The 57,094-nt window shown below is 43.2% G+C and carries 62 protein-coding genes (2 of these 62 only partly in view); 29 read left to right on the plus strand and 33 right to left on the minus strand.

The window, feature by feature from the left end; all coding sequences use genetic code 11:
• The 3 genes from ONZ52_RS02590 to pabB form a co-directional block, all read right to left on the minus strand.
• Window positions 1-414, minus strand: partial view of a phosphoadenylyl-sulfate reductase gene (locus ONZ52_RS02590; RefSeq protein WP_265217096.1) — the 5' portion only. Its footprint begins 321 nt before the window's first position; 414 of the gene's 735 nt are visible here — the first part of the coding sequence; it begins with the start codon at window positions 412-414; its stop codon lies beyond the left edge, outside the window.
• A gap of 127 nt (window positions 415-541) precedes the next feature.
• A complete protein-coding gene (locus ONZ52_RS02595; RefSeq protein WP_265217098.1) occupies window positions 542-757 on the minus strand; it encodes an NUDIX hydrolase in 216 nt (71 codons plus the stop codon).
• The gene (pabB, locus tag ONZ52_RS02600; protein ID WP_265217100.1) at window positions 738-2,627 is read right to left on the minus strand and encodes an aminodeoxychorismate synthase component I; all 1,890 of its coding nucleotides are present in this window, start codon (window positions 2,625-2,627) and stop codon (window positions 738-740) included. The genes ONZ52_RS02595 and pabB overlap by 20 nt, the downstream gene beginning before the upstream one ends.
• 240 nt (window positions 2,628-2,867) lie before the next feature.
• Between pabB and ONZ52_RS02605 the strand changes: the two genes are divergently transcribed.
• From ONZ52_RS02605 to ONZ52_RS02635, 7 genes are all read left to right on the plus strand, one after another.
• Window positions 2,868-3,194, plus strand: coding sequence for an alpha/beta fold hydrolase (locus ONZ52_RS02605; RefSeq protein ID WP_265217102.1), 327 nt, complete (start codon window positions 2,868-2,870; stop codon window positions 3,192-3,194).
• A complete protein-coding gene (locus tag ONZ52_RS02610; protein WP_265217104.1) occupies window positions 3,184-3,645 on the plus strand; it encodes a hypothetical protein in 462 nt (153 codons plus the stop codon). Before ONZ52_RS02605 ends, ONZ52_RS02610 begins: the two co-directional genes overlap by 11 nt.
• Window positions 3,646-3,720: 75 nt before the next feature.
• Window positions 3,721-4,236, plus strand: coding sequence for a GspH/FimT family pseudopilin (locus tag ONZ52_RS02615; RefSeq protein WP_265217106.1), 516 nt, complete (start codon window positions 3,721-3,723; stop codon window positions 4,234-4,236).
• A complete protein-coding gene (locus tag ONZ52_RS02620; protein ID WP_265217108.1) occupies window positions 4,233-4,610 on the plus strand; it encodes a hypothetical protein in 378 nt (125 codons plus the stop codon). Before ONZ52_RS02615 ends, ONZ52_RS02620 begins: the two co-directional genes overlap by 4 nt.
• A complete protein-coding gene (locus ONZ52_RS02625) occupies window positions 4,603-4,878 on the plus strand; it encodes a type II secretion system protein (RefSeq protein ID WP_265217110.1) in 276 nt (91 codons plus the stop codon). Before ONZ52_RS02620 ends, ONZ52_RS02625 begins: the two co-directional genes overlap by 8 nt.
• 223 nt (window positions 4,879-5,101) lie before the next feature.
• Complete coding sequence (locus ONZ52_RS02630) at window positions 5,102-5,491, plus strand: hypothetical protein (RefSeq protein ID WP_265217111.1); 390 nt, start codon at window positions 5,102-5,104, stop codon at window positions 5,489-5,491.
• A gap of 16 nt (window positions 5,492-5,507) precedes the next feature.
• Window positions 5,508-5,960: a hypothetical protein gene (locus tag ONZ52_RS02635; RefSeq protein ID WP_265217114.1), complete on the plus strand. Its 453-nt coding sequence runs from the start codon at window positions 5,508-5,510 to the stop codon at window positions 5,958-5,960.
• Here ONZ52_RS02635 and ONZ52_RS02640 read toward each other — a convergent pair.
• Window positions 5,944-6,204, minus strand: coding sequence for a PP0621 family protein (locus ONZ52_RS02640; RefSeq protein WP_111606543.1), 261 nt, complete (start codon window positions 6,202-6,204; stop codon window positions 5,944-5,946). The genes ONZ52_RS02635 and ONZ52_RS02640 overlap by 17 nt on opposite strands.
• A 73-nt stretch (window positions 6,205-6,277) precedes the next feature.
• On the opposite strand from ONZ52_RS02640, the gene ONZ52_RS02645 reads away from it, so the two are divergent.
• From ONZ52_RS02645 to ONZ52_RS02660, 4 genes are all read left to right on the plus strand, one after another.
• Window positions 6,278-7,915 (plus strand): NAD+ synthase, encoded by a 1,638-nt coding sequence (locus tag ONZ52_RS02645; RefSeq protein WP_265217116.1) that lies wholly within the window; start codon window positions 6,278-6,280, stop codon window positions 7,913-7,915.
• Window positions 7,916-8,260: 345 nt separating this feature from the next.
• Window positions 8,261-9,229 carry a transposase gene (locus ONZ52_RS02650; protein WP_265217117.1) on the plus strand — a complete coding sequence of 323 codons (969 nt, stop codon included), beginning with the start codon at window positions 8,261-8,263 and terminating at the stop codon, window positions 9,227-9,229.
• Between the two features lie 475 nt (window positions 9,230-9,704).
• Window positions 9,705-10,274, plus strand: a complete 570-nt coding sequence (locus tag ONZ52_RS02655; RefSeq protein ID WP_265217119.1) for a DJ-1/PfpI family protein — start codon at window positions 9,705-9,707, stop codon at window positions 10,272-10,274.
• Between the two features lie 147 nt (window positions 10,275-10,421).
• Window positions 10,422-10,781: a ribbon-helix-helix domain-containing protein gene (locus ONZ52_RS02660; protein WP_265217120.1), complete on the plus strand. Its 360-nt coding sequence runs from the start codon at window positions 10,422-10,424 to the stop codon at window positions 10,779-10,781.
• Between the two features lie 28 nt (window positions 10,782-10,809).
• Here ONZ52_RS02660 and ONZ52_RS02665 read toward each other — a convergent pair whose 3' ends face one another.
• Window positions 10,810-11,295 carry a cytochrome b gene (locus ONZ52_RS02665; RefSeq protein WP_265217121.1) on the minus strand — a complete coding sequence of 162 codons (486 nt, stop codon included), beginning with the start codon at window positions 11,293-11,295 and terminating at the stop codon, window positions 10,810-10,812.
• A gap of 227 nt (window positions 11,296-11,522) precedes the next feature.
• Here ONZ52_RS02665 and rluF point away from each other — a divergent pair, with 227 nt between their 5' ends.
• The 7 genes from rluF to ONZ52_RS02700 all read left to right on the plus strand — a co-directional run bounded on the left by rluF (window position 11,523) and on the right by ONZ52_RS02700 (window position 17,546).
• Window positions 11,523-12,506 (plus strand): 23S rRNA pseudouridine(2604) synthase RluF, encoded by a 984-nt coding sequence (rluF, locus tag ONZ52_RS02670; protein WP_265217122.1) that lies wholly within the window; start codon window positions 11,523-11,525, stop codon window positions 12,504-12,506.
• A 627-nt stretch (window positions 12,507-13,133) separates the two neighbouring features.
• Window positions 13,134-13,277, plus strand: coding sequence for a hypothetical protein (locus ONZ52_RS02675; protein WP_265217123.1), 144 nt, complete (start codon window positions 13,134-13,136; stop codon window positions 13,275-13,277).
• Window positions 13,278-13,396: 119 nt separating this feature from the next.
• Complete coding sequence (locus ONZ52_RS02680) at window positions 13,397-13,750, plus strand: DMT family protein (RefSeq protein ID WP_265217124.1); 354 nt, start codon at window positions 13,397-13,399, stop codon at window positions 13,748-13,750.
• Between the two features lie 247 nt (window positions 13,751-13,997).
• Window positions 13,998-15,287, plus strand: coding sequence for a paraquat-inducible protein A (locus tag ONZ52_RS02685; RefSeq protein ID WP_265217126.1), 1,290 nt, complete (start codon window positions 13,998-14,000; stop codon window positions 15,285-15,287).
• On the plus strand, window positions 15,284-16,309 hold the full coding sequence (locus ONZ52_RS02690; protein WP_265217127.1) for a PqiB family protein: 1,026 nt from the start codon (window positions 15,284-15,286) through the stop codon (window positions 16,307-16,309). Before ONZ52_RS02685 ends, ONZ52_RS02690 begins: the two co-directional genes overlap by 4 nt.
• A 43-nt stretch (window positions 16,310-16,352) precedes the next feature.
• Window positions 16,353-16,931: an MlaD/PqiB family protein gene (locus ONZ52_RS02695; RefSeq protein WP_265217129.1), complete on the plus strand. Its 579-nt coding sequence runs from the start codon at window positions 16,353-16,355 to the stop codon at window positions 16,929-16,931.
• A gap of 18 nt (window positions 16,932-16,949) precedes the next feature.
• Complete coding sequence (locus tag ONZ52_RS02700) at window positions 16,950-17,546, plus strand: PqiC family protein (RefSeq protein ID WP_265217131.1); 597 nt, start codon at window positions 16,950-16,952, stop codon at window positions 17,544-17,546.
• A 51-nt stretch (window positions 17,547-17,597) separates the two neighbouring features.
• On the opposite strand, the gene ONZ52_RS02705 is transcribed toward ONZ52_RS02700, so the two are convergent.
• The 4 genes from ONZ52_RS02705 to ONZ52_RS02720 form a co-directional block, all read right to left on the minus strand.
• The gene (locus ONZ52_RS02705) at window positions 17,598-18,239 is read right to left on the minus strand and encodes a homocysteine S-methyltransferase family protein (protein ID WP_265217133.1); all 642 of its coding nucleotides are present in this window, start codon (window positions 18,237-18,239) and stop codon (window positions 17,598-17,600) included.
• 8 nt (window positions 18,240-18,247) lie between these two features.
• Window positions 18,248-18,511 (minus strand): homocysteine S-methyltransferase family protein, encoded by a 264-nt coding sequence (locus ONZ52_RS02710; RefSeq protein WP_265217134.1) that lies wholly within the window; start codon window positions 18,509-18,511, stop codon window positions 18,248-18,250.
• A gap of 597 nt (window positions 18,512-19,108) precedes the next feature.
• On the minus strand, window positions 19,109-19,465 hold the full coding sequence (locus ONZ52_RS02715) for an alpha/beta fold hydrolase (protein WP_265217135.1): 357 nt from the start codon (window positions 19,463-19,465) through the stop codon (window positions 19,109-19,111).
• Window positions 19,466-19,653: 188 nt separating this feature from the next.
• Window positions 19,654-20,940 carry a cation:proton antiporter gene (locus tag ONZ52_RS02720; protein WP_265217136.1) on the minus strand — a complete coding sequence of 429 codons (1,287 nt, stop codon included), beginning with the start codon at window positions 20,938-20,940 and terminating at the stop codon, window positions 19,654-19,656.
• A gap of 359 nt (window positions 20,941-21,299) precedes the next feature.
• Here ONZ52_RS02720 and ONZ52_RS02725 point away from each other — a divergent pair, with 359 nt between their 5' ends.
• Window positions 21,300-23,036, plus strand: coding sequence for a tannase/feruloyl esterase family alpha/beta hydrolase (locus ONZ52_RS02725; RefSeq protein ID WP_265217137.1), 1,737 nt, complete (start codon window positions 21,300-21,302; stop codon window positions 23,034-23,036).
• 503 nt (window positions 23,037-23,539) lie between these two features.
• Window positions 23,540-24,403, plus strand: a complete 864-nt coding sequence (locus tag ONZ52_RS02730) for an isocitrate lyase/PEP mutase family protein (protein WP_111638628.1) — start codon at window positions 23,540-23,542, stop codon at window positions 24,401-24,403.
• Window positions 24,404-24,480: 77 nt separating this feature from the next.
• On the opposite strand, the gene ONZ52_RS02735 is transcribed toward ONZ52_RS02730, so the two are convergent.
• Entirely contained in the window at window positions 24,481-25,164 is a 684-nt protein-coding gene (locus ONZ52_RS02735) for a P-loop NTPase family protein (RefSeq protein WP_265217139.1), read from the minus strand.
• A gap of 228 nt (window positions 25,165-25,392) precedes the next feature.
• Between ONZ52_RS02735 and ONZ52_RS02740 the strand changes: the two genes are divergently transcribed.
• Entirely contained in the window at window positions 25,393-25,632 is a 240-nt protein-coding gene (locus ONZ52_RS02740) for a GlsB/YeaQ/YmgE family stress response membrane protein (RefSeq protein ID WP_111606559.1), read from the plus strand.
• Window positions 25,633-25,699: 67 nt separating this feature from the next.
• Here ONZ52_RS02740 and dapA read toward each other — a convergent pair whose 3' ends face one another.
• The 9 genes from dapA to leuS all read right to left on the minus strand — a co-directional run bounded on the left by dapA (window position 25,700) and on the right by leuS (window position 37,345).
• A complete protein-coding gene (gene dapA, locus ONZ52_RS02745) occupies window positions 25,700-26,572 on the minus strand; it encodes a 4-hydroxy-tetrahydrodipicolinate synthase (protein ID WP_265217142.1) in 873 nt (290 codons plus the stop codon).
• Window positions 26,573-26,946: 374 nt separating this feature from the next.
• On the minus strand, window positions 26,947-27,855 hold the full coding sequence (locus tag ONZ52_RS02750; protein ID WP_265217144.1) for a GDSL-type esterase/lipase family protein: 909 nt from the start codon (window positions 27,853-27,855) through the stop codon (window positions 26,947-26,949).
• A complete protein-coding gene (locus ONZ52_RS02755) occupies window positions 27,821-29,563 on the minus strand; it encodes a cyclic nucleotide-binding domain-containing protein (RefSeq protein ID WP_265217145.1) in 1,743 nt (580 codons plus the stop codon). Before ONZ52_RS02755 ends, ONZ52_RS02750 begins: the two co-directional genes overlap by 35 nt.
• 26 nt (window positions 29,564-29,589) lie before the next feature.
• A complete protein-coding gene (locus ONZ52_RS02760) occupies window positions 29,590-30,198 on the minus strand; it encodes a flavin reductase family protein (RefSeq protein ID WP_265217146.1) in 609 nt (202 codons plus the stop codon).
• 181 nt (window positions 30,199-30,379) lie between these two features.
• Window positions 30,380-31,039, minus strand: a complete 660-nt coding sequence (locus tag ONZ52_RS02765) for a 2OG-Fe(II) oxygenase family protein (RefSeq protein ID WP_265217148.1) — start codon at window positions 31,037-31,039, stop codon at window positions 30,380-30,382.
• 89 nt (window positions 31,040-31,128) lie between these two features.
• A complete protein-coding gene (locus ONZ52_RS02770; protein WP_265217151.1) occupies window positions 31,129-33,132 on the minus strand; it encodes a methyl-accepting chemotaxis protein in 2,004 nt (667 codons plus the stop codon).
• A 130-nt stretch (window positions 33,133-33,262) separates the two neighbouring features.
• On the minus strand, window positions 33,263-34,291 hold the full coding sequence (gene holA, locus ONZ52_RS02775) for a DNA polymerase III subunit delta (RefSeq protein ID WP_265217153.1): 1,029 nt from the start codon (window positions 34,289-34,291) through the stop codon (window positions 33,263-33,265).
• 24 nt (window positions 34,292-34,315) lie between these two features.
• Complete coding sequence (locus ONZ52_RS02780; RefSeq protein WP_265217154.1) at window positions 34,316-34,831, minus strand: LPS-assembly lipoprotein LptE; 516 nt, start codon at window positions 34,829-34,831, stop codon at window positions 34,316-34,318.
• Between the two features lie 66 nt (window positions 34,832-34,897).
• The gene (gene leuS, locus ONZ52_RS02785) at window positions 34,898-37,345 is read right to left on the minus strand and encodes a leucine--tRNA ligase (protein WP_265217155.1); all 2,448 of its coding nucleotides are present in this window, start codon (window positions 37,343-37,345) and stop codon (window positions 34,898-34,900) included.
• Between the two features lie 180 nt (window positions 37,346-37,525).
• On the opposite strand from leuS, the gene ONZ52_RS02790 reads away from it, so the two are divergent.
• A complete protein-coding gene (locus ONZ52_RS02790; protein WP_265217157.1) occupies window positions 37,526-37,972 on the plus strand; it encodes a hypothetical protein in 447 nt (148 codons plus the stop codon).
• Window positions 37,973-38,105: 133 nt separating this feature from the next.
• On the opposite strand, the gene lnt is transcribed toward ONZ52_RS02790, so the two are convergent.
• Genes lnt through miaB form a run of 5 tightly spaced genes read right to left on the minus strand, consistent with a single transcriptional unit; the run spans window position 38,106 to window position 43,461 of the window.
• Entirely contained in the window at window positions 38,106-39,671 is a 1,566-nt protein-coding gene (gene lnt / locus ONZ52_RS02795) for an apolipoprotein N-acyltransferase (RefSeq protein WP_265217159.1), read from the minus strand.
• 7 nt (window positions 39,672-39,678) lie between these two features.
• Entirely contained in the window at window positions 39,679-40,551 is an 873-nt protein-coding gene (locus ONZ52_RS02800) for a CorC family transporter (protein WP_265217161.1), read from the minus strand.
• Window positions 40,552-40,563: 12 nt separating this feature from the next.
• Window positions 40,564-41,028, minus strand: coding sequence for an rRNA maturation RNase YbeY (ybeY, locus tag ONZ52_RS02805; protein ID WP_265217162.1), 465 nt, complete (start codon window positions 41,026-41,028; stop codon window positions 40,564-40,566).
• 2 nt (window positions 41,029-41,030) lie between these two features.
• Window positions 41,031-42,077 carry a PhoH family protein gene (locus ONZ52_RS02810; RefSeq protein ID WP_265217163.1) on the minus strand — a complete coding sequence of 349 codons (1,047 nt, stop codon included), beginning with the start codon at window positions 42,075-42,077 and terminating at the stop codon, window positions 41,031-41,033.
• Between the two features lie 28 nt (window positions 42,078-42,105).
• Window positions 42,106-43,461 (minus strand): tRNA (N6-isopentenyl adenosine(37)-C2)-methylthiotransferase MiaB, encoded by a 1,356-nt coding sequence (miaB, locus tag ONZ52_RS02815; protein WP_265217164.1) that lies wholly within the window; start codon window positions 43,459-43,461, stop codon window positions 42,106-42,108.
• A gap of 205 nt (window positions 43,462-43,666) precedes the next feature.
• On the opposite strand from miaB, the gene ONZ52_RS02820 reads away from it, so the two are divergent.
• Together ONZ52_RS02820 and ONZ52_RS02825 are read left to right on the plus strand one after the other, a co-directional pair.
• Window positions 43,667-43,924 (plus strand): hypothetical protein, encoded by a 258-nt coding sequence (locus tag ONZ52_RS02820; RefSeq protein WP_265217165.1) that lies wholly within the window; start codon window positions 43,667-43,669, stop codon window positions 43,922-43,924.
• 58 nt (window positions 43,925-43,982) lie between these two features.
• On the plus strand, window positions 43,983-44,372 hold the full coding sequence (locus ONZ52_RS02825) for a hypothetical protein (RefSeq protein WP_265217167.1): 390 nt from the start codon (window positions 43,983-43,985) through the stop codon (window positions 44,370-44,372).
• A gap of 15 nt (window positions 44,373-44,387) precedes the next feature.
• On the opposite strand, the gene ONZ52_RS02830 is transcribed toward ONZ52_RS02825, so the two are convergent.
• Entirely contained in the window at window positions 44,388-45,344 is a 957-nt protein-coding gene (locus tag ONZ52_RS02830) for an OmpA family protein (RefSeq protein WP_265217169.1), read from the minus strand.
• A 60-nt stretch (window positions 45,345-45,404) separates the two neighbouring features.
• Window positions 45,405-45,902, minus strand: a complete 498-nt coding sequence (locus ONZ52_RS02835) for an EVE domain-containing protein (protein ID WP_265217171.1) — start codon at window positions 45,900-45,902, stop codon at window positions 45,405-45,407.
• Window positions 45,903-46,071: 169 nt separating this feature from the next.
• Here ONZ52_RS02835 and ONZ52_RS02840 point away from each other — a divergent pair, with 169 nt between their 5' ends.
• From ONZ52_RS02840 to ONZ52_RS02855, 4 genes are all read left to right on the plus strand, one after another.
• Entirely contained in the window at window positions 46,072-46,647 is a 576-nt protein-coding gene (locus ONZ52_RS02840; RefSeq protein WP_265217172.1) for an Hpt domain-containing protein, read from the plus strand.
• The gene (locus ONZ52_RS02845) at window positions 46,635-47,177 is read left to right on the plus strand and encodes an HD-GYP domain-containing protein (protein ID WP_265217174.1); all 543 of its coding nucleotides are present in this window, start codon (window positions 46,635-46,637) and stop codon (window positions 47,175-47,177) included. The genes ONZ52_RS02840 and ONZ52_RS02845 overlap by 13 nt, the downstream gene beginning before the upstream one ends.
• A gap of 73 nt (window positions 47,178-47,250) precedes the next feature.
• On the plus strand, window positions 47,251-47,517 hold the full coding sequence (locus ONZ52_RS02850) for an arginase family protein (protein WP_265217175.1): 267 nt from the start codon (window positions 47,251-47,253) through the stop codon (window positions 47,515-47,517).
• Complete coding sequence (locus ONZ52_RS02855; RefSeq protein ID WP_265217177.1) at window positions 47,465-48,175, plus strand: histone deacetylase family protein; 711 nt, start codon at window positions 47,465-47,467, stop codon at window positions 48,173-48,175. The genes ONZ52_RS02850 and ONZ52_RS02855 overlap by 53 nt, the downstream gene beginning before the upstream one ends.
• Window positions 48,176-48,189: 14 nt before the next feature.
• Here ONZ52_RS02855 and ONZ52_RS02860 read toward each other — a convergent pair whose 3' ends face one another.
• A complete protein-coding gene (locus ONZ52_RS02860; RefSeq protein ID WP_265217179.1) occupies window positions 48,190-48,765 on the minus strand; it encodes a DUF6151 family protein in 576 nt (191 codons plus the stop codon).
• 247 nt (window positions 48,766-49,012) lie between these two features.
• On the opposite strand from ONZ52_RS02860, the gene ONZ52_RS02865 reads away from it, so the two are divergent.
• On the plus strand, window positions 49,013-49,330 hold the full coding sequence (locus ONZ52_RS02865) for a HigA family addiction module antitoxin (RefSeq protein WP_265217180.1): 318 nt from the start codon (window positions 49,013-49,015) through the stop codon (window positions 49,328-49,330).
• Between the two features lie 615 nt (window positions 49,331-49,945).
• On the opposite strand, the gene ONZ52_RS02870 is transcribed toward ONZ52_RS02865, so the two are convergent.
• The 6 genes from ONZ52_RS02870 to rapA form a co-directional block, all read right to left on the minus strand.
• The gene (locus ONZ52_RS02870; RefSeq protein WP_265217181.1) at window positions 49,946-50,560 is read right to left on the minus strand and encodes a hypothetical protein; all 615 of its coding nucleotides are present in this window, start codon (window positions 50,558-50,560) and stop codon (window positions 49,946-49,948) included.
• Window positions 50,561-50,679: 119 nt separating this feature from the next.
• Entirely contained in the window at window positions 50,680-51,618 is a 939-nt protein-coding gene (locus tag ONZ52_RS02875) for a hypothetical protein (RefSeq protein ID WP_265217182.1), read from the minus strand.
• Window positions 51,619-51,887: 269 nt separating this feature from the next.
• Window positions 51,888-52,907, minus strand: a complete 1,020-nt coding sequence (locus tag ONZ52_RS02880; protein ID WP_265217183.1) for an IS110 family RNA-guided transposase — start codon at window positions 52,905-52,907, stop codon at window positions 51,888-51,890.
• An 894-nt stretch (window positions 52,908-53,801) separates the two neighbouring features.
• The gene (locus ONZ52_RS02885) at window positions 53,802-54,011 is read right to left on the minus strand and encodes an addiction module protein (RefSeq protein ID WP_265217185.1); all 210 of its coding nucleotides are present in this window, start codon (window positions 54,009-54,011) and stop codon (window positions 53,802-53,804) included.
• A gap of 523 nt (window positions 54,012-54,534) precedes the next feature.
• Entirely contained in the window at window positions 54,535-55,236 is a 702-nt protein-coding gene (locus ONZ52_RS25190; RefSeq protein ID WP_428981149.1) for a pseudouridine synthase, read from the minus strand.
• A gap of 18 nt (window positions 55,237-55,254) precedes the next feature.
• Window positions 55,255-57,094: the 3' portion of an RNA polymerase-associated protein RapA gene (rapA, locus tag ONZ52_RS02900; RefSeq protein ID WP_265217187.1), read on the minus strand. The gene runs 989 nt beyond the window's last position; the window shows 1,840 of its 2,829 coding nt (coding positions 990-2,829); its start codon lies off the right edge, out of view; the stop codon is at window positions 55,255-55,257.

A 57,094-nucleotide genomic window follows, 5' to 3' on the forward strand; every position in this document is an offset into this window, starting at 1 on the left:
GCGTTGTCCAGTGATCCAGGCATCCAGTGTGGCCAGCTTACGTTTAAGTGGTTGGACTTTGCGAATGCCACAGCATTCTTTGTGACCATCTTCAAAAAAGCTAAATAGGCCTTTTTCGCGGGTGAAGTTTTCGAGGGCTTCACGGTCTGGGGACAGAATGTCTATATTGATCTTGTAGTGTTTACGAACCTGTTCGATAAAACGATAGGTTTCGGCGTGCAGACGGCCTGTATCAAGGGAAAATACCTTAATGTCTTTTTTGGCTTTGACGGCCATGTCGATGAGTATAACATCTTCTGCACCACTAAAAGAAATGGCGATGTTGTCGAATTCTTTCATCGCGTTGTGAATGATTTTTTGTGCTTCGTCTTCTTTGTTGTTGGCAATAAAAGACGCTAAATCAAATGCTGACATAGGGAGAGTTACCATGTTCTTGAGTTACGTTAGCTGTACAATAACAATTTGCGGTGATGAAACAAAAGACGAAAGAACACTAACCTTATAATTCGAAAGAAAGTGGTTAATAAAAGCACGAAAACGCTTAGCGAATGTGTCTTGCTAATGTTTGATAAAGTCCATACAAGATTCCAGCTGTTACGCCCCAAATTCGAATGTCTTCGTAGTCAATCTCGAAATAACCGCGAGAAATGGTATCGAGTGCCTTCTTTTTAAAACGATAGTTTTGTGGGTTCAATAAGTAGCGTAATGGCACCCAATGTACGGACTTTACTTCTTCTTCACAGAGACTGAGGCTCACTCCGGCGCGTCATTTCAGCCACAATGGGTTTGATGCAGTATCCTGAGATGGTGCAGTATTCCCCCAGTTCTCCTAATAGGTCGAAGCAATCGGGTGAAAGCCCAACTTCTTCTAGTGTCTCGCGCAGTGCTGTGTATTGTATGCTGGCGTCATTTGGATCATGCTTACCTCCCGGAAACGCAATTTGGCCCGGATGGTTACGCATGTGAAGTGCGCGTTGAGTTAATAGTACGTACAACTCACCATTTTCTGGCTCTTTCCAAATAGGAATCAGCACGGCAGCAGAACGGTATTTTAAATCATAACCACTGGGAAACATTTCCTCATCTGGGTTATGGATTTGTTGCGCATACGGTTCGTTGTCTAATGCTGCGCGAATATCATCCAAGTTCAGGTCAATGGGAGGAGCACTCAAAAACTGCTCTATGTCAGACATGATACGGCCTATTTCAAAAAAGTCTTGTTCTAGAGTATGGGTTAATTTGCCCACTTTGGTAAAGGTTTCTTGGTATTCTTGTTGGCATTTTGAGTCGGCAACCAAACCACCACCCGCCCAGCAATGAAGATTGCCATGATCTGCGACCAGTGTGCGAATCGTGATGCTAGAATCCATTTGACCGTTGGCGCTGAAGTAAACAATTGAGCCGCAATAGGCCGAACGTACGTGAGGCTCTAGTTCATCAATAATTTCCATGGCGCGAATTTTGGGGGCGCCAGTGATGGAGCCACCTGGAAAACTTTGATGGAACACTCGAATCGCTTGGTCAGCTTGGTCAATTCTCCCTTCTACAGTAGACACCAGATGATGGACGTTGGCATAACTTTCTAAAGCAAACAGCTTAGGCACCTTGATGCTACCGGTTAAGCAGGTACGCCCTAAGTCGTTGCGCAGCAGGTCGACAATCATGAGGTTTTCAGCGCGGTCTTTTTCGGACGTTTGTAACCAGTCAGCATTGGCTTTGTCTTCTTCCGCTGTGGCACCACGGGCCACCGTGCCTTTTATGGGTTTGGATTCTACTCGACCTTGGTCACACAAGAGGAATCGTTCAGGCGAGTGACTTAAAATACTTTGCGTAGCAGAAATCTCCATATAAGCCGAAAAAGGTGTCGGGCATGCTTCTCTTAGTCTGTGATACGCCGTAAAGGTGTCGCCTTGATAGCGGGTTGAAAAGCGCTGTGCTAAGTTGACTTGATAACAATCCCCAGACTGAATGTAGTCTTGGACTTTGCAAAACTTTTGCGCGTATTCCGCCTCAGTCATGTTCGAGGAAAAAGGGGCTTGCAAACGAAAAGGTCTTGCTTCGTTTAAGTCGTGTTTTACCAATACATCATCACAAGCACTGGTGAAGCGATTGATCAAATCAGCAACGTCTTCCGAAGGACACCAAGGCGAGGTGATCAATTGAGTGGTTTTTTTCTTATGGCAGGTAATGACCGCCCAGCTGTAAAGACCCACACTTAAGGTTTCTAGTTGCACATCATGTTCTACGGTATCCGGTAGTTGCTCGACAAAATGACCGCTTTCATACCCGTAATAACCTAATAAACCACCAACGAATGGCAAATCCTTCGGGGCGGACTTAGCCCAAGCTTCTTGGCAAATTAGACTCATTAACTCATTCATCAGCGCCATTGGATTGTGGGTTGCGCTAAGTGAATAAAAAGGTTTGGTGTACCAACTAATGGGTTGTCCATTCGCGACAGGGTGAATTCGAGCCAGTGGGTTGGCAACTAGAATGTCAAAGTTAGTGTCTGGAAAATGTTGGTGATTACTGTCGAGTAACGCAGGATAGGGTAAGTCTCGTACAGCAGAAAAGAAAGACAGTAATGACGCCTGATAAGGGAGATTTACTTTTTTGATTTCTGACATTTATTTTAATACCTAGTAATATTAAGTCTGCGCTTACCCATCCTGTTTATACCCAATAGGGGATTAAATATAAACGAGACACGGTTTGGTTGCTTTCACAACGAGCAAACATTGTATGCTTTTAATAAGGGTCCTCACAGGTTAATTACAAGTGTCTGACATTTTTTTCTTTCTTTGCCCAATGCGCGTATTGCGTATCGTCTTTACGAGAATTCGCAGTCTGAGAGCGAGCGTGTTTGTTTGCTTTTACACGGTGCTGGTGTGGCAGGTAGCATTACTTATTCCCCTATGTTGCCGTATTTTACTCAATGGCGTTGGATGCTGGTGCCTGACCTAAAAGGCATGGGGGATTCTTTTCATCATCATGGTGAAGAGGGGGCAGTGTCGATAGGTGAGTTAACCGATGAAGTTGAAGCATTATTGTCCCATTTGGAATGGAATGACTTTGATGTGGTGGCGTATTCCCTTGGTGGCTTGGTGGCGTTAAATCTGAATTATCAGCGTAGCTTGCAAGGCAAAAAGAAAATGAAAATGGCTCTGCTAGAGCCCCGCTTCTTTGGATCGTGAGGACTTAGCTACCTTGATGGAAGTGCGTCAAAAGTATCGTCATGCCTCGAAACTGATTCGTGACACGGGGGATGTAGAGCTTGGTGTAGCGAGTTTTATGGATGGTGTCTCGCCGAATCGACGCAAACATCCTGTCGCGGAAGCGACCACACAATCTCGTCTTGCTCATCGACCCTTTGGTTTTGCTTATGCGCTGGATGCGGTGACAGATCATGTGGCATTAATGGCACAGGAGCCGTCTTTGCGTCAGTCGATGATTGACGCCTCAGAGCATGTTTTTTTGTTTTCAGGCGAATTAAGTCATGAGGCTCTGCGTCAGCATTATGATTTATTAAGTGAACGCAACTCTGCTTGGCAACATAAGGTTCTCAGTGCCTGTGATCATTCTTTGCCATTTCAAAAACCAAGGCAAATTGCAAATCATATTAACAAATGGTTCAAGACAGTTTAGTCTAGGATTATTCGAGTAAAAAATGCACTAGATAGGATGTCTGGTGCCTGATTAAACAAAACAAGGAGGTTTTCCATGCATCATCAACGTGGCTTTTCACTACTAGAGCTACTGTGTGTGCTCGCAATTCTTAGTATTCTAGCCCATGCAGGTTCGGCACAGTTTTTTAGTGCAAACCAAAAGACCCGAGACAAAAACACCCTTAAAAGCGAAATGAAGCGTCTAGCAGCGGCGCTAACACAAGCACGTCAACTGGCTGTGATAAGCGGACAAAGCAGTTATCTATGTGGTGGTGTCGATTGCGATGGGCATTGGTCTGATGGTTTTAAGCTTTATCAAATGGCATCCACAAACGGCGTTGAAAAAATCTATCGGCAAATCCTTTTTGATCACTCCTTGGCGGTTTCTTGGCGTGGTTTTCCTATCAAAAAACAACAGATCGAATTTCAATCCAACGGCTTATCAAGTTATCAAAATGGGACGTTTGAGTTTTGCTTGGGGGCATGGCAGGCGGATGTGGTATTGAACCAAAGTGGACGCTTTTATTTAACCGACCCACAAAGTGCTATGAATAGTGGGGTGTGCGGATGAAGAAACAGACAATCTATCGTTTACTATCAGCGCCACGTCAACGGGGTTGGATTATGTTAGAGATTATGTTGTGTTTGAGTTTGTTCGCGGTGGTATTGCATGTATTACAGCGTCAGAGTGAAACGCAGTGGCATGTATTTCAGCAAACAGAAGAACATCGAAAACAATCTGATTACGAACAAAAACACGCCGCGATGATGCAATTAGTTGGCTCTGTGGCGTGGTTGAATCATCAGCAAGAAACCACAGAGCAAGGGTATCCCGATTGCCAAAAATGCACAGGAGATCAATTAGCGCAATGGTTTCATAGCTCCCAGATGGATACGTTAGATCGACATTCAAGCTTGTCGTCTGAGGAGGGAGAAAGTGAGTAAACGGCATAATTTACAAGGCAGTCTTATCATTGAACTGTTAGTCGTCTGTAGTTTAGTGGCTCTCTTATTGCCTTTTTTAGTCGTTGCTTTGGTTCGCATGCAAGAACGTCATTTATTGATAAAAACGTATCAAGATCAGCAAGTGATTAAGGCAGCAATTGATGCGCATTTCCAAGCACAATGGTCACGTTTAAGACCCGCTAGCTGCCTGATAGATGAATCCTTGTTTTTAATCATTGAATCGGGCATGTCGCCCCCCTTCGTTTAGCAACTCGGACGATTGATAAAGAATCCGATTGGTTAAGAGCGGTAGATTATGGGTTGTGCCGCGGTACAGTAAAGGTGAATGGCAACCCTTTAGACACCTCTTTGTCCTGCCATTGGAAAGCGGGTGATAGTGTGAGGTTTTCCTCTTGTGAGTCTTACTTCCTGGCCAAATATTAAGTGTTTCGGCACAACATAGCCGAATTGAGCTTATCGGTGGTGAGTTTGTGGAAGACGCGATTGGGCAATCTGGGATCATAGAAAGCCAAGATGAGTTCTATTGGTATATTTCTGAAGGTAAAGGTGGGCAAAATGCTTTTTGGCGTACACCAAGAGAAAGTGGCAACTCATTAGAGTTATGGAGTGGGATTGAGCGTTTGTCTGTGTTTCCGTTATTAGATGACAACCTGGATGGAATGGTCGACGCTTTAGATACTGGCTATGGGCAATTTTCTCTCGCTAAGGTCCGTGGCCTATGGGTGGAGTATCAATATCGACTTCATGATTGCAAGTCTGAGCGGGATACACAATTGGCACAAGATTATCGCTCTATGCGCGGAGAAACGTGGCGTTATTTCTCGCCTTGTCAGGGGTTGGCAATCAAATCATTGTGTTAAAGGGACTTTAGCCGATATGACGAATATTTATCTTAGCGGTCAACGAGGTTGGGTGTCCTTGCCGATTATTGCTTTGTTACTAGCATTGTCGACGTTATCTGCGCATTACCAACAAGGATTACAGGCAGGCTTTAAGTGGCGTAGTCAGCTGAATGATGTGACAGAAGAGCAAGAAATATGGACGGATTTTTATCAAGCTTGGGTGGTATCTGCACATTTTTCCGCCGCGCAGGCGAGCACATGTATCGGCTTTTGTGCTTTACATGAGTCGAGGTTAGAGTCTATTTGGCAAACCCGTAATCAACAACTGTATTATCGCTGGGAACGCTACACTTCTGCTCCCGACGAAATGGACAATACCCAAAGATCCTATCGACTGTGCGCCACACAAAACCAGCAACAATACCGTTGCTGGTGGTGGCACGAACATCGCTTGCTTGCCAGCGGTTGGGTCAGTGCTTCTGATTGAAGATTTTCAAATGCTCGGCACTGCAAAATGCACGCGCTTCTTGGTCATGAATCGCATGGGAGCGCGGTGTGAACGTTTTGCATTCTGCACACCGAACCATGCTCTCTTGTGCCTCGTCTTTTTTGCTAGACGCCTTTTTTTTCACTTCCTCGGGTGACTGACTGCGCTTAAAAGCGACAAACTGGCGGTACAACCACCAACCAATAAAGAAAATAGCAACAAAAACGATCAAACGTACGATCATATACTTTACCTAGCTTGGGTAATTCCAGACAATAACGGGCATATTCTAACAGAGTTCATGAGATAGCAACTGTATGACATTACGAATTGCAATGGCCCAGCTGGATATGCTGGTCGGCGACATTACCAAAAACACCCAATCTGTTATCGATGCGGCGTGTAAAGCGCGTGATGAAGAGCACGCAGATGTCGTGGTTTTTCCAGAATTAACCTTAACTGGCTATCCACCAGAAGACTTATTATTGCGTCCAAGTTTGGATCAGCGTATCGAATCGGCCTTGGCGACATTATTGGCCGAGATCCGCGATATCTATGTCGTTGTTGGTTATCCTCGCCGTATTGATGGCGAACTGTTTAATTGCGCGGGTGTGATTTACCAAGGTGATTTGCTGGTGGAATACGCCAAACAAAAGTTGCCTAATTTTTTGGTGTTCGATGACAAACGCTATTTCAGTGAAGGCCGCGAAGCGGGCCTTGTTGATATCAAAGGCGTTAAAGTAGGTTTAAGTATCTGCGAAGATATTTGGCATCCTGAGCCTATTGCGCAAGCCAGAGCGGCTGGCGCGGAACTAATTCTTAACTTAAATGCTTCGCCTTACCACATTGAAAAAATGGGCGAGCGTGAAGAACTACTTCATCAGCGTGCGACGGAAGTTACCTTACCAATTGTCTACGTGAACTACATGGGCGCGCAGGACGAATTGGTTTATGAAGGCGGCTCTTTTGTGGTCAACGCCAAAGGCGAGAAAATCATGCAAGCGCCTTGGTTTGAAGCTGGTCTATACAGCATCGATATGATCGTTGATGAAAGCCAACCCAACAAGGTAGAGCCTGTTGCGGGCACCATTGCTCCTGCATTGGGCTTGGAGGCGAGCGTCTATCAAGCCATGGTGCTTGGCCTACGGGATTACATCACCAAAAATCGTTTTAAAGGCATTGTGCTGGGCTTGAGTGGTGGTATCGACTCGGCTTTATCCTTGGCGGTCGCAGTCGATGCCATCGGCGCTGAACGAGTACAAGCGGTGATGATGCCGTACACTTATACGTCTTCCATCAGTTTGCACGATGCCGAAGAAGAGGCCAACTTGCTGGGCGTGAAATACAGCGTGTTGCCGATTGAATCGATGGTGTCGGCTTTTACCGATGTGTTAGCGCCAGAGTTCGAAGGCTACGGTAAAGACACCACAGAAGAAAACTTACAAGCGCGCACCCGTGGTGTCACCTTAATGGCGATTTCCAATAAGAAAGGCTACATGGTCCTAACCACAGGCAACAAGAGCGAAATGGCGGTTGGTTATGCCACACTCTACGGCGACATGGTAGGCGGTTATTCCGTCCTAAAAGATGTCTTTAAAACCTTGGTATTCAAGCTTTGCCGTTACCGCAATACTTTGGGCTACGTCATCCCTGAGCGCGTCATCACCCGACCACCTTCAGCAGAATTGGCGCCAGATCAAAAAGACGAAGACTCCTTGCCAAGCTACGACATCCTCGATGAAATTTTACGCATGTACATCGAAGAAGATCAAAGCGCCGAAGCCATTCTCGCGACCCAACAATTTGACCGAGAAACTGTCTACCGCGTGCTTCGCCTTGTTGACGTGAATGAATACAAACGTCGTCAATCGCCAACCGGCGTTCGCATCACTGCCCGTGGGTTTGGACGAGATCGTCGTTACCCGATTACCAATGGTTGGCACATCGGGGAGTAGGGCTTTTAAAAAACTGTTCAAAACTTGTTTTTACGCCTTCTCTTTGAAGAAAGAGAAGGCGTTTTTATTTGGTTTCCATTCAAATGCTTCCTAGGTTGATAGCTTGGTTCCGCTCTTTAATTTAGGAAAAAGCTGAACGGGTCACTTTTGCCAAACGACGTAAAAGGAACCAAGAAGTCTCTTTATCGGGCTTTCGCCCAAACGTCTCGTTTGCTTTGTTTAAAACAGCAATTAAGCCACCCACCTTTGCAAGCCAGTTAAATCAAGGAGTTGAGTTTTGACTTGTTGAATCATAAATATACTGTATATAATTACAGTATATTTTCTCAGGAAGAGGGAGCCATTATGCCGCAGCCAAGAAGTCAGCAAATCAACGTTAGTGATACGCCATACTACCATTGTGTTTCTCGTTGTGTGCGACGGGCCTTTTTGTGTGGTGAAGATCCGCTTTCAGGTGACAGTTTCGAGCACCGTCGTGGCTGGGTTGAAAACAGGTTGCTGTTTTTAGCCAGTCTCTTTTCTATCGATATATGCGCTTATGCTGTGATGAGCAATCACCTTCATGTGGTACTGCATATTGACGTTGAAAAAGCGGCGAAGTGGTCGACATTAGAGGTGTTAGAGCGTTGGCATAAGCTTCATAAAGGTACTGTATTTACGCAACAATACGTAAAAGGTGAGGTGTTGCCTGAGTTTGCGTTAAGCCTAGTCGAGGCTTCAGCAGAGACATTTCGCAATCGGCTGATGGACATCAGTTGGTTTATGAAAGAGCTTAATGAGCCAATTGCACGACAAGCTAACGCCGAAGACAACTGTACAGGAAGATTCTGGGAGGGCCGTTTTAAATCTCAAGCGTTACTGGATGAAGCAGCATTGATTGCCTGTATGGCTTACGTGGACCTCAACCCAATACGAGCCAAGTTAAGCGATACGCCAGAAGAGGCCGACTTTACCAGTCTTAAAAAACGTGTGGACTCAGCTAAGATGCAAAGGCAGCCAAAGCGATTGTTGCCTTTTATTGGTAATCCGAGAGAAAACATGCCTAATGGCTTGCCATTTTTCTTATCTGATTACCTAGAATTGGTCGATACGACGGGACGCATCATTCGAGATGATAAACGAGGTGTAATAGATGGGTCATTACTGTCCATTCTTCAACGGCTCAATATATCATCAGAGAATTGGCTGAGCATTACGACACAGTTTGGTGAAAAAACAGGTCATGTCGTCGGTAAGGAACATTCAATCGCCTATTATTGTGAAGCGCATCAGCGGCAGCGTAAACCTCGAGGTAGCGCTAAGCTCCTTGCTTAAATAAAACCTTAAACTGCCAATCATGTATTAGGGTTGTTTTCAAAACCGCCTTGTCTTGCCTTGTCTGAAATCCTATTAAATGCACTTTTTCTAGAGTTGAAGATTGTCATCCCACGTTTCGCTTACTTATATCGTCAATTGTTGCTATTTTATCTGTGTGCTCTGGTAGTAATCTTTGATTATTAGAGTGTGTGTCTTAGTTAATAGTTAAAGTGTGTGTCCTAGTTAATATTCCTACGCAGAAAATCAGGCATTAAAGATCTTAAACAGACCTTTTGGTAACTTTTGCGTCGTTTGGCAAAAGTTACACGCTAAGTAGAGCGGAATAGAGGTTGGGAATACAAAGCGTTTGAATGGAATCAAAGAAAACCAAATCGCCAACGGCGAAACCTCAATGTAATAACCTGTTAATACCTTTTCCCTTTCTCTAGCTGTTACAACATAGGACGTTTTAACCAAAACAGGAGAAGGTGTCATGTCGAATAAAAAAATCTTAATGATCACGGGGGATTTCACGGAAGACTACGAAACTATGGTGCCGTTTCAGGCGTTGATGAGTGTTGGTCATACGGTGCATGCGGTTTGCCCAGATAAGAAGTCTGGCGATACGGTGGCGACGGCGATTCATGATTTTGAAGGTGATCAAACCTATACGGAGAAGCCAGGGCATCGTTTTGCGTTGAATGCGACGTTTGCGGATATTAAGGTGGAAGATTACGATGCTTTGGTGATTCCCGGTGGTCGAGCGCCTGAGTATCTGCGTTTGAATAAAACGGTGATTACGATGGTGAAGCATTTTTTTGATACGAATAAGCCAGTAGCGGCGGTTTGTCATGGTGCGCAGTTGCTTGCGGCGGCAGGTGTGTTGGAAGGCAGAAAATGTTCTGCGTATCCAGCGTGTCAGCCTGAGGTGGAGCTTGCGAAAGGTGAGTTTATGGATATCCCTGTTGATCAAGCGGTAACAGACGGTAATCTTGTGACAGCGCCAGCGTGGCCTGCACATCCGGCTTGGCTTGCTCAGTTTTATGTGTTGTTAGAAAACTAAATCGAATGTAATGAGTGAATTCGGGTGAGTATGGTAAGTGTAAAAATGCAAACTCACCCGACTATTTTTCCCTATCTTCGGCTAGACTGTTTGCATTGAGTTATTTCATTCCAATAATAAAAAACGTCATTCAGTAGGGAAAATACAATGTGTAAGCTCTTTGTGAATTCAGATCCTAGGCTGTGGGAAAATGTCACTCGTTCTTTGCGTATTGATGGCATGGTCACCAGTATTCGATTGGAGAGTTTCTTTTGGTTTACGCTGGAAGAGATTGCCCAACGCGACAAGTTGTCTTTGTCGCAAATTATCGCCAAGCTCAATCATGAAGCTTTGGATGCGGGTCATGATTTGGATAATTTTACGTCTTTTCTTCGGGTTTGTGCCATGCGTTATCTGCATTTGCAAACCATTGGTATGCTGCCTCATTCCCATGAAGTGAGCATTGCGTCTCTTAATTCAGATCGTATTCTTGAACAGGAGAAATGCTATCTAGAGACGCATCAATGACCCTTTACCAGTAACCATTTATTGGTCGCTATTTTTGTCCAAACATTTTCATCAAGGTTCCGTCTTTTAAAACGTATTGATGGAATAGTGCCGCAGCGGCGTGTAGTAAGACTAACGCCATCATGATGTTCATCGCTATTTCATGGACATCTCCCATAATATGAATGCCCAAGTACCAAGCGACTGTGCCAAAAACGGGCACTAAAAACATCAGTAAATATAAGATCTCATGGACGATAAGAGAGACTCGGTCGAATACGTTCGTTGAGGCTGTTTTGGTTTTTTTAGACATGAAGCGAACAATAATACGAACTACTACTAGGGCGATAATGGCCAACCCAACATATACATGCAGTGATGCGACTAGGTTATAGCCTGAATTGCTGTCGTTTAGGTGTTGACGAAAAGCGCGTCCCATTCCATCACTGACGAAATAATTGAAAACAATCAACGCTGCAATAGCCCAGTGTAATAGGATTTGGGCGGTATTATAGGATCGCTTTGTTGTGTGCATTGATGACTCTCCATGGTGATGTTGTCTGATGTATGGAGTGTAGGTAGGCAATATTAAGGTTTTCTTAACCTTTATGGTTTGTGATGTTTTTCTGATCTTTCTGTTGCATGATCCTAAAATGCTTATCGTGTTTCCTATATAATATGCACCATCTCGTTGTTGACGATTCATTTTGTTCAGGCTTTTTCTCAGTCAGAAAGGCTTTTTATTAGGTAAAACGGCACTTTATGTTTAATGCATCTTCTACTCGTCTAAATAAATACATCAGCGAAAGCGGTATCTGCTCTCGAAGAGACGCTGACCGCTTTATTGAACAAGGTAATGTGTTCATCAATGGCAAGCGTGCCTCGGTGGGGGATCAGGTGGTGGCCGGTGACACGGTGCGGGTGAATGGTCAGATCATTGAGCCTCAAGACGCGGATGATTTTGTTTTTATTGTGTTGAATAAGCCTGTTGGTATTGTGAGTACCACGGAAAGTTCTGAAAAAAATAATATCGTTGATTTTGTTAGCCATGGAGTGCGCATTTTTCCGATTGGTCGTTTGGATAAAGACTCTCAAGGTTTGATCTTTTTGACCAATAACGGCGATTTGGTTAACAAGGTATTGCGAGCGGGTAACAATCACGAGAAAGAGTATGTGGTAACGGTAAACAAACCGATTACGGATGATTTTATTGCCGGTTTGGCGGGCGGCGTGCCTATTTTGGGAACCATGACGAAGAAGTGTCCGGTGACTAAGGTGGCACCAAATGTGTTTAATATCACGTTAGTTCAAGGTTTGAACCGTCAGATTCGTCGCATGTGTGAATACTTTGGCTATGAGGTGATGAAGCTAGAGCGTACACGTATCATGAACGTAAGCCTTAAGGGGTTACCTGTTGGTGAATGGCGAGACCTTACACAAAAAGAGTTGTCTGTTTTGCTAAAATCGGTTGAAGATTCTTCTTCAGAAGCCAAGGCACCAGCGAAAAAGTCCCGCCAAGCGCCGCGTAAAAATGCTCGTCCTAATACGCCTCTTCAGCCTAAGACGGCCTCCAAAGGGAATACCAAACACCCTAAAGAGGATGGCAGAAAACCTGCTGCGTCTAAAGGCAAAGACAGACGTCCTTTTGGTGACGCTAAGAAGCCTGCTTCGAATGGTTCAGGAGGCAGTAATCGATCGAATGGGGGAGCAAGTGGATCACCAAAAACAAGGGTAAGTCTGCTGTAAAAAGCCAGCGCCCTACAAAGGGCAAAGGGCCACAAAAATCATCACGTCCGTAGTCATTATGAGTAGGTCGATTTTTATAAAAAAGCCCTAACATAAGTTAGGGCTTAGACGACTCGAGTGTACTGCCATCATTATGTATGTTGGCTAGCGTAAAGAATTAATTACCGGATGTATTGGTTGTGGATTTTTTCGTTGCCTTCGCTGCTTTCTTTTCTTTTGCTGTTAAAAGTGGTTTCTTTTTGGTCTCTTTTTTACTGTCTTGACTTTTACTCATGATGTTCACCATTAGCCATTACATGTAACCTTAGTTGACTTGTATCAACTTAAGGGCTGTTGCTACGAACCTTGGAACAACAATTGTCACATAGCAAGTTAAGTATGTGCTTATTACTGAACAAGTAAAGGGGGGATTTCGTTTTTGAGTAAAAATATTGGCTGGCCATACAGTGTCAGGTCAATGCGTAGCTTTTGATGAGGTGTTGTTTCTCTTAGTCTTATTTTTTTATCTATTGTGCCGACCTTATAAGGGAATATTAAGGATTTTCACAAAAATGTATTTTGGTCGTTTGTAATAGGCAGAACAAGTTTTTATGCTGCTTGTTCCTTTATAAGATCGTTGGTGGAATCATGCGAATAATTAATAAGATGTTTCAAATTTTGTTACTGAGCTTGGTCGTGTTCACATTGACGGCGTGCGTTATGCTACCTGGTGGACCTCATGGTGGGCCTCATGGTGGGCATGGTAATGGCGGTCCGACAATGCGTCATTAAGCCAATCCATGGGTTGTCATTAGCCTTGCTTAGTAGACAAGTTCCTAAGGCGTTTATTCTAGTGATATGGTTTAATTAGCTGTTTTTACTCGCTGTCTTATTTCTATCTGGTAAAGCTTATGCATCCCATTGCGTTGAGTGTTTCATTGTTAATTTGTAGCAATATTTTTATGACTTTTGCTTGGTATGCTCATTTGAAAGAGCTAAACAACAAGCCTTGGGTCATTGCCGCTTTGATAAGCTGGGGTATTGCTCTGTTTGAGTATCTGTTGCAGGTGCCCGCCAATCGTATCGGTTATACGGCACTGAATGTTGGTCAGTTGAAAATCATGCAAGAGGTGATCACTTTAATGGTGTTTGTACCATTTTCTGTGTATTACCTAAAAGAGCCATTAAAGCTTGATTACCTATGGGCTGGCTTGTGTTTGGTTGGGGCGGTGTATTTTGCATTTCGTAGCAAGTTTAGCGTCTAAATGGGCATTTGAAGAGTGGTGTGCACAGATGAAGCTTGACAAACTAGCGGTGTAGAAAGGTATCGTTTTAGCGCTTCGTCTGTTGAGGATTTCGGTTTTCATTAACAAGGTGGTTTGAAGGCATTACTTCATGGTTCTGATGTTCATTATGAATGAGTTACTATGTAGTGAATATCTTTAATAGCTTGATTATGATCAGTATTCTCGTGTTATATGGTTTTTTAGATCTTTTTATTGGAGTGCTCGATTGAGTCACGGTGTTGAGATGAGCCATTATGTGTTTTATGAAAATGTGACGGCTTGTGAAGAATGTGATTTTATCAATCCAATCCCACCTTTAAAGAGTGGCGAGCGTTTTCGCTGCCAACATTGTGGTCATATATTAGTGAGTGTGCATAGACACGCAGCTGGAAGAATTATCGCGGCTGGCTTGTCATCACTACTGATGTTGGCACTCGCAATGAGCTTTCCTTTCCTTGGCTTTTCTACGAATGGTATTGAACGTACGGTGACATTGTTTCACACCTTGAGCTTATTGCTTAGCCAAGGTCATTTGCTACTAGGGGCTATTATTAGCCTCGCTCTATTTGTTTTTCCATTAGTGTATCTCTTGTCTATTTTATTTCTGGTTTGGTCTTTTCAGCATAAGTATGTATTGAATTTTGCTCAGCGTTACTGTGTTCGTTGGGTTATTGTGATTCAACCATGGTTAATGGTGGATGTGTTTTTAGTGGGGATTTTGGTTGCGTTAGTGAAGATGAACAGCTTAGCGGATATTTCATTTGAACTGTCTTTTTGGGCTTTTTGTGGTTATGTCATCTTATTGCTTAAAACAGAGAGCTTGGTCGATAAGCGATGGCTATGGAATAAAGTCGCTGGAAAAGCCAGTGATCAGCCTGTTGTAACAGGAACAGCGAGGGAACAGGGAGTGATAGGTTGTCATTTTTGTGGCGCTACTTTATCGGCACACAAACACCACTGTAATCGTTGTGGTCATTCTGTTTACAGCCGTCGTCCAAAGAGTTTGAGTTCCACGATGGCTTTGTTAGTGGCGTCTCTTATAATTTATATTCCTGCCAATGTGTTTCCCATTATGCAAACCACTTTTTTAGGGAATACTGAACCATCAACGATTATGGGTGGGGTGTTGCTGCTTTGGTCCTTAGGTTCTTATCCTGTTGCCTTGATTATTTTGCTTGCTAGTGTGGTGATTCCTCTGGCGAAAGTGCTGTCGTTAAGCTGGCTTTGTTGGCAGTGTCATTTTCCGAGCAAGCGGTTAACGGAACAAAAAATCAAGCTGTATCGTATTACTGAGTTTGTGGGGCGTTGGTCAATGATTGATGTGTTTGTGGTGGCCATTTTGACGAGTATGGTACAAATGGGCAATTTTATGTCGATTTTACCGGGGACTGCGGTGTTGTCCTTTACCGCGATGGTTGTTTTAACCATGTTGGCAGCAATGACGTTTGATCCACGATTATTATGGGATAAAGATGAGGCACGCAGTGTGTCTTTTTCTGAGAGGAGAGAAGAGTGAGCGGGCCCATTAAGCAGATCGAGAATATGCGACAAGTTCGGTTTAATTCTATTTGGTTAGTGCCTTTGATCGCGCTTTTGGTAGCAGCTTGGATGCTCTATCAAAACTGGTCAACGCAAGGCCCTGTTATTACGCTGATTGCTTCAAATGCAGAAGGTTTGGAGATGGGTAAGACGAAGCTTAAATCCCGTAACGTAGACGTTGGAAGAGTGATTGATATTCGTCTTAGTGAAGATTATGAAAGTGCGGTTATTAAAGTGCGCATGAATCATGGTACTGAGCAAATGTTGCGTGATGATGCGAAATTTTGGGTCGTAAAACCTAGAATTGGTAAAGAAGGGGTGAGTGGTTTAGGGACCTTACTGTCGGGTGCTTATATTGATATGACGCCGGGAGTAAAAGGAAAGCAGCAAACGAACTTTACCATATTGAATCAGCCTCCACTGTCTACCGAAAACGAGGGTGTGCGTCTTATGTTATCGAGTACGGAAGGCTCTAAGTTAGATGTGGGTGCCTTGGTGCATTTTCGTGGTTACGAAGTGGGTTACGTCGAGAAAGTGGGTTTTGATTCAGATAAAGGCGCGATCACTTATCGTATTGTCATTCGCTCGCCCTATGATGCATTGATTAACAGCGACGTACAATTCTGGATGACACCAGGGCTTTCATTGAAGAGTTCGGCCAGTGGTTTTGAAGTTCGTCTTGATTCTTTAGAAACCTTTTTAGCGGGTGGCATTTCATTTGGTTTGCCCGTTGGCCGCCCACCCGGAGAACCCGTTGCCGACATGACACAGTTTCGTTTATTTTCGAGCAAAGAAAGCGCGAATAATAATGTTTACGATGAATTTATTAATTATGTCTTTTTGTTTGATAGCAATGTAAGTGGTTTGGTGCCAGGGGCGGCGGTGGAGTTTCGAGGTGTGCGAATTGGTACGGTGCTGGATGTGCCTTTTAATGGTATCTCAATGGATGCATTGACTTCTTTGGATACTCCCTTGGTTCCAGTTAGAGCCTCGTATTGAGCCTCAGCGTTTAAATGCGGCCAGTACTTCTGGGGCGTTGTCTTTGCAAAAATGGAATGAACTTATTGAAGAACGTATTAATAAAGGTTTACGTGCGTCATTGAAAATTGGCAACTATTTGAACGCAGCAAAAGTCATTAACATAGATTTTGTTGAGAACCCGTCACCAATAAAATGGAAAGAGTTTGAGGGATATCAGATTTTTCCGACTGCTCCTGATGCTTTTGCCAACATTGAAACCAAAGTTGTCACTATTTTGGATAATTTATCGCAACTGCCTTTAGACAGTACGTTTAAGCAGCTTGGCCAAACCATGGAGGAAACGAATGAAACATTGCGTCAGTTGCAAGCACTGAGTAAAAGTGTCAAACAGTTGCTCGATAAATCAGAAACTCAGCAACTGCCTGCAGACTTGGTTGCCACTATTAATGAGTTAAATTTGACCTTACAAAGTTATCAGGCGAATGGTCAGATTGGTCGACCATTAAAGGAAAATATGGAGTCATTAGGGCGGGCATTAAATGAGTTGCAGCCTTTACTTCGTCAAGTGAGAGAGAACCCAAATACTCTGATATTTGATAGTAAGCCTCGTGTAGATGTACAACCAAAAGCCGCGAAATAGTGTAGGAATAAAATGCATATGAGAATGGATAAGCGTGTTTTGTTGTTGCTGATACTGAGTTGGCTGTTAGCCGCTTGTGCTACACCGACAGTGCCCAGCAATGAATACTTGTTAATGGACAATGGGCTGGAAAAAAGCCAGCTTCAAGCGACGAAAGAAAAAGCGGTAAGGTTAATGCCCATTGTTGTTGCCCATTATTTGGCAGGTAATGAGATTGTTTTGGTCACCGAGCAAGGGGATGTGTTTCGTTCGCAGAATAACCTGTGGGCTGAGTCTTTATCGAGCCAATTAACTCGTTTGACTCAACAGCGCTTTGAGAAAGTGCTGCCCAATATTACATGGTTTGGTGGACAACGTTTGCCCGCTAGCGCGACAGCGTTACTGAACATAGAGGTGGATAATTTCTACGCGGATTTGAATGGCATTATTCATATATCTGGGCGTTGGCAAGTTATCTCGGCATTAGGTGAGTTATCCGCCTCGAACACGTTCAATGTTAAGACTGAACTGCAGTCAGACGGCTATAGCAGTATGGTGCAAGCACTATCAAGAAGTTGGTTTGACCAAGTGCTTAACCCAATGGTGCAAGAGATTGCTCGGGTCTTTAATGAATGATTAAACAAAAAGATGACGTGAACAAAGACGTCATCTTTTTGGATGATAGGCTTATTTTGTTTCGCAATACGCCGAAATAGCGGCAATGTGCTCTGGACCAATTCCACAGCAACCACCGATCAAGGTAGCACCGTCTTTTTGCCACTGTTTTACCCAAGTTAGGTACGCTGGTGGGGTTAAGTCCGCACGGAGTTCGTCTAGACCGTCATTGGCCGTGGCATTTTTAGGTTGTGGTGGGAAGGCATTAGCATAGGCACCTATTTGTATTGATTGTGCATTTAATGATGCTAATGTTTTTTGCGTGACTTGAATGGCTTCGCCAATGATCTCGGGCTGGCTGCAGTTAAATAAAATGGCACTTACACCGATGGCGTGCATAGCTTTTACCGCGTCTACTACCGTCTCGCCAGAGCGTAATAAGGGTTCGCTGGTTGGCTCTGAATCTTCAAGCGTAAAAGACGCCCAGAAAGGTTTTTTATCAGAGTCGATTTTATCAACAAGCGCTTTTACACGCGTTACTTCATCGATCAAACTTTGTGTTTCAGATAACCAAAGATCCACATAAGGGTTTAGGGATTCGATTAATGGCACAGCGAGTTCTTCAACACGGTCAGCTTGATAAAGATCTGCACGATAGGAACCAAACAAAGGGGCAAGTGAGTCCCGCAACTTTGGTATCTGTACCGCTTTCATCGGCGGCTTCACGGGCGACCTTTCCAGACAAGATGGCGAGCCTCTTTGCCGCGTTCCTTGAAGACTTTTTCACCGATGTGAAAAGGAACGAGCGCATAGCTGTTTGTTGTAATAACGCGTGAGCCACTATTAATATAAGACTGATGTACTGCTTTCACTATGCTTGGCGCTTCCATCATAGCCAAAGCTGACCATTCTGGTTGTTTAAAAGGTGCACCACGGCGCTCAAGCTCTCGGCCCATGCCGCCATCAAGAATGGTGAATGAAGTCATAAAAATCCTATCCTATTTTAGAGTGTGACGTGATTTTAGACGGATTTTTTAACTATTCAATGCAAATTGGCATAAGGATAGTAATTGAAATACCAGTAAGGTTTTGTCACGGGTTAGTTTTTACCAAGGAACGCGTTCATATGCTTGAAAACGTCCATGGGGCGAGTCATATGTAAACAATGCCCTTTCGCTTCTATGATTTTCAGTTCGGCGTTTTGTAAATGACGCTGTGTATATTCTCCGACGCATATCGCAACCAAGGAGTCTTCTGAGCTTTGTAAGATGAGACAGGGATGGCCTATTTCAGGGAGTATGTTTCGATAGTCAGAAAAAAAGTGGCCCGTGCAAAAGGTCTAGAATAGGTGACATCGGTCGAGCAAAAACTGTTGAGCAATTCATGTACTAATACTTCGTTCTTATCTTTGCCTGGCCCAATTGGTGACAAGTCAGTGCCCATAACAATGGGCGCTAAATAGTTCCCCCAGCCAATGTAATCTTTGTTCATCAATTGCATGAGCTGCTCTAAGTCTTGCTTATCAAAACCCCCTTGGTATTCTGTTCCAATGTTTAAAAAACAAGGAGAAGGGCAAACGGCGATTAAATGGGAAAAAGCTCAGAACGTTGCGTGGCAACAATCCAGCCTATGGTGCAGCTAACAGAATGACCAACAAAAATGATGTCTTTAAGATTCAGAGCGTCACAGATCTCAATAATATCGAGAGCGTAACCTTCTAAATGCTCATAGCGGTCTTTTTGGTAGGCTGAAAAATCAGAATTACCGCACCCAACGTAATCAAATAGGACGACTTGGTAGGTTTCTTCTAAATATGGAAGTATGAAGCGCCACAAGTTTTGATTGCAGCCAAAACCGTGTGCCAGCATCACGGTTTTCTCACCCTTACCAGAAATCTTGACATTATTACGTTGTAGGATGCAGTTTGATTCAGGTGGCATTAAGGTGCTTCTTCCTATTCAGCAAGTAGTAAAATACGCAAAACATGACATTCAATCGAATGCCATAACAATATTTTATAATAGTTTGTTATGGCTTTTTATGATCTAGGGCAAGGTTTACAGAAACAGAACCAATAAAAAGGCCAGCATTGGGCTGGCCTTATGACGGTTACCCTGTAGGCATGAAGCTATTTTGTTTTTTCTTTCGCGGCTATGATGCTTTTTTGTATCAAAGGTGAAATAGTGAGGCCTTGCACAATGATTGAGAATATCACCACGACATAGGTAATAATAACGATGACGTCGTGTAGATCCATACCTTCAATCATCATTTTATTGGTTGGAATAGCCGCTGCCATCGCCAGAGCCAAACCGCCTCGTAAACCACCCCAAGTTAAAATCTTCACGGAGTGTTTATCATATTCACGATAGCGTTTGAAAATTAGGTATGGGCTGCCAACACTAATAAAACGGGCAAGTAGAACGACTGGTACCATAACCAAGCCTAAACCGATAATTTCCCATGTCAAAGGCATAGTTACGATCAACATGCCTATGATTAGGAAAAGTAGAGCATTTAAAAAGCTGTCGGTCGCATGCCAAAAATCTTTTACATAACGGGTTCCATCTGGTCCACTGCGTTTAGACGCTTTTGCTCGTGTAATATTGCCAAGTAGGATGCCGCTGGTCACCATGGCAAGAGCACCAGATATTTCCCAGATATTTGCCAAAGCGAAGCCAGCTGAAGGAATAGTGAGAGTTACGAGTAAACGAGTGTTTATGTCTTTGCAGTTGATAATCACAAAGTGACCCACAAGAGCGATAGCAAGACCAAACACGATACCGCCAATGGCGTCGATTAAAAATAGCTCGGCGACTTCTTGAAAGCTGGCTTCTGTACCGTAGAAAGCCACGGCAAAGATAGTGGTAAAAATCACTAAGCCAACACCGTCATTAAACAGAGACTCTCCTTCAACCTGAATTGAGATACCTTGTGGTGCGCTCATTTGTTTGATAATCGCTAACACTGCAATCGGGTCAGTCGGGCTAATCAAAGCACCAAATAGTAAGCAGTATATAAGTGGTACTGGGAAGTTGAGCAGAGCAAACACGTAATAACTTAGATAACCGACAATAAAAGTAGAGGCTAACGTAGAGAATAACACCAAAATAGTGATTTCCCAGCGTTGTCTTTTTAACGCCGCAAGGTCAATCTCTAATGCTCCTGCAAATAATAAAAAGCCTAACATGCCTTTTAGAAGTAGCTGATTAAAGTCTATGTCGGAAACCACTTGTGTGATGAAAACCGCTGTTTCGTCACCGAGCATTTTGACCGCAAGAATCAGCAGTAAAGAGATAACAACGGAGCCTGTAGTGATGGCAATTGTTGTTTGCATTTTGAGTATATATTGGTTGGTAAAAGCGATGAAAACCGCTAGTGCCGAGAGGAAGCAGATGAGATACCAAGCGTTCATTTGAGAACCTTAACATTATCAATAGGATTGAAAACCATAAAAGGGCGCACGGGGGATGCTGGGGCAGTATGTTATCCCTAGAATTTGTCTCTGTCACTGCTTCGCTGTACAAAAAGTAGCCCTAAATAGAGCGATTTTTCACAAAATAGGAAATTTTATTTCAAAACGCAGCTTTCAAGTACATTTTATGGTTTTTTATGTAGGAAAATTACAACATTAAACCCTTTAATTTGTGCATTTTTTGAATGCTTTGAGCAAAAAAAATGATGTCGTTTTGGTGTCGCTTTCTTATACTCTGTTGTGGTGGAAAACAATAAAGTAGTAAAACAATAATTATTAAAACTATAAGGAAGTGAACCATGCATCCGTTTTTATGTAAACCAAGCGTATTGGCTCTCGCTCTTGGCGGTCTGACTGTTTATAGTGGTACCACTAATGCAGCATCTGCAGCGCATATCCCATCGTTGAGTGAAGCAACGTCCTCCGTTCTAGCGACTCGTTGTGAAGGTTTTTCTTCACTTTTGGTTGCGAAAGATACCGTAATAGATTCTGTTGAAACCGTACTTAAAGGCGCATTGAAACAAGGCGATACTGATATTGAAGAGCATTGTTTAGTGAAAGGTAAAATGCATGAGCGAATCGGTGAGATTGATGGTAAGCCATATGCAATTGGGTTTGAGTTACGTTTACCGAAAGTCTGGAATGGGCGATTCTTATACCAAGCAAACGGTGGTTTAGATGGTGCTGTTAGAACCGCTGATGGCGCATTAGGTGGCGGTCCGTTAACGGGCGCCTTGTTGCAAGGTTTTGCGGTAATTAGTTCCGATGCGGGTCATGATAAACCGCTGCCGACATTTGCTTATGATCCACAAGCACGGCTTGATTATGGTTATCAGGCTGTGGCGAAGTTAACGCCGATGGCAAAAACGGTCATTAACCAAGTTTACGGCAAAGGGCCAGACCGTAGTTATTTTGCGGGTTGCTCGAATGGTGGTCGACACGCCATGATTGCAGCAACACGATATGCTGATGAATATGATGGTATTTTAGTGGGAGCGCCAGGCTATCGTTTACCACTTGCCGCGGTAGCTAGTATTGCAGGAGCGCATGTCTATGCTTCGATCCCAAATACCAATAAAGCTGATTTGCAAACTGCTTTTACACCGACTGAACGTGCCACCGTTTCAAACGCTATTTTGGCTAAATGTGATGCACTTGACGGTCTTAAAGATGACATGATTCAAGACTATAAGGCTTGTCAAACGGCTTTTAGTATTCAAACCGACGTGGCAACCTGTCAGGTAGATCGTGATGGAACTTGCCTTACTCAGCCACAAAAAGATGCCATAGATAGTATTTTTAAAGGGGTGACTACGAGTAAGGGTAAGCGTGTCTATTCCTCTTTTCCATATGATGCCGGTATCAATAATAGAGACCAATTGGTTTGGGAATATTCGTCACCCATTGAGCGAGATTCAGGGGCGGTAGCCATGATTTTTAATACGCCGCCAGTTGAATTAAAAGACTACAGTATTCGCAATTTCAATGGCGCGGATTTTGTTTGGAATGCCAATATTGACGACTTAGTGGCAAAAGTAAATGCAACAACAGCGGTTTATAAGGAATCTGCGATGTCTTTTATGACACCGCCTGCACCAGAAGATATGTCTGCTTTGCGAAACAAGGGCGGCAAAATTATGGTGTATCACGGTGTGTCCGATGCTATTTTTTCTGTGCAGGACACCGAAGCTTGGTATCAGGCGTTAGATGTCGAAAATAATGGGCAGGCTGGCGATTTTGCTCAATTTTATCCAGTGCCTGGTATGGGCCATTGCCGCGGCGGACAGTCTACAGATCAATTTGACATGCTGACGCCTTTAGTGGCTTGGGTTGAAAAAGGGGAGAAACCTAAAGAAGTGATTGCCACAGCACGTGGGGTAGGAAACCCTGGTGGCGTTAATGAAGAACTGCCAGCTTCTTGGAGTGCAACGCGAACTCGTCCTTTGTGTCCTTATCCTAGTATAGCGATCTATGATGGTAAGGGGGACGTAGAAAGTGCGAAAAGCTTTGTATGTGAGGTTCCTCAAAGCATGTAGTAATGTGTTTTCTTAGATCGTTATATGAATTTTTAGACAGAAAGACTTGCTTATAAACATAGGCAGGTCTTTTTTATTTAGACACTCAGCTTGTTATGATGTAGAGCTTTTAATCAGTAGCAATGGCATCTCTTTTTTTATAGATTGTAAATTCCTTTCATTTCTTCAAAAAACTTCGTTTTTTTAGTCGTAATTTACTTACAAAACCTAACCAATCGGTTTGTTACAGATGAAGCAAAAGCGCAAGGGGAGTATAATATGCCGCATTTACACTATATGAGATCTTTGCACGACTACTGCTCTCGTCAATACTTTGTTAAAAACAATCCCGAAATGCTCATTTATACGCCATGAGTATGGCTTTAGTGTCCTGCGACGCCATATCACTTATCTCCATGTAAGTGTTCGCTTTGTTGTTTGTTTTTGCCTCGTTTTGGTTTTGCTTGTGACAGCGTGAAAGGTACTCAATATGACATTTAGTGACATCTTTTAGGAGTATATTTATGGCAACACCTTCCCAGCACGATTTGCGTAATGATTTTCGAGCATTACTAGCAAGCGGTAAATGTTACTACACTGCTTCGACATTCGATCCTATGTCGGCTCGTATTGCAGCAGATCTTGGCTTTGAAGTAGGGATTTTAGGTGGCTCTGTTGCATCTTTGCAGGTTTTAGCTGCACCAGATTTTGCTTTGATTACGTTAAGTGAATTTACTGAGCAAGCCACTCGAATTGGTCGTGTTGCCCGTTTGCCAATCATTGCCGATGCGGATCACGGTTATGGTAATGCGCTGAACGTGATGCGAACTATTGTGGAACTGGAGCGTGCTGGCGTAGCAGCATTGACTATAGAAGACACTTTGTTGCCAGCAAAATATGGTCATAAATCGACAGACTTGATTCCAGTAGAAGAGGCTGTTGGTAAATTAAAAGCGGCGTTAGAAGCGCGTATTGATCCGATTATGAGTATCATTGCGCGCACGAATGCAGGTCAGTTGACGACGGAAGAAACCATTGCGCGTGTTAAGGCGTATCAAGCCGTTGGTGTTGATGGTATCTGTATGGTGGGTATTCGTGACTTTGCGCATCTAGAAGAAATTAGCCAGCATATTTCTATTCCAATTATGTTGGTGGCTTACGACAACCCGGAATTGCGTGATCGCGAACGTTTAGCCGCCAATGGCGTGCGTATTGTAGTCAATGGTCACGCTGCATATTTTGCGGCGATTAAAGCGACCTACGATTGCCTGCGTGAACAGCGCGGTATTGCTGAAGGGACCTTGAATGCTTCTGAGCTTTCCACGCGTTATTCTACACTAGAAGAAAACCGTGTATGGGCGAATAAGTATATGGATGTTCAAGAGTAATTTCTTCTATTCATCGATAGTTAAAACAAAAAAGCCAACGTCTGTTGGCTTTTTTGTGATACTCAAACCGATAACTATCAGCCAAGTTGTGCTAGCTGCTCATAAGTATTGCGCAGCCAGACTTTCATGCGCTGACGTTCCGCAATGTTCATGATGCTTTTATCATTGGCTACGGCCCAAAAGCTGCTGTTATTGAAGTCAATTTTTTGTGTTAGCTTGCTTTGCAGTTTGGGTAATTCGATGATTAAAGCGTCACGACTCATGGCTTTTTTAAACGTCTCTGATTTTTGGAAGCGAGAAAAGTCACTGCCACGTCCGAGGTTTTGCACAACAACAAAGTCAACAGAAGGTTGTGTATAGCGATCGAGCAAATTGTCTAACAATGTGACTGAGTCCGCTCCATCGTCCATAACATGCCATAGGCAGACTTGATATCCCATTTCGTCTAGTAAGCCAAAAACATCCGTTTCTTTAATCCATTTACCTAGTGGCTGAGCTGCTTGAGCGGCTAAGTCGATGATTAAATCACGATCTGGGTATTCCTCGATAGCCGCTAGCATGCCATCTAAACTGTCCTCTTCGCCAATTAAAATAGGAGAGGCGAATTCATTGTAAAAGCGTGAGAAGGTACCGTGCGAAGCATCACAATCAAATCCTAAAAAGGCCTGATTGTTATCGATATAATATTGTGCCAATACTCGCGCGGTCATGGATTTGCCTACACCGCCTTTTTCTCCACCTATGAAATGTACCTTACCCATTTAGATTTCCTCATCAAAGCTTAACGTAACCATGTTTAAAAGAGAGTTCGAGTAACCCGTAGACACTGTATCAATATTTATTGAAAAAGCATGATGCTTTCATGACAAAGTAACAGAAAAAAGAATAAACGCGGTAGCAGTATGGAGAATTTAAGTGCTTTTCTAGGTGTGTAAACAAATAGATGCTAGTCTAAAAGACTATGCTATACACAATATAAGGATGACTTTATGGAAATTTTAGCTTTTTTGTTGATTGGTGCATTAGCCGGCTGGTTAGCTGGTCAGTTTGTGAAAGGAGCGGGTTTCGGCTTGGTCGGTAATATTGTTATTGGTGTTGTGGGGTCTTTTGTTGGCGGCTTTACTTTTCAACTATTAGGTTTGTATTCAGGTAGTTTTTTAGGGTCGCTTGTTACCGCAACAGTGGGAGCGATTATCTTACTTTATGTGGTTCGTTTGGCGAAGTCCTAGTCATAAGGGGTTTTAATAAGACAGCCCAACTTTTTTAGTATGGGCTGTCTTATTAGTTTGTTCGTTGTTAAATGAGTTCTAATTCTTCCATGATGCGGCGTATTGTCGCTTTTGTACTGTCTTGCAGTGGCACCATAGGCAGACGACATTCTTCGGTGCACAGGCCTAATAATGACATGGCATATTTTGGTCCTGTTGGGTTGGGTTCAATGAACAGCGCGGTATGTAGGGCAAATAATTTATCTTGCAACTGGGCGGCCTCTACATATTTGCCTTCTCGGCACAAACGTTGTAACTCGACAACGAGTTTCGGGGCTACATTTGATGTCACCGAAATACAGCCATTACCGCCACCGATGTTATAAGCCACCGTAGTAATATCGTCCCCACTTAAGAAATTAAAAGGTTTATTGATTAAGGCGCGTTCACGAATAGGTCGGGTTAAGTCGCCAGTTGCATCTTTAACGCCAATGATTCTTGGTAATTCAGCAAGGCGAGCCATAGTCGTTACTTCCAAGCCAACAACTGAGCGTGGCGGAATATTATAGAGAATGATCGGGAGTTTGCTGTTGTCGTGTACGTGTTTAAAGTGTTCATACAAGCCAGCTTGATTTGGGCGATTATAATAGCCTGCAACGTGCAATGTTGCATCCGCACCAGCTTGATAAGCAAACTCTGAGTAGTTAACGGCTTCGACAGGGTTGTTGGAACCTGCCCCAGCAAGAACGGGTACGGCTTTATTGGTTTCTTGTACGGTAATTTCAATAACACGTTTGTGTTCGTGTTCGCTTAATGTGGGCGATTCCCCCGTTGTGCCAACTGGTACTAAACCATTGATGCCTTGATCAATTTGCCAGCGTACGATATTACGCAAGGCATCTTCGTCTAATTGACCGTTACGAAAAGGAGTGACTAATGCTGTTATTGCACCGTAAAACATACTGTTGCCTCATTTAGGCCGGTATGCATTCTGCTGAAAAGATAGGTAAACCGTCAGCGAGAATGCTGCCAGGGAGTTGTTTGAATCTTATTTCCACACGTCAGCGCCGCAAAGCTTCTTCGCCTTACGTTTATCGCCGTTATGTTTGTTTAAGATATTGTTATACATAAATTAATTTGAATTCTTAACATAGAGTGTTTTTCTATGCTCACCTTTTTTTCGCGAAAGGTCAATACATGGCCGACTTTTTATTGGATGGTATTTCCGCCTTGTCTAGTGTTTTTTTCGCAATAAAAAACGCTCGCTTACTGTTTAACCAATAGTGGGATAGTGATTAAACAGTCAGTGAGCGTTTTTATCGTTAGTAGAAGGCACTATTTTTTAAAGATGAAGTCTTCTGTTTCCAACAATTTATTGGTCCAAAGCTCATACGCTTTGTGGTTCAAATGCAGTTTGTCTCCTTCAAAAAGGTTTTCCTTTATGTCTCCTTTTCTGTCTAACAGCGTAGAAAACAAGTCCAAATATTGTGTATTAGGTCGAGTTTTTGCCAATCTAACTAGTTGCTGATTGGCTATTTCTATGGTTTTGCGCATTTTCAAGCGAACCGGGCTGCATTTTATACTAATGAGTGTGACGGGAATGCCAGGCAAATGACGATCTATCTTTTGTAACAGTTCGATATAGAGGTCCACCACTTTATTGCTGTCGCAATGGTTGCCGATATCATTATCGCCTGCATAAATCACCATAGAACGAGGCTTATGAGGCAAAATGATACGTTCAAAATAGTACACACAAGCTTCTAGAGTCGCCCCGCCAAAGCCAAGGTTTATACCATCCTTGTCGCGGAAGTGATGGGTGAAATCGTGCCATAAACGCATGGTTGATGAGCCATAAAACGCGACTGGCTGCTCTTTATATTTCTGGTGAGCAAGATGAAACTCTAGTTCACGGACATCGGATTCGAACTCGATATCAATCTGATTTAAGCTCATCACGTTAGAACGATAGCCATTTTTACCGCTGAATATCGGGTATTGTCGTATCTCTCTGGATAGTTCGACGGCTTCTTCGACGTAGCCTTTGTATTCTTCTTGATAGGCCATAAGGAATTGATTTAAAGCGGCTTTATCTTTGTAGTCGACTCGGCTAGACAGCTTAAACGCGGGTTTGATAATGACGGTATATAAATTGTGATCCGCTCGTTTATCAAAGTTCGCAACAACGATAGGAACTATCCATGGCTCGTCAGAAGCCCATAGAGCCAGCGAGTTCAAAAGCATGAGGTAAAAAGGTGCCAGGTGATTGATGTGTGCCAAAACTCTGGCCTTCTGGCGATATCATCAGCGGAAAGTTGTTTTGTAAGGTCTGTTGTGATTGTTTAATGAACTCATCGTATTCTGGCGTGTCTTTGGTGAGATTGTCCCAGCTATTAATAAAAATATTGCCAAAGCGACCGTAAAAATCATCACGCCAAAACTCACTTTCTTTGCTTCGACGCACGACTCGTTGTCCAGAAATACCATATTCTTTGTCTATGATCATCGCGCTGATAAATTGCGCGTCCATAGAAAAACGGAAACCATTTGGTAGGCGATTGGTTGGGGAACCAAGTAAGTGGTTATAAATAAATAAAGATCCCGCTTTTTTCGGTAAGTTTTCTAGCCCTTTGATCACATAGGGAACTTGCTGAAATGCTTGCTTAAATAGCTCTGTTCCAAAACGTCTCGCATCAAGGGCAGGTGTGTCTTTAGGTAGGTTGTTGATGGTGTCATAGACATTTTGCAGATGGCGATAAAAAGCGTTTTCGCGCTGTAAGTCTTTCAAAATATCTAAGCACATACCTGAAATAGTACGTTCTAGCACACAGCCAAAATGCAGGCATTTGTAGAGGACGCCAAAGGCTTCATCTGTTGTAATGGCGCTTTTTAATAGTTCACTAACCTTATACAAAGGTGAGCTAACGGGTAATAGTGCGGCATTTTGTTCGATGACATTGCTGACCGCAAGAACTTCGTCATTGGCTATCTGAGAAAGATAACGCATGCGGGCTGCAAGCAGGTGGGCACCGACTAACCAAATGAGGCGATAGAGATATTTTACTGAAAATTTAGGGTTATCTTGAAATATGTCTAATAAATCTTCTCGTTTAATGCGTAAGATGCTGCTGTCTCGTGAGGAGATAATTGACGTGCGGTTTTTCATGCTACCATTTTGAGTGGCCCACGCTAACACAGTACCCGCACGTGCGATTGTACGAGTTGTTATAATATCGCCAGACTCCGTCTGATAGCTGATAACCACCTTGCCTTTTATGAGCAGATATAAGCCATCAGCAAGCTGATCTTGTTGGCTTATGATATCCCCTTGATGAGCTAATAATATAGAAGATTTTTTCGCCAAAGTGTGTATTTCAGCTTGCGTAAATGTTTCGCAGAACGGTGCGTAATTGAGCAAGCTGATGGCATCTTTGAGAGCATGTGTTTGTGTTTCTGAATCAACTAGTGGGCGAGTTTCTTCAAACGCCAAAGATTCGTTAGAGAAAAAAGGGCGAGTTTGGTTTTGAATGTCGGTGAGAACAGGTAAAGACTCTTGATAGACAAATTGTAAAAACTTGTTGGCAAAGTTTAAATTGGCGTCGAGAATTTTTTGTAGCTCAACAATGGGCCAAAAGAGTAAAGTGGAAGACTTTGTGGCAGTAAATGTTGTGGCATAGCGTGATGGATGTCGGAACGCAGACCACCCTATAGGAGAAAGAGGGTTATGTATTAGGCCCACATTGTAAGACTTTCCTGTATCTTGAAGTGGAACAGAAATAGCCACTTCACCTTCAATAAGAAAATAGAGGTGCTGGCCAATTTCAAATTGCTTGGCGAGTATTTCACCGGCTTTGAGTGTTTTTATGCTTGCCATACTGGTCATTGCCGTCGCTAATTCTGCGTCAACGTTTGCCATAAAGGGGAAAGCTTGTACTTGTTTTGTTACGTCCATCTTTAGTACCTCAAATCTGTATTGCCCTAGCTAGGACGTTTGATCGTGACTGTCTCACCTAGGAGGGCATAATCATTGCCACCTAGTCGTGAAAGGGGATTAAGCTTTTTGTTATCAATGACAAAGTGATTGTCTTTTTGCATCATCAGATCGTCATCAAGATACAGATCTATGATTTCTAAATAAATCGCATCGAATGATGAATGTCCTAATGTATGCAGGTCGAATAGTTTGCAGTGAAATGCCACTTTTGCCTGTGCAATACGAGGCAATGTGTTAGTGAAATCGGTCAGGGACAGGTCTGCCCCAGGTAACTCTGACTCACCGTACGGTAACGTTGCCGCACTCTCGTTAACGGCGTTCATGACATCTCCACTTGGAATATGCAAAACACATTCCTTTTCTCGCTGGAGGTTGTATTTTGTGTCCTTGGTTATTTCTGCGGTCTTGTTACCAATAGACACCATGAGAAGGGCTGGATCAGAAGAAACTGGAGCAAAATAAGAAAACGGAGCAAGATTAAAACTGTCGTTCTCATTTTTTGTCATGATCCACGCAATGGGGCGCGGCGTGATGGTTTGTGTGATCAGATGATAGCGCTGACTGCCGCTGAGTTGATCAAACTGGAAACGCATAGACTTCCCCGTGGTTATGAAACATTCCTTGTTAAATTACTACAAATAGCATTCCATTGTGAATCTTTGAATAGAAACTTATGAAATTTATTGTAAAAAGGGGGCGTAAAAAGAGGCAAGGGAAGAGCCAATTTACTGTATAAATAGGCTCAGTCTTGGTCGAGGTATATTGTTCGAGTGATTAATACGCTTCAATAATGCTGTTAAAAGCAATGACGACGCGATCTTTTTCTCCAAAATACGGTAAGGCGGAGTGTTTTAGGTAGGAAGGAAATATAATGACCTGTCCGTCTGTTGGTGTGAAATCCCATACGCCATGCCCTCCAAGGTAAGCGGTACCTGGGTCTGCGTAGTGTTCGGCATTCACTCTGGGATCATAAAAGCGATTTAGGCCACCGTTGCCTTCGATATGAGCATCGCCAGGTTCTAAATAATAAATGCCGCACCAAGAGCAATTTGGGTGCGAGTGGGCATCGTGGTAACCGCCTTTTTGTGTAACGTGGTACCAAGATTCGATAATATGTGCGTCAGCTTCCATGTCGTCGGGCCAGAAAGCTTGGTTGACGGAAGTGGCAATTTCTAGAATCAATTCTTCTAAAGCGCGTTTAGCTTCCATTATGTTGGCGTCAGCCAAGTCTAAAAAATCCAAGGTGCTTTCGTGTAAGGCATATTTAGCTTTTGGGGCGATGTTACTTTCAATGGCGGTGGTTTGAATCGCCTTTTGTTGGTAAACCGCAGCAAGTAACGCTTCTTTTAGAAAGTCATGGTCTGGCATTTGTGTGATAAAGAGCGGTGTGCTCCAGACGGTAAGTTCTTCCAAGACAACGGATTCATTATTCATTTATTTTTTACCCAGGACATGGTGAGGCCGCATAATAACAGGCTGCGAGAATAAGTGAAGTCTAGCAAAGTAAACTTCACTTTATCGAGTTACAGGTTATTAGCCTGCTTTAGACTTTCGATTACTTCGACTTCTTTATCTATTTCAGACATGCGAGCAGTCATATCTTGAATCGCTTGTATGTTCTCGCTGACATCTCTACTTGCTATGTTAGAAGCATCACCTAGGGATTGAATTTGTGCCGTTAACTCGCCAGTATTATTGGTGAGTCGAGACATGAACTGTTCAATACTTTCGATCGACTGACTGATAGAGCCAGTTGATTTGGTGACAGATGAGATCGTTTCTCCCGTTTTATTTAAGCTGTCTTGAGTGTTTTTAGATAGTTGTCTAACTTCATCGGCAACGACAGCAAAACCTCTACCAGCTTCGCCTGCTCGCGCGGCCTCAATCGCAGCGTTAAGTGCGAGAAGGTTAGTTTGATCAGCAATTCCCGAAATAACTTTCAAAATGGCAAGCACTTGCTCCGAGTTGTTTTTCAGCTGAGCCACGTTTCCATTCAGTGCTTTGCGGCCATCTTCTTGCGCATTAATATCATTTCTTAGTTCATGGAAAGTACCGCTTACATCGCTAATAATCGCTTCTGTTTGCTGTGAATACTTTGTGATTTTATTAAAACTGACGACCACTTGTTCAAGTAAAGGGCGATATTCAGATAGATAGTTAATCAGGTCTGCCTGTAAACGATTGATTTGCATTAAGCTATTCAATCTAGATAAGGTAAAAAATTCTTTGAAATAACTGTAGTGAATCGGAAAATTATCGACAATAGGGTCCGAAAATGGTTCGTTTTTTGACACTTTGAATAGAAATAAGGCCGTTAGGGTTTGGTTCATATGTACACCTAATAGCTCGCCAAAAGTAGAAAAACCCGCGGCGTTAATGTTCTGGAAGGCGGTTAGCTCTTTGAGGGCTTTTGCATTATTTAAACGACGTAAAATACAGTCATTAGCCAGCATCGCTATGGGTTGAGGCTTGCCTTTCATAAACGCGTCAAAGGCTTGTTTGGTGCTATCGGCAAATCCTTTAGCTTCCACCAGAATAAGCTCGTCGCCAAAATCTAGGTCGCAGAAAAAATGAATGATCTTGTTATCTAAATCAATGCTGGCGATGGAGCGTATAAATAATTCATTACCAATTTCAACTGCAAAAGAGTGGTTCGTTAACTTTGTATTTAGCTCGTTTGGTTGGCATTTAAAATAGTCACAAAGGTGGTCAACCATGTTGACGATTTTGCCAGTAGATTTAGAAATGACTGTCGTAACAGTTCGCTTTTGTGGGTCTGATTCTGCAATATAAAAAGAGCGATCAGTCTTTTTAAAGTTGTGTGTTTTTAGTATGCCGTAGCGGATATTGTCTGCTAGCTTAGTAAAAATAACCACAGCACAGTTATGAGCAACTTTGTTGCCGTCGTAGACAGACGCTTGTTTGAAATCTAACTTCCCTCCTGCTGAGCCTCCAATGAAATGACAAGGAAAACGCTGGCTATCATATAGGGCTTTCATAAAGAAGTTTTCGCTAGACGACAATCCATCCATAAATGTAATGGCAATAGTATCTTGGTAGTTGATGGCCATTTTTACATTTATCTTTTCTATCTCGGATTGAATAGCTTGAATTCTATCTTGCTTGTTTTTGGTTGCTTTGCCTTGTTTTAAGTCTTCACAATGCAGTGGGATGGTTTTTATTTCAGTGGATGCTAGAAGCTCTTCACTGTAGCTTTGCAAGACAATTGAGTCCCATTTTCCATCGGTCGTTTGATAAAAGTTTGCTTGTTGGCTGTTAAGTTCGCCTGCTGTCATCACAGCAACGACTTTTTCACAGTAAGGTGTGAATCGCTGAATCTTTTCAACAGTGCTTTCAAAGTCTAGATTAGAGGATACAAAGGCAAGGATTAATTGTGTTTTCTTTTCTGGAAACATCAATTCAGACAGGGTAGTTTCAGACAGTTCAGCATGAGTTAGCTGAAGAATTTTGATGCCCTGATTTGTACTATTAGGTAACGTTATTGATTTTCGTTTAAACCAAGACATAGAGGTCTCCATAAAGCTAAATTGTTTTTGTTATCATCCCATCATTAATGTTAGAACAATGTCGGCTTTATGTTTGTATTGGTTTAAATATGTAACTTATTGATAGTAATAATGATTTTATAAATTTAATTTATGGCAAATCTAATTCAGTTGCCACTGGTTTGTAGCCACAAAACATCATGACGAGATTGCGAAATCCCGTTTCACTGTCTGGGCCTTCTAATCCTTTGATGCTTTTGTCTAACAAAGCTAAATAGTTTTGCATGTAAGGTAGGGTAATTTTGTTGTGTCGTGACATGGCGCTTTCATAAAATGGCACGCGCTTGTCCCAGATTTTTTCACTCTGGCAGGCCTGTCTAAAGCTAGAGGATTGCATGGCTTGCAGTAGATTTGCCAGTGTTTGAATTTCTCGATTAAATAACCAAAGAAGGATACTGGCTTCCACACCTTCGCCAATGAGTTGGTTTAGACAATGCATTGCGCTTTTGGTGTTTCCCATTAGCAACCGGTCGCTAAGATCATAAATAGAATAACGGCTGCTGTCTGCGACGGATTCGACCACTTGTTCCGCATCAATTTTAGCGTCTCGCCCGTATAATAATGCGAGCTTTTCTAATTCTTGAGACAAAGCAAGTAGATTGCCTTCGCCACGTTCGCAGACAATGCTGGCAGCGTCACGGGTGAGGGATAAATTAAGATTTTGTGCTCTTTGTTGCACCCATGCCGGTAAGCGGTTTGCGTCTATTGGCCAGACCTGAACAAATACACCTTGCGATTCAAGTTGCGTGAACCACTTGGCTTTTTGCGTTCGCGCGTCGATTTTAGGTAAAGTCAATAGAATAACGTTATCTTCACTAAGCGATTGACTTAATTGAGTCAGTGCTTTTGTGTGTTTTTCCCCCATCTTGTCTATTTGAATATCAAACATGCGACGAGAAGAGAATAGCGATAAGCTTTGATTTTCATTTATGACATCTTGCCAATCAAACTGTGCGTCAGCAACAAAACGCAGGCGTTCATCGATGCTATGAGTTTGAGCGGCTTTGCGAATGTGATCGGCTGCTTCTTGGCAGAGCAACACCTCGTCACCAGAAATAATATAAATGGGGGCGAGGCTTTTTTTGAGCTGCTGTTGTAGTTGCTCAGGTTTAATTTTCATTGTATTGGCCTAACCACAATACGACTAAAATGGTGCATAAGTTAGGTCGTAAATTAGCTGCTTAGCAAGATCTTCACTCATGCTTTCTGCTTGTGCTTGGTTATAAGATATTTTAGCGCTTTCTTCGGCATTCTGATTCGTTAATGTCTTTGTCGTAGTAATAGTTCGTGGACCATAAACGGACTTTCCATCTGCTTGACGGATAAAGTAAGCACTGCTGAGACGACGTTGAATCTGTGAGACATCATTGTTTCCATCTCTAGCCAACTCAGTATCAGAAGTCGTGATTGAATTGATTTTTAAATCTAGTGTGTCTTTTGTTGCTTTGTTCTTGTCTAGGATCACGACATTCGCTTTACCCAACGCAATGCGCAATGCTCTATCAAAGCTGTCTGATCCACTTTCAGAAGTGAGGGTTAATACTTTAAGTTTGCTTGGGACACTGCCGTTTCCTCGAAGATGAAAGCCACAAGCGACAACGCTCATGGTGAGCAAGGCTAATAAAAATAAGCGAATGGTTTGTGTCAATGTGATCGTCATATTCGTGATCCCTGTAATCGAGTGAAAGCATAAGGGATGGCTATGCCATCCCTTATTGTGCTTGGATTAGTTGGCAACAATATTGACCAAGCGACCTGGAACGACAATGACTTTACGTACTGTTTTGCCTTCAAGATATTTAACAACACTTGGGTGAGCAAGCGCTTCCGCTTCAATCGTTTTGTTGTCAGCGTTGGCAGAAACCGTCAGTTCAGCACGTTTTTTACCTAAGACTTGCACGACAATGGTTAACTCATCTTTTATTAACGCATCTTCATCGAGCGTTGGCCATGGTGTATTAACGATATTGTCATCATGCCCTAATTCGCTCCATAACTGATGGGCAATGTGAGGCACGATTGGAGACAATAACAAGGTCGCCGCTTCTAACGCTTCTTGTTGTACTGCAAGACCCAGATCAGACGTGTCTTCGAATTTGCTAATGTCATTACAAAGTTCCATTACCGCTGCAATAGCAGTGTTAAACGTTTGGCGACGTTCGATATCGTCAGTGACTTTCTGGATGGTTTCATGCGCTTTACGGCGCAAAGCTTTTTGAGCACCATTCAATTCGGCAATGTTTAGTTCGGCCACTTTACCCGCATTGGTATGACGGTAACACAATGCCCATAAACGGCGTAGGAAGCGCGACGCGCCATCTACACCGGCGTCGTTCCACTCAAGAGATTGCTCTGGTGGTGCACTGAACATCATGAACAAACGAACGGTATCGGCACCGTATTTCTCAATCATTTCTTGAGGATCAACGGTGTTACCTTTGGATTTCGACATCTTGGTGCCGTCTTTGTTTACCATGCCTTGTGTGAGTAGACGTTTGAACGGTTCATCTGAATTCACAAGACCTGCATCACGTAGCAATTTATGGAAGAAACGTGAGTACAGCAAGTGAAGAATGGCGTGCTCAACCCCGCCTACGTATTGGTCAACAGGTAACCAGTAGTTGGCTTCTTCTGTCAGCATGGCATCGGTTGCTTCTGGGCAGCAGTAACGCGCAAAGTACCAAGATGACTCCATGAAGGTGTCAAAGGTATCTGTTTCACGTTCAGCTTCTTCACCATTAAAGATGATTGAAGAGAAGTCTGGGTTGTTTTTGATTGGCGAGTTCACGCCGTCCATTATTACGTCTGTTGGTAGTTCAACAGGCAGTTGATCCGCAGGAACAGGAACCACAGAACCGTCTTTTAGGTTGATGGTTGGGATAGGTGTACCCCAGTAACGTTGACGGCTGACACCCCAATCGCGTAGACGGTAGTTTACTTTCACTTCGCCTAATTTACGCTCAACCATCCAAGTTGAAATTGCATCGAAGGCTTGTTTGAAATCCAAACCATCAAACTCACCCGAGTTACATAGTATGCCTTTCTCTGTGTAAGCCGCTTTGTCTAGGTCGATAGCATCATCTCCCACTGGCTCAATCACTTGCTTAATCGGTAGACTGTATTTTTGTGCAAACTCAAAGTCGCGTTGGTCATGAGCAGGTACAGACATGACTGCGCCTGAACCATAATCCATCAACACGAAGTTTGCTGCGTAAACAGGTACAGCCTCACCCGTAATAGGGTGAATGGCTTTGAAGCCCGTATCCATGCCTTTCTTCTCAACCGTTGCCATGTCGGCTTCGGTGGTGGACATTTTTTTACTGTCTTCAATGAAGGCCGCAAGTTTTGCGTTATTTTGTGCTGCTTCTAGTGACAGTGGATGCTGTGTCGCTACTGCCACATAAGTCACGCCCATAATGGTGTCTGGGCGAGTGGTGTAAACCGATAGGCGATCAGCTTTGCCATCAACCGCAAAACTGAACTCTAGACCTTCAGAGCGGCCTATCCAGTTGCGTTGCATGGCTTTTACTTTTTCAGGCCAACCATCAAGTTGATCAAGATCGTTTAGCAGTTCTTCTGCGTAGTTGGTGATACGAATAAACCATTGAGAGATTTCTTTCTTCTCAACGGTTGTACCACAGCGCCAGCAGCAGCCTTCCTCTACTTGTTCGTTTGCGAGAACCGTTTGGTCTTCTGGGCACCAGTTCACTGCTGCGGTCTTTTTGTAGGCTAGGTCTTTTTCGACTAATTGCGTGAAGAACCACTGTTCCCATTTGTAATATTCTGGTGTGCAAGTAGCGATCTCGCGGTCCCAGTCATAACCAAAACCAAGTTCTTTCAGTTGGCCTTTCATGTAGGCGATGTTTTCTGTTGTCCACTTAGCAGGTGCGGTTTTATGTTTGATGGCCGCGTTTTCAGCAGGAAGACCGAAAGCGTCCCAACCCATTGGTTGCAGTACGTTTTTGCCTTGCATGCGTTGGTAGCGAGAAATCACATCGCCGATTGTATAGTTACGTACGTGACCCATATGCAGGCGGCCACTTGGGTAAGGGAACATAGACAGGCAGTAGAACTTCTCTTTGTTAGAGTCCGCGACAGCTTTGAAGACTTTGTTTTGGTCCCAAAAAGATTGAGCAGCTTGTTCGATTTGCTGCGGATTATATTGCTCTTGCATAATGTATTCTTATCCCGTGATCGACGTAAGGTTGGTAGACCTGTATTCTCTTTATTGTAAAGAGGGGTGTTATTATAGCGACATAGCACAAGATACCAGTGCTTTGACTAACAGAGTCTGAAAATATCCGCTATTTTATAGAGATGACGCTCTAATTAGAAGCTGCATAGAGGGGGAGTTATGAAATCTATGAAAAAAGATCCATCAAAAAGTGAAATCGATTCTAATTTGGTCGAAGAAGCACGCAAAACTTTGCTTGGAGCAAAAGATTGGTTTTTAGAAGACGTTGCGCTGATGAAAGCCTATTGGCATGACAAAATGGGCTATACCGAAGCTTGGATAGATGCAAATTGGCATTATGTGCTTGATGAAGGGCATGAGCTGGTCGAAGAGTTAGATGAAAAAGAAGATGCCGCCTTGCTATGGTTAATCAATCACGCTAACAACAATCCTGTACCACTTGAAGAGTGTCATGTGGTCGGCACTATGGTAGAGCCTGGCACTTATCACTGTATGTCTTGTGGGCACGATAATCTCATCGAAACTAAGCAAGCTTTGCAGCCTTGTGAAATTTGTCATTATGGTTTGATGTCGACCCATGATGATCAGACCAATAAAGCTGAGTAATTCATTGTTCCCAAGTGGTAATGCATACCATGAGCCTTGGTATTCAGGTCTTAAAATAAAAAATACTTGCGCCTGTTTCGCAAGATCCAAGCGTCAGCGTGAATCAAATACCAAGGTTCATTTCTTTTATTGGTTATCTATTTTTGCGGTTTAGAATTAAGCCGTTTAAATAGGTAAATACCACGCAAATTCCCAGCAGTAACAGTGTTGGCCAGTAGCCCCATTGCACATAAGGCGTATTGCCCGTAAACGCTTTGGCTTCTGCGGTTAATGTGGTTCTTTCAAATTGTGGTGCTTGAGCCACCACTTCGCCTTTCTCGTTAATAAAAGCGGTTACACCCGTGTTCGTCGCGCGGATAACATAACGACCCGCTTCTTTTGCTCTAAATTGTGCAATTTGCAAATGCTGCCAAGGACCAAAAGAGGTACCAAACCAACCATCGTTACTAATGGTAATTAAGAAATCACTGTCCCTTACCATGCGTCTTACTTGTTCCGCGTAAACAATTTCATAACAAATAAAGGGGGCGACTCCCCATTCGCCAACTTGCAGTACAGGCTGGTTTTCATCACCTGACTTAAAGCTCGACATGGGCATGCCGAAGACATCGAGGATCGGACCTATGTATTCTGCAAAGGGGATATATTCGCCGAAGGGGACCAGTCTGCGTTTGTAATATAGGCCAAAGCCATTGCCGGTTGCCCATATGGCATTATAGTAGTTCTGTTTATCAGCACTGACGTCCGGAATGCCAGTGATTAGTGTCGTGTTCGTGTTTTCCAGTTCTTTGCTGAAGGAAGCAAAGTAGGGTTTTATTTGAGGGTAGGTGTAGGTAATGGCTGTTTCAGGCCAGACGACCAGCTCGCTGTCCAAATGCTCAATGGTGGCTTGCTGATAATAGGCAAGAGATTGTCCAGCCGATTGTGCTAACCATTTTTCATCTTGTTTTACATTACCCTGTACTAACGTGGTTTTGAGTGTGCCGGTTTGTTGCACCCATGAAATAGGCGCATAGTGTAAAAAAGCCGCTCCGCCCCAGATGATAATCACGACCAGAATCAGGCTAGGTTGATTGTTTTGTCTCATTAATAAACTGGCAATAACGCTGGCGGTGAGTACCACACAAGCACTCGTTAGCCAGATGCCACCAATGGGCAAAAGCTCAAACAGCCAAGTGTTTTCTATTGCGTAGCCTGGTAGTAACCAAGGGAAGCCGGTAAAAAGCGAGCTTCTCGCCATCTCGCCCAAAAGCAGTCCAAGGGTAATCCACAGGCTGCTTGGTATTTGCGAAAAGCGCCGACTCAATCGCCAAGATGCCCAAGCGGAAAAGGCCCAGAAAGTCACTAATATTGAGATGAAAGCAAACGTAATAAGCCCTGCGATAATGCTGCCAACCTGACCATACTCGGCAATACTAACGTAGACCCAAGAGACGCCTGCACCAAAGAAGCCTAATCCGACAGCGCTGCCTCGCCAGAAAGCGGCTTTTGACGTGGTACTGGTTAACATCAGAAGGCTGAAGACGATTAAGCTGATGAAATAGCCAGGCCAAAAATGAAATGGCGCAAAACTGGTGACACCTAGTGCACCAGCAATGATGGCAATAACGCCAATGACAATGGGAGGAAGTTGAGACAATTTTGCGCTAAAACGAGGCTCCCACCCCGTTTTGATATTGGTAAAGTCGGGGTGAGGCATGGTCATATCAATCTGATAGGTTGGTGTTTAAAGTGGGTTTGGTTACTTGAATGGTCTTGATGCGACGGCCATCTGATTTAACCACGCGAAAATGAAAGTCATTAAATAACAATTCTTCATCACGTAACGGAACGTGACCAAATTGTTGCACCAATATGCCGCCAATGGTATCGAATTCTTCTTCATTCAGTTCGACTTTGAAGAACTCATTAAAGTCTTCAACAGGGCACAATGCCGGTACCAGATACACGCCTGGTTCAGCGGTTACTTGTATACCTTCGTCATCGAGCTTGTCTGTTTCATCTTCAATTTCGCCAACGATTTGTTCAAGCACGTCTTCTATGGTGACTAGGCCAGAAACGCTGCCGTATTCGTCTAGTACCAATGCCATGTGATAGCGCTTGGTGCGGAAATCATTGAGCAGAACGTTTAGACGTTTGCTTTCTGGAATAAAGTTAGCTGGGCGAAGACGCGCCAAAATGTCTTCTATAGTGACGACACCATCTTTGAATAATAAAGGCAATAAGTCTTTGGCCAGTAAGACGCCGAGAATTTCATCCGAGTCCTCACCAACGACAGGGAATCTTGAATGTGAGGATTCTATAATTTTACGGATAGACGTTTTAGGGTCATCTTCGGACTTGATAACCACCATTTGCGAAGGCGGAATCATAATGTCACGCGCTTGCACTTCCGACACCTCTAGCGCACCTTCAACAATAGTGAAGGCATCGCGATCAATAATGTCGGATTTTACAGCGGCTTCTAGAAGTTTAACGATATCGCCACGACTACGCGGTTCATCATTAAATGCTTGGGTTAAGCGTTCAAACCAAGATTTTTGTTGATCGTTGGATAAGCTCGATCGGTCATCACTCATTAGGGTATTAGCTCACTCTTTAATCAAATAAGGGTCGGAAATCGATAAGGAAGCCAGTAGCTTTGTTTCTATCGATTCCATTTCATCTGCTTCATCGTCATTTATATGATCATAGCCGCGTAAATGCAAGATCCCATGAATAGTCATATGTGCCCAATGATGCAGTAATTCTTTATTTTGTTCTTCTGCCTCTTTTGCCACAATTTGCGTACAGATCACTAAATCGCCTAATAGCGGTAATTCAGACTCGGGCGGCGCTTCGAATGGGAAGGACAGCACATTGGTTGGTTTGTCCTTGCCACGATATTCGTGATTCAATGCGTGACTTTCCTCTTCATCAACGATACGAATAGTCACTTCAAACTCTTCATCTGAGTCAGGTAGGGCTTTTTCAACCCACAACCTAAAATCCGCCTCGCTGGGTAAGCGAGCGGTGTCTTCTGTGGCAATTTGTAGGTCAAGTTCTAGGTGCGCCATTATTATTTACTACCTGCAGATTGTTCTGCTTGTGCGGTTAAACGAGCTTCAGAGCGGGCTTTTTTCTCCGCTTCGACTTCTACATCAAATTTGTCATAGGCTTCGACAATACGCTGAACCAATGGGTGACGAACCACGTCAGACGAGCTAAATAAAGTCATACTGATGCCACTTACGTCTTTTAAAACGTGCATAGCTTGTGCTAATCCAGATGTGGTGCCGCGCGGCAAATCTACCTGTGTCGTGTCGCCTGTAATAACGGCTGTTGAGCCAAAACCAATCCGCGTCAAAAACATCTTCATCTGCTCGCGTGTGGTGTTTTGGCTTTCATCTAGAATGATGAAGGCATTGTTTAAGGTACGGCCACGCATAAAGGCAAGCGGAGCAATTTCTATGACGTTTTTTTCGATCAGCTTATCAACCAGCTCAAAGCCAAGCATTTCGTACAAAGCATCATAAAGCGGGCGTAGGTATGGATCGATTTTCTGTGATAAATCACCTGGTAGAAATCCAAGTTTCTCGCCGGCTTCTACCGCAGGACGGACAAGCATGATGCGTTCAACTCGATCCGCTTCTAAGGCTTCAACGGCACAAGCAACGGCTAGATAGGTTTTACCCGTACCAGCAGGGCCGATGCCGAAATTGATATCGTGTTTACGGATTTGTTTGACGTAACCTTGCTGGTTTTTACCCTTGGGTTTGATAAAAGCCTTGCGGGTTTTTATCACCAGCTGATCTGTATTCTCTCTTTTGCTGTTAGTGAGTGATTCAATCGCCGACTCTTGCAGATAGAGGTGAATGGTTTCAGGCGTGATGTCATTACTCGCTAACGCTTCCCTGTAAAGGTTCTGAAGCAGCGTTTTAGTAGCCGCCACATGATCAGAATTGTTGCCAGTAATGTCAAAGAGTTCGGCGCGATATTTAATAGTCACATCCAGTCTTTTTTCGATTAACTTGATGTTCTCGTCGAGTTGTCCACATAGCCCAACCAAAGCGTTGGCTTCGGCTGGGGCTAAACGGATTTGCTGAGTTGTCTGTGTGGTTTCCAAGAGTTACCTTTGTTATTGAAGTACGCTTTTATTGTAGTACAAAATCGGAGTCGAGTTCGGAGCTGACCAACTCACCTAATAGAGAGTTAGGGTAAGCATCCGTGATGACGACATCAGCGAATTTACCAATCAGTTGTGGATCGAACGCACGGAAATTAACAATCCGATTGTTTTCTGTTCGACCTTGAAGTTGTCCAGGATCGCGAGGTGAATAGCCGCTGATCAATATGCGTTGTATCTCACCAACCATGGACAAACTAATGTCATAGGCCTGTTGGCTAATACGACGCTGCAAAATGGACAAGCGTTCTTTTTTCACGTCTTCCGGCGTGTCATCTTCTAGATTCGACGCAGGCGTACCAGGACGTTGGCTGTAAACAAAACTGAACGAGTGATCAAAACCGATCTCTTGAATTAAATTCATCGTATCGACAAAGTCTTCATCCGTTTCACCAGGAAAGCCAATAATAAAGTCAGAGGACAAACTAATACCGGGTCGAGCTTCTTTTATGCGGTTAATCTTGTCAATGTAATATTGACGATCATGGCCACGTTTCATTGCACTCAGTATGTTGTCGGCACCACTCTGCACTGGTAGGTGTAAGTGACTTACTAGTTTCCGTTCGTTTCGGAAAGCCTCAATTAAGCTATCGCTAAACTCCACTGGATGAGAGGTTGTAAAGCGGATACGCTCGATGCCATCAATTTGTGCTACAGCATGAATGATGTCAGCAAGATCGGCTTCGTCCCCTTCGGCAGTATCTCCTCGGTAGGCGTTAACGTTTTGCCCAAGTAAATGGATCTCACGTACGCCTTGTTCAGCAAGCTGCATTACTTCTTTCAATATGCTATCGAAAGGACGACTGACTTCTTCTCCGCGAGTGTAAGGTACCACACAGAAAGTGCAATATTTACTACAGCCTTCCATAATTGAAACAAACGCTTCTGCGCCATCAACACGAGGCGCGGGTAAGTGGTCAAACTTTTCGATTTCAGGGAAGGTGACATCCGTGATTGGGATGTGTTTTCCTGCCGCATTGACCATCTCAGGTAATTTATGCAGCGTCTGAGGGCCAAAAATCATATCTACATGTTTGGCACGTTTTCGAATCGCATCGCCTTCTTGGCTTGCGACACAACCACCAACACCGATGACAAGATTCGGGTTCTTTTGCTTGAGCTTTTTCCAACGTCCTAACTGGTGATAAACCTTGTCTTGGGCTTTTTCACGAATAGAACAAGTGTTAAGCAGCAAAACGTCTGCTTCTTCTGCATTGTCTGTGAGTTCCATATCATGGCTTTCGCCAAGTAAATCTGCCATACGAGAGGAATCGTATTCGTTCATTTGACAGCCATGAGTTTGGATAAAAAGTTTTTTTGCCATGTAACGTATTAACCTAAAATGTGTTCGTCTAATCGACTTTGATACTATTATATTGGGCTTTGCTCTCGAATCACAGGGGTGTTCTCAATTCCCTGTCATTTAAAGTAAAAAGTCTGTCGAAATAGCGACTTCTTTTTCTGACTGGAGCTTTTGCTCAAGACCCGTCACAATAGTCTTACAATTTGCAATTCAGTGTGGATGTGTTTTGAACTTATTTTCTCGTTTTTTTCTTTCGTCTTTGCTATTGAGTACTGTTGTTCAGGCAAAAGACACGGCTACTTCTGATAAAGATTCGCCTAACTTTGTTTTTGGTTTAGGGTATGGGCTTTTGGATCAAAAATCATTATTGAACATTGATTTTAAAGTGAATATTCCTATTAGTGAGCATGTCTCCACGCAAGTGCTGTTGAACAGTAATTACTTAATTACGGGCTTCATCGAGGGACAGTTTTGCTCAGTCTGAGCTTTCCTCAAATTGGTTTTTGCATAATGGTTATGGCCGATTGGGATTGGGAATTGGCGTGTCAGAGTTAGACCCTATGGACGATGAGCTTGAAGGACAGCGTGATGTCATTGGGCAATTTATTGGTGAAGCGTTTATGGGGGCATTCTCTTTGACGACCAACTATATCTCAACAGACACGACATTGAGCAACATCACCAGTTCTCGAATTGGATTGAGCTACTACATTAATGAAGATCTACGAACGTCTTTGTATCGAGAAAAATACAATGTGGATGACATCGGCTGGCGTTTTGAGACCCACTTTCAGCCGAAGAAGTATCAACAAATGGGCAGTGTGGGGGTTATAGCAAGGACAGGAAAAGACTACGATTATCTAGGCATGGTGGTGCAATACTATTTCGATTATGCTGTCTCTTTGAAGCAGCGTGAGCGGGAGTTTCATTAATACAGATAATATTTATTAGTTTCGATCAACACTCCATATAGTCCATTTAGGTAATAAGGTTTCTGTTGTTGATTTGAACGGTGCGACAACCTTAAGAGTCACTCGACGGTTCTTTTGTCTGCCTTCAAGAGTGCGGTTTGAGGCAATAGGATAGGCTTCTCCATGGCCTAGTGTTTTTAGCCTTTCTTGTGGAATGTTATACTCAGTGCGAAGAATATCTGCTACTTTATTGGCTCGTTTGGTTGATAATAGGGTGTTTTGATGCAGGCTACCTGTACTGTCTGTATAACCATCTATAAGTACTAGGGCGTTAGGGTTGTCTCGTAATTGCTGTCCTACGTCTTTTAATAATGAGTAATCCTCTTTGCTTATATTGTCACGATTCATTCTAAATCGGATGGTTGCTTCCAAATTCTTGCTTTGCAAAGGTTTGACAATTTCACCACTAACTCGACGATTAAGTAATCGATCACTGTCTGTTTCATTTGACGCTATAGGTCGATTTGAGCCGTAACCAAAGGCTCTAATGCGATCTGGTGAAATATTGAAAACGGATGTTAATGCCGTTGCGATAGCTTGAGCGCGTTTTTGTGAAAGGGTAAGGTTAAATTGAGCTGTGCCAATGTTGTCCGTATGACCTTCTAATAGCACCAGTGTTTCTGGGTTGTCTTGTAAGAGTGAAGCAAGACTATGAAGCGATGAGTGAAATTCGTCTTTAAGACGATAGCTGCCTATTTCAAATTGCGCTGCAAAGTTAAAACGAAAATATTCAAGCTTAGTCAGCGGACAGCCATCATTATCGACATCTGTCCCTTGTGGCGTATTTGAGCATAAATCTCTGACATCAATAACACCATCTTTGTCTAAGTCTTTTAATGACTCAATCAAAGTTGGATACAATATCTGCCCCGTCGCCAGACTGCTACCTAAGGTAAAATAAATAATAGCTGTTCGTGTAATGGTGGAGATCATTCTTATTGTACTTGCTGCATGATGTACGTTCCTTCCAATCATGCATTAGCGGATGATTCACTACTGGTGATAAGTCGCTATTTGGCCCGCTAATGGACGTTTATTTTTTAGCATGGTGATAATGTATTCCCACTCGTTTTTAGTGATTGGCATGACGGAAAGGCGGCTGCCTTTCTTAGTTAATAGCATATCGGCAAGCGCTGGACTTTGCTTTAATGCTGCTAAGGTTAAAATGGAAGACCATTTCTCAACAAACGTTACATCAACCATCACCCATTTAGGGTTAGACTCAGTAGACTTGCTATCAAAGTAAGTATGGGTTGGGTCCCAACTAGTATGATCTGGATAGGCTTCCTTACTTATTTTAGCTATACCGGCGATACCAGGAGGGGAGCAGCTTGAATGGTAAAAAAACACCAAATCGTCTTTCTTCATTTCTTTCATAAAGTTTCGAGCTTGGTAATTTCTAACACCATCCCATGGGGATGTTTTTAACCGTTTCAGATCGTCTATTGAAAACGTATCTGGTTCTGATTTCATTAACCAGTAATTTGACATAGGAACCTCGACAGCGCCACAGAAAACACTACACAAAGAAACATTCTATGTGTTCATGCTTACAATAATTCTATCTACAATAAGAATAGTAATGCCATGAGACTACAGAATGACTTGACCGGCCTCAATGTTTTTTAGGCCAATAGTGCCCAGTAATGGAAGATAAAGAATGAGCCATTTTGCTTGTAAAGCGTTTTCAGCGTTAGAGAAAGAGCTCAAGGATGATTTATTAGAGTGCTATGTAGAGGCACAGCAAGAAATTGAAGAAACCATCAATAGTATTGAAGGGGATGGCTTTTCATTTGATAAATTAGACAAACTCTTTCGTTCGTTACACAGCATGAAGGGGAACTGCTCGGTATGTTTTCTTGACCCTTTAGTTGGGGTGCTCCATAAGCTAGAAGAAATCGTTGACGGTATGCGCGGTGGGTACATTCAATATCATCCCTATTTGGGGGAATTGATTATTGTCGTTATTGAAAAAGTTTACGATTTACTGCAACAGATTTATCGTTCTCATGTGGCAGAAAGTGCTTTGCGCGACGAATTGCAGCTCGGTTTAGATAATATTTACTCTGAAGAAGATGACAGTAAACGACCAGAAATGGCGGCAGCGTTATTGCATAAAAGCCATCAAATAGTAGAAGCGGCAAAGGAAGAGCCAGTAGCCGCGACATCGGTGATAGTGAAAGTTGACTTCACGGAGCAGCAAAAACATGACATCGAGCCTCTTTGTTGGTTTTAGTCAAAAAGCTCAATCGTTTGCTGGGCTATTCAGCTGAACGCAGTGAGCGTATTCTCAAGCTTTGCCAGTTAATTAACGTCGAATGTAAAAAGCCAGTCGATCCTGCGCAACTGAGTGCTGCGGCCTATATGCATAATATGGGGATGGCAGTGATACTAAATTGCAAAGACGATGAAGAAGCAAAACGTCAAGCTGAACATAATCATCCTATGGTGGGCGCCAAGTTATTGGCCAAACATAAAGGATGGGAAGAGGCGGTTGAGATGGTCAAAACCCATAAAGAACGTTTTGATGGTACGGGGTTTCCTGAAGGTTTGGTTGGCTCATTGATCCCGCAAGGGGCTTTTATTTTGTCCATGGCGGTGATGTTTATTGACGCTGTTTGGGGAAAATCGGGTAGTGAATACAATAAAAGTGCCATGCGAGCTGTGCAGATGGTGAATTTTGAAAGTGGTAAAGGTTTTCCTCCACATCTTGTTGAGTCTTTTAATAGTGCGATTCGTAAAGTACTTGTTGCCAAGAGCAAATAGTAAAAGGAAGTAGCCTAATATTAGTTCCCCTTGTTAGCATGAGCCTTTTCCAGAATGTTAAGTTGTTTGTTTTATGAAGGCCGCCTTGTTACCGCTTGTTTTCCATCCCCATTACAGTATCCCATTTCCTGCCGGGCATCGTTTCCCAATGGCGAAGTTTGGCTTGCTTGCAGAGACGTTGAGAGCACAGGGGATTTTAACGGACAGAAACGAGCATACGCCCGCCCCCTTGTCGCTTAAAGTGCTCATGGCAGCCCATGACAAAGAATATGTGCAGCGTTTTATTCGTGGGGAGCCTCAGCAAACAGGAGGAAAAAGACATTGGTTTACCTTGGTCTGAATGGCTAGTTGAACGAACCTTACGTGCGGTTTCCGGCACCATACTCACCAGCGAACTCGCATTCCAACATGGCTTAGCCTGCCACCTTGCGGGAGGCACGCATCACGCCCATCCTACTCATGGATCGGGATTTTGCATCTTCAATGATCTAGCCGTCGCAGCACTTGCTATGATCGAATCGGGCAGGGCGAAGAAAATACTCATCCTAGACTGCGACGTACACCAAGGCGACGGCACTATTGCTTTCTTCAAAGACAGACACGACATTGTTCCCGTTTCTTGGCATTGCGAAGAAAACTACCCGTCCATCAAACAAATCGACGGCATTAATATTGCCATCCCCAAAGGTGCCAATGACGAAGAATACTTATCCATTCTGAAAAGTACCTTGCCTATGATATTGGCGGAACATCAGCCAGATTTTATCTTCTACGACGCGGGCGTCGATGTCCATCAAGACGACCGACTCGGCTACGTTAATCTCACCGATCAAGGTATTTTAGAGCGAGATAAATACGTCATCGAAACCTGCGTCGGTCTTAAACTCCCCACTGCTTGTGTCATTGGTGGCGGTTACGACAGACAGGAAGAGAGAGTCGCATGGCGCCATAGTTTGCTACATCAAGCAGCGAATCAGGTCTGGCAGGAATATTTTTGATGGGTTTACGTCTTTTACCGCTTTTTCTCAAGGACATGAGGTACGCAAATTGGCGTGCCATCTTCATTGAAAAATGCTGACGGCTTGCTGAAACCTTTTAATTTCCATGTAAGGATTTTTGTCACCATTCGAAAGTTAATGTTGAGAGGGGATGCTTTGAGATCCTCGGGAATGGGCGATTTAGCAAACTGACTAAAAACATATCCTCTGCTTTTTCCAAAATCCACATCTTGTGTTTGTGAGTTGTCCATAAAGCTATGAATTACCCCAATAAATGGCCCACCGGCGCCAAGTGTATTGCCAATGGGTGTATTGCAACAACTTGCATACCAGCGATGCAAACCTTTAGCAGTAAGCCTTAGGCAAGCAATCTGCGACTTTCCTTCCGTGATCGTAAGAGACGACATAGGGGTTTGAAAAATATCTGTTCCACCGTACTGATCTAAAACACTCTCACCTTGTTCCAGATAATGAGCAAATGCTTGGCAGTCATGGCAACAACAAATAATCCGAGTACCAGTCCTTGAACTGACGGAAGAGATCTTTCCTCTAACTGTTCCACACGCGCACTTTAAATTTACGTCAGACATGGGGCAAAGCCTCCTTACTATGAAAAAGCATCGTTCAAAGTTTAGCAGCGTTTTTGGATGTTAAAAGGGGGGGCAGACTTCTTTAATTAGGTTTGAGTCATTTAGCCTGACTAGACTAATCTTTTGAGTAGTTTCGCACAGCAATACTGTGCGATATGATTTGTGTATTGATGCACAGTAAGGCAGTGCGAATGTCATTAGAGTTTAAACACCTACTTGACCCGCACAAATATTGAGGTACCAACAAATGCGTAAAACAAAACGTCGCCCAGTTAGCGTTGGTGAAATACTTAAAATTGAGTTTCTAGAACCGATGAACATTACCTCCAAAGCGTTGGCAGATGCCATGGGTGTGCATCGTAATACCGTCAGCAGCCTTATTAACGGTGGTGTGTTAACCGCACCAATCGCAATAAAGCTAGCAGCTGCCTTTGGCAATACACCAGAATTTTGGTTAAACATTCAACACGCCGTCGATCTTTGGGATGCACGAAACCGCTACCAAGAAGAAGCGAAACTGGTAAAGCCTTTGGTGGTGGGTAAGAAAGAAGAATTGCATGCATAACAAGTTATATATTTATCCCTTATATCTAGTTTTTTAGCCCTTGATATGAAAAGTGTGATTCGTTAATCCAGAAGGTCAGTCTAACTACTCAGTCTTCGTTTGTTTACGACCAGCTGCTTTGATAACTGCTATATCAATAGGCTTAATTTCTCTATTTATCCTGCTGTTCAGTCAGAGTGATGGTTTTTTGATACATGCTCATAATGGTTGCTTCCAGTAAAGTAGGGTATAGCAATATCACACCAATTTGCTTGCATTGAACTTAGATAAGCGTAGTGATTGTTGTTGGGGGGAATGTAACGCTTGTGTGAGTGATAAAGCCAATCCCTTGATTTTATTGGGTTACAGAGATGGGTGGCTTGTTAACTACTTGAATATCGAAAAAACCTCCCAGTTTCGCCTTACCTAATTTGTCATTAAGGCTATGAATTGCATAAGTTAAACAACGTGTCCAAAGATGGACTTAAACAATGCGTGTGATAAAGCCTGAAAACTCTTTCACTCGCAGGAATTACTGCTTTCATTTTTTCTCCAAAATTTAACTAGTTACATAACCGCCCGCAGCGCGGGCAAAATTGTAACACAGCGGAAATTTTGTCCCATTGCCTGCGATTGTTAGACATTGCCCTGATTCCAAAGGTAAATATCCAAAACACGTTCACGAAACCAACGCTCAGAAATCATATCCTCGACTTCGTCCTGCCTAATTTTTGGCCGGACAGAATATGACAATACATTCTTCAACTTCGAGCATGCTTCTACAATCTGTTCTTCGCATTCAGAGTACCGTTCAGAAAAGGCATCATTGAAAGCACTAAAGTCGCCGCTCTCGGTTTGCAGTGCAATACGGGCTTGCTTATCGTAAATCCGAATCGGGCTTTTAACCTTGAGCCATAAAAACTTCGTAGTTAACGAAAGAACGCTTCTGCCTCCATATTGACCTGAGATTCGTTCTCGTGCCTGGTTCACTAAATTGGTTACATTACTTACACTAACCTCATCAATACCATCAAGCACCTCAAGTACAGGCTGATATCTCGGGAAGCTTTTTTCTTTTTCGTACTTTGTAGGTAAATTGCGCGCGACACGGAAATGACCACCGGCTTTAGCAAGCGCCAACCTCTGTGTATCTCTGTCGGGTGATGCAAGCATCTCACAATAGCTCTTTTCTTTTTCTAACCATTGATTTAGGAACTGGAGAGCACAAAAATCAAATGTTCGCTTTGTCACGCAATCTCCTTAAATGTCTAACGCCCCAATCAGAGGCAATAAAATAGCTGGTTAAAATTAGCGAAAAAGGAGCAATAACCAGCTGTTTTTTGTCCTTTGAATTGGCTTGTTAGGCAACATTAAAACCCAAAGAAAACTTTGCGCTCAGAGTCGTTATGCAAATCATGTTTTGATATATGGTACTGTTTCGGTTTTACAGATTCTGAAAACAGCTTAAATGGTAGTTCGTCGATACAGATTTGAGCAAAAACAGCTAAGATGTCTTTTTCATAGCACTCTTGAAGTACTTTTAGATTGGTAGATGGGAAGCTGTTTTTGAACTCCTTATTATATTTCGGCGAAAAGTATTTAATCATAGCGGCCTCAAAGAGAGAAACTTGCTCCGCCTCGGTTGTTCCATGTAATTTATCTAAACCAGCTTTTATTCGCCCATCTTCGTCACCAGTAATTTGGGAGTTAGGTGTGAGTGCAGTAATTAATCGATTACTAGGTTCAACTTCTAAAAGCAACAAAGACAGTTTGTAACCATCAGGTATACCTTTTAGTGAAATTTTTTGAAGAGTCTCATGTTTAACTAGTCGATCTAACGCATTTCGAGAGCCGTTTTTTCCATAAGCCTGACCAATATACTTTACCTCAAATTGTATCCCCAAAGGCTGTGAGTTAAGCATTTTGACTATTTCATTATCACCGAACCAGAAGCGTTCTCCACTTGGTTTAAGGAAATAATGTAGCTCATCTTCTTCGACAAATGTCATACCTTCCGGCATCGGACCAATACTCAACTGTCTTGGCTCATTTGCAACAAGAAAATCAAGAACCATGGTATTGTCAACTTGTTTTGCGCCAGTAAAGTCTATTCGAGGTTGATAGCCAATAAAATAAATATGACAGCTCTCAATCACTTTTTGAAACTGAGCAAGCTTCTCTTTTTCATATATATACTCAGCTGGAAGATGAACAAAGCTGCTAGCATACAAGTCCATTGCATGTTCAACTCCAAATTTATAACCACCTAACTCTTTACCTGACATAACAACCTTTTCAAATTTATTCATAGTTCGCCGATGTTGCCTAACATCTATGGACACCCCGATTTTTGCAAGTAAAATCAAGATCTAACAAGAACAGTTTTGCAGCCATCTATTCGGATTTTTCGTAAAGCTTTTTTAGCTTTTATCCATGATGAACTCCGCTGACTTGGTTCTAATCATTTTGGCGTTTTCAACGAAACGATGTTAGTCCCAGAATTTCCAAGTCACGGTCTTACCTATCTTGTCATCACTCTTTTTTACTAAGCAAAACTTGATGTATCACTCTTTTAAATTTAGACCGTTTGAGCCTGATATTTTTGATCTCGTGCAAGTATCGCCCAAACAACTCTTACCAATTTGTTGGCTAATGCCACAATGACTTTGTTTTTATGCATTCTGTTTAACAGGTTTGTAATCCACTCATAATAAGGTTTTCCCGGTTTACTATGTCTTATAACCGCCCTAGCACCATGAATAAACATTCGCCTTAAATACGAATCGCCTCGTTTACTAATACCTAGTAAAAGTGACTTTCCTCCACTTGAGTGTTGGCTCGGCACCAAACCCAACCAAGCAGATAGTTGACGACCAGAATCAAATTCTCTTGCATCACCAATACTTGCCACTAACGCTGATGAGGTTAATCGACCAACACCTGGAATTTCTCTAATAGCCTGACATTGGCGACTTTCTTGGCTCGCTCTATCAATTTGTGTATCTAAGCCATCTAGGTATTTCTCTAAATCCATTAATCTAGATTGCATTGACTTAATATGATTACACAACATCTTAGGAAGACAATCTTCAACTAAGGCAAAATCCTCTCTAAACCATATCTGTAAACGAAACCTTCCTGCTGGGATACTGACACCAAACTCCTGCAAACTTGCCCTAATTCTATTAATTAAAGCCGTTCGGTCTCGTACAACACCATCTCGTTCTCGATGGAGTAAAAGCAAAGCTTGCTGCTCCTCACTTTTAACAGAAACGAAACGCATATTTGGTCGGCTAACCGCTTCACAAATGGCTTCGGCATCCGCTGCATCATTCTTATTCGTTTTAACATAAGGCTTTACATATTGTGGTGGCATCAACTTCACAGTATGGCCTAGTTTACCTATCTCTCTAGCCCAATAATGGGAGCTACCGCACGCTTCCATTCCAATCAAACATGACTCTATATTACTTAAGAAACGAAGAAGCTGATTGCGACGTAGCATTTTATTAAACAGTTTTTTTCCAGCTCGATTAAAAGCGCATATCTGAAAAACTGATTTGGCTAAATCAATACCAATTGTATGAATCGTATCCATAACGTCCTCCTTTTAAACTGACCTACTCAGTATAGAAGGGGGTGTCCATTTCATTATTTTAATAGTCCGCATGCGTATCTACACAGTTTTAAAAACGGATAAAAACCTTTGCAAAGTACGGTGTTTATACCGATTTTATGCGTTATCCACACTTTTCATCACTGGAAATCCGAGCTTGCGGGTTATGTCTTTTATCCACAGCGGGTTATTTCCGCTGGTGATAATCTTATTCGTTGATACTAAAAGACTTTCTGATTCGCTACCAGTGCAAACGGGCTAAATTATGATTATTATTTACACAATCCAAGCGAAAAATTGGCAATCGTAAAAATAGACTGTATATCTGTCTAGTTTCTTATTAGCTATTCATAAGGCACAAGCGATGTGTAGATGGATTCTGCGGATTATGAAAGCTTCGCTTTCAGCGGCGGATTGCGGTCGTACCTCCCTTATCACGCCCTACGAGTAGCTACTATAACGTCAGTTCGACGCGACGAAGTTGCGCGACTTTATGGCGTTTCAGAGTCATTCCAAAATATCCTTTCGCACATCAACAAAACCAATCTATGCTGCTCATCTGGCCTACGGTATTGGATTTAACTATTGGTAAGTCTATGTTCAATGCTTTTGGGATTCTGGCGATTATCTAATACGGCTAAAATCAAGACTTGATCGTCTATAACTTGGTAGTAGATTGAAAAAGGAAAGCTGCGGGCAAGAACTCGGAATCTGCCATTAATGTTAGGATGAATACCTGCGAAAAATCGCAACCGTTCAATATCTAACATCAAACTGTCAACACAATATTGACCAAGTGCCGTATTTATTTTTGTATAGAATTGCTTCGCATTGAGCAATTTTTTTCGGCCGATGGCGTAAAGAAAATGTTAAATATCACGATTTAAGTCTTGCTCGTACCTCTTCAAAACTGCGCCATTTTTCAGTTTTATTAAGCTCATGCTTGCGAGTTTCTAATTCTTGCAGGTGCCATTTGGGTGAGTCAAATTCAGCTTGGTTCTGAGCCAATGCACTCATTACGGCTTCCATTAATTCAATTTGCCCGTCGAGTGGTAGTTCTGCGATTTTTTTCGTGTCAATCAACATACCAAGCTCCTTTGTTCGGTTTCTTGAAAATAAGTATACCTGTATTCACAAAATAATCATTTCCTCTTTTTCACTCGCTTCTTTCAGCTAAAAGCCATTGAGAGGAAATAAACACACTTGAAGACCCAAAGAGCACCCCATCCTCCGCCTTCCCCTTGGAAAAGACAAAAGGGGAAGGGACTTGGTGATCAGTAGTCGTTACCTTCTGTGCTTGTCCCTCAACATTATCGGCTTCTATGAAGAAGTCAGTTCGACGCGACGAAGTTGCGCGACTTTATGGAGTTTCAGAGTCAGTTAAAAATAGGCTTTCTAAAAGCATCAAAAACAATCTATGCCTTACTGCCCTAGAGCGTCGGTAAAGCTATTCTTCGATGACAAAAATCAGGCATTAAAGATCTTAAAGAGACCTTTTGGTTACTTTTGCGGATCTGGGCAAAGTTACCCGCTCAGCAGAGCGGAAAAAAGCTCCTTGCTCAAAGCATTTGAATGGAACGTGAATTCCGTGTCGGGCTAAAGCCGCGACCTACCGAGCTTGATTCCCGCTTTCGCGGGAAGGGCGTTGCTTGGATTCTAGCGAGGGGCGGAATCTAGAAAGGACAAGCCGCGACAAACGCCACCCAGGCGTTTGTAAACGGGTGCCTAAATTCCAGCCGGTAGGCGTGGAGTAGCAGGCGAGGATCGCGCTGATATTCTGGGTCGTAGAATTCGTCGCCAATAATGGAGTGTCCAAGGCTTTGCATGTGGACACGCAGTTGGTGAGAACGGCCAGTAAAGGGTACGAGTCGAACACGAGTAGTGTTGTCTTCGTAAGCCATTTTTTCCCAGTAGGTGACGGAATCTTTGCTCCATTCGTCGGTGCAGATGATTTGTCTGGGTCGGTTGGGCCAGTCGCAGCGCAGTGGTTTTCGCACTTCGCCTTTTTCACCCAAAGATGACCGCGCAGTAGGGCGCGGTATTCTTTTTGGACTTCGCGTTCACGAAAATGCGCGTACATGCGTTTTTGGCATTCGTGGGTTTTCGCTACGAGGATTAAGCCTGACGTGGCTTCGTCCAAGCGGTGAATCGCAAAGGCTTCGCCAAATAAACATTCTGCTCGATGCAAGATAGAATCGAGCTTATCTGTGCCTCGACCGGGCACAGATAAGCAATTAGCAGGTTTGTTTATGACGGCAAACCATTCATCTTCGTACAATATCTCTAAGCGAGATAGCTCTAAACTCGGCACAACATCCTGCACAGGGTGTTATTCAGGCTTAGTGGTTAAGATGATACGAATCGCATCCAAGCGGATTTGGTGCTCGTCGATGCGCGTCAAACCTTCTTGCATGTTGATTTCAAGCCGTTCGATATCTTCGTCGCGAATGGTGTCGTTGAAGGCTTTTAACTCCACTAACCGTTCGATTTCATTCTGGCAACGATGTTGGTAAGACGTTTTCGCGGCCTGAACGATAGGACGTGCTTGATCTTGGGCTTTCAGTTGGTGAGCTTGCAGCACTTCGATCAAGGTTTTGCGCAAGGCGGCTACCCATTGTTCCGCGACGCGGTTTGGCACACCTTTGAGTTTCTCCGCCCATTTATCAGCGGTAAATTGCTGGTGGAGGAATTTGCCATTGGAGTCTGATAGCTGCCACATTGGGGTCATTGGTAGGGATTGCGCCAATTTCAAACGTGGGTGGGCAGTCGCTTCGATGACAAACATGCTTTCTACCAAAACGGTGCCTTCTGGTAATGCTGCGATAGGCAGGATAGCAGAGGTAAGTTTGCCAGAGTCAAAGCCTTGCACTTCGTCCATGAGCATGGTGATTAACGGGTGTTCCCAAGTTGCGAACGCTACGTCTTCACGCTGGCTGGCTTGACGGCGATCGAGCATAAGCATTTTGCCTTCTTCTTCGATGCCGGGAAGTGCTTCTAGCATCATGTCGGTAGAAGGACGTATGAACCAAGCTGCACGCTCTGGATCGTCGTTGATGCAGTCTGCGTAAATATTAAAGGCGTGAGTCACTTGCTCTATGTAGTGATGTAAGCCTTTTGTTGCTTGGTGGTTGATTTGATCGATTAATGCACGAGCTTGTTCTGGTCGGCACGAGCTCATTTCTAGTAAACGGTTACGACCTTCTTCCATCTGCTTTAGCAGTGCTTCGTGGTAAATACGGGCTTCACTCAACAAATCCGTATCATCATCTTGGCCGTGCAAATAGGCATGTAGGCTGTCACCAAAGGCTTCTTCGACCTTGTCGCCAGAGCCGGTGGTACGACAAAAGGCGTTTAACGCATGGTGATACCAGTTAAACAAGCGTTCTTGTACACTTTGTTTGATATAAGGTACGTGGATTTGTACGTCGTTCAATTGACCTAAACGGTCCAAACGACCAATGCGCTGTTCAAGTAAATCTGGGTGTTCTGGTAGATCGTACATGACGATGTGATGGCTGAATTGGAAGTTGCGACCCTCACTACCAATCTCAGAGCATACAAGTATTTGTGCACCGTCTTCGTCGGCGAAATAAGCCGCAGCACGGTCACGGTGAATCAGTGGCATTTGCTCGTGGAAATCGGCACTTTGGAAGCCGGCAAAAGTCAGTTGATCGTTTAGCCATTGTGCCATGTCGGCGGTATGACAAATCACTAGAACCTTGTCAGCTTGGCATTCGAGGAACTCTTTTAACCATACCCAGCGTGGATCTTTTTCCCATAAACCATCAGCGACTTCGGTTTCTGGTTGCACATGACGATCAGCGGATTCGAAGTATTCATTGTTGTCTAATGGATAAGAATGCAGGTAACGGTTTGGGAAACCACCCACAGCCGCGCGGGTGTTACGGAACATTTCACGGCCTGTGCCATGGCGGTCAATTAACCAGCTAATGGCTTCTTTAGCTGCCTGCGTTTGCTCAGCCCCTGTTTTGGTGGTGAGTGTTTGGAACCATTCTTTGGCATTCACTTCTTTTAAGTAAGAGCTGAAGGCATTGTTCCAATCAAGTGCTTCTGGTGAGCTGTTTTCTTGGCTAAACGGTAGCAATGCTTCGGCCAATTCTGCTGCTTGTTTGAATTCTTGTTGCTGGGCTTGGTAGTGGTCGAAATCA

It is taken from the genome of Marinomonas rhodophyticola, assembly GCF_026113935.1.
In the GTDB taxonomy this organism is placed as follows: Bacteria; Pseudomonadota; Gammaproteobacteria; order Pseudomonadales; family Marinomonadaceae; genus Marinomonas; species Marinomonas rhodophyticola.

Excerpts from the sequence above, each read along its gene's own strand:
- pabB (WP_265217100.1), bottom strand. The coding sequence starts at position 2,627 with ATGTCAGAAATCAAAAAAGTAAATCTCCCTTATCAGGCGTCATTACTG.
- ONZ52_RS02615 (WP_265217106.1), top strand. The coding sequence starts at position 3,721 with ATGCATCATCAACGTGGCTTTTCACTACTAGAGCTACTGTGTGTGCTC.
- ONZ52_RS02620 (WP_265217108.1), top strand. The coding sequence starts at position 4,233 with ATGAAGAAACAGACAATCTATCGTTTACTATCAGCGCCACGTCAACGG.
- ONZ52_RS02635 (WP_265217114.1), top strand. The coding sequence starts at position 5,508 with ATGACGAATATTTATCTTAGCGGTCAACGAGGTTGGGTGTCCTTGCCG.
- ONZ52_RS02640 (WP_111606543.1), bottom strand. The coding sequence starts at position 6,204 with ATGATCGTACGTTTGATCGTTTTTGTTGCTATTTTCTTTATTGGTTGG.
- ONZ52_RS02645 (WP_265217116.1), top strand. The coding sequence starts at position 6,278 with ATGACATTACGAATTGCAATGGCCCAGCTGGATATGCTGGTCGGCGAC.
- ONZ52_RS02650 (WP_265217117.1), top strand. The coding sequence starts at position 8,261 with ATGCCGCAGCCAAGAAGTCAGCAAATCAACGTTAGTGATACGCCATAC.
- ONZ52_RS02655 (WP_265217119.1), top strand. The coding sequence starts at position 9,705 with ATGTCGAATAAAAAAATCTTAATGATCACGGGGGATTTCACGGAAGAC.
- ONZ52_RS02660 (WP_265217120.1), top strand. The coding sequence starts at position 10,422 with ATGTGTAAGCTCTTTGTGAATTCAGATCCTAGGCTGTGGGAAAATGTC.
- ONZ52_RS02665 (WP_265217121.1), bottom strand. The coding sequence starts at position 11,295 with ATGCACACAACAAAGCGATCCTATAATACCGCCCAAATCCTATTACAC.
- rluF (WP_265217122.1), top strand. The coding sequence starts at position 11,523 with ATGTTTAATGCATCTTCTACTCGTCTAAATAAATACATCAGCGAAAGC.
- ONZ52_RS02675 (WP_265217123.1), top strand. The coding sequence starts at position 13,134 with ATGCGAATAATTAATAAGATGTTTCAAATTTTGTTACTGAGCTTGGTC.
- ONZ52_RS02680 (WP_265217124.1), top strand. The coding sequence starts at position 13,397 with ATGCATCCCATTGCGTTGAGTGTTTCATTGTTAATTTGTAGCAATATT.
- ONZ52_RS02700 (WP_265217131.1), top strand. The coding sequence starts at position 16,950 with ATGAGAATGGATAAGCGTGTTTTGTTGTTGCTGATACTGAGTTGGCTG.
- ONZ52_RS02705 (WP_265217133.1), bottom strand. The coding sequence starts at position 18,239 with ATGAAAGCGGTACAGATACCAAAGTTGCGGGACTCACTTGCCCCTTTG.
- ONZ52_RS02710 (WP_265217134.1), bottom strand. The coding sequence starts at position 18,511 with ATGACTTCATTCACCATTCTTGATGGCGGCATGGGCCGAGAGCTTGAG.
- ONZ52_RS02715 (WP_265217135.1), bottom strand. The coding sequence starts at position 19,465 with ATGCCACCTGAATCAAACTGCATCCTACAACGTAATAATGTCAAGATT.
- ONZ52_RS02720 (WP_265217136.1), bottom strand. The coding sequence starts at position 20,940 with ATGAACGCTTGGTATCTCATCTGCTTCCTCTCGGCACTAGCGGTTTTC.
- ONZ52_RS02725 (WP_265217137.1), top strand. The coding sequence starts at position 21,300 with ATGCATCCGTTTTTATGTAAACCAAGCGTATTGGCTCTCGCTCTTGGC.
- ONZ52_RS02730 (WP_111638628.1), top strand. The coding sequence starts at position 23,540 with ATGGCAACACCTTCCCAGCACGATTTGCGTAATGATTTTCGAGCATTA.
- ONZ52_RS02735 (WP_265217139.1), bottom strand. The coding sequence starts at position 25,164 with ATGGGTAAGGTACATTTCATAGGTGGAGAAAAAGGCGGTGTAGGCAAA.
- ONZ52_RS02740 (WP_111606559.1), top strand. The coding sequence starts at position 25,393 with ATGGAAATTTTAGCTTTTTTGTTGATTGGTGCATTAGCCGGCTGGTTA.
- dapA (WP_265217142.1), bottom strand. The coding sequence starts at position 26,572 with ATGTTTTACGGTGCAATAACAGCATTAGTCACTCCTTTTCGTAACGGT.
- ONZ52_RS02750 (WP_265217144.1), bottom strand. The coding sequence starts at position 27,855 with ATGCTTTTGAACTCGCTGGCTCTATGGGCTTCTGACGAGCCATGGATA.
- ONZ52_RS02755 (WP_265217145.1), bottom strand. The coding sequence starts at position 29,563 with ATGGACGTAACAAAACAAGTACAAGCTTTCCCCTTTATGGCAAACGTT.
- ONZ52_RS02760 (WP_265217146.1), bottom strand. The coding sequence starts at position 30,198 with ATGCGTTTCCAGTTTGATCAACTCAGCGGCAGTCAGCGCTATCATCTG.
- ONZ52_RS02765 (WP_265217148.1), bottom strand. The coding sequence starts at position 31,039 with ATGAATAATGAATCCGTTGTCTTGGAAGAACTTACCGTCTGGAGCACA.
- ONZ52_RS02770 (WP_265217151.1), bottom strand. The coding sequence starts at position 33,132 with ATGTCTTGGTTTAAACGAAAATCAATAACGTTACCTAATAGTACAAAT.
- holA (WP_265217153.1), bottom strand. The coding sequence starts at position 34,291 with ATGAAAATTAAACCTGAGCAACTACAACAGCAGCTCAAAAAAAGCCTC.
- ONZ52_RS02780 (WP_265217154.1), bottom strand. The coding sequence starts at position 34,831 with ATGACGATCACATTGACACAAACCATTCGCTTATTTTTATTAGCCTTG.
- leuS (WP_265217155.1), bottom strand. The coding sequence starts at position 37,345 with ATGCAAGAGCAATATAATCCGCAGCAAATCGAACAAGCTGCTCAATCT.
- ONZ52_RS02790 (WP_265217157.1), top strand. The coding sequence starts at position 37,526 with ATGAAATCTATGAAAAAAGATCCATCAAAAAGTGAAATCGATTCTAAT.
- lnt (WP_265217159.1), bottom strand. The coding sequence starts at position 39,671 with ATGCCTCACCCCGACTTTACCAATATCAAAACGGGGTGGGAGCCTCGT.
- ONZ52_RS02800 (WP_265217161.1), bottom strand. The coding sequence starts at position 40,551 with ATGAGTGATGACCGATCGAGCTTATCCAACGATCAACAAAAATCTTGG.
- ybeY (WP_265217162.1), bottom strand. The coding sequence starts at position 41,028 with ATGGCGCACCTAGAACTTGACCTACAAATTGCCACAGAAGACACCGCT.
- miaB (WP_265217164.1), bottom strand. The coding sequence starts at position 43,461 with ATGGCAAAAAAACTTTTTATCCAAACTCATGGCTGTCAAATGAACGAA.
- ONZ52_RS02830 (WP_265217169.1), bottom strand. The coding sequence starts at position 45,344 with ATGATCTCCACCATTACACGAACAGCTATTATTTATTTTACCTTAGGT.
- ONZ52_RS02835 (WP_265217171.1), bottom strand. The coding sequence starts at position 45,902 with ATGTCAAATTACTGGTTAATGAAATCAGAACCAGATACGTTTTCAATA.
- ONZ52_RS02840 (WP_265217172.1), top strand. The coding sequence starts at position 46,072 with ATGAGCCATTTTGCTTGTAAAGCGTTTTCAGCGTTAGAGAAAGAGCTC.
- ONZ52_RS02850 (WP_265217175.1), top strand. The coding sequence starts at position 47,251 with ATGAAGGCCGCCTTGTTACCGCTTGTTTTCCATCCCCATTACAGTATC.
- ONZ52_RS02860 (WP_265217179.1), bottom strand. The coding sequence starts at position 48,765 with ATGTCTGACGTAAATTTAAAGTGCGCGTGTGGAACAGTTAGAGGAAAG.
- ONZ52_RS02865 (WP_265217180.1), top strand. The coding sequence starts at position 49,013 with ATGCGTAAAACAAAACGTCGCCCAGTTAGCGTTGGTGAAATACTTAAA.
- ONZ52_RS02875 (WP_265217182.1), bottom strand. The coding sequence starts at position 51,618 with ATGAATAAATTTGAAAAGGTTGTTATGTCAGGTAAAGAGTTAGGTGGT.
- ONZ52_RS02880 (WP_265217183.1), bottom strand. The coding sequence starts at position 52,907 with ATGGATACGATTCATACAATTGGTATTGATTTAGCCAAATCAGTTTTT.
- ONZ52_RS02885 (WP_265217185.1), bottom strand. The coding sequence starts at position 54,011 with ATGTTGATTGACACGAAAAAAATCGCAGAACTACCACTCGACGGGCAA.